This is a genomic window from Burkholderia sp. S-53, assembly GCF_025560745.1.
Classification (GTDB): Bacteria; Pseudomonadota; Gammaproteobacteria; order Burkholderiales; family Burkholderiaceae; genus Burkholderia; species Burkholderia pyrrocinia.
This window is the reverse complement of the sequence record NZ_CP090484.1, coordinates 1,818,783-1,873,730: the sequence shown is the minus strand read 5'-3', so window position 1 is coordinate 1,873,730 and position 54,948 is coordinate 1,818,783. Positions and strand designations below refer to the sequence as shown.

Annotated in this window: 61 protein-coding genes and 1 pseudogene (2 of these 62 running past the window's edge); 28 read left to right on the top strand and 34 right to left on the bottom strand. The window is 63.4% G+C overall.

From position 1 onward, the window contains the following. Together LXM88_RS30555 and LXM88_RS30550 are read left to right on the top strand one after the other, a co-directional pair. Positions 1–220: the 3' end of a hypothetical protein gene (locus LXM88_RS30555; protein ID WP_262543160.1), read on the top strand. Its footprint begins 347 nt before the window's first position; only the last 220 of its 567 coding nucleotides appear in the window; the start codon falls outside the window, past its left edge; the stop codon is at positions 218–220. A gap of 23 nt (positions 221–243) precedes the next feature. Then, positions 244–978: a polysaccharide deacetylase family protein gene (locus LXM88_RS30550; protein WP_262543159.1), complete on the top strand. Its 735-nt coding sequence runs from the start codon at positions 244–246 to the stop codon at positions 976–978. A gap of 119 nt (positions 979–1,097) precedes the next feature. On the opposite strand, the gene LXM88_RS30545 is transcribed toward LXM88_RS30550, so the two are convergent. After that, positions 1,098–1,313, bottom strand: a complete 216-nt coding sequence (locus tag LXM88_RS30545; protein WP_082146177.1) for a hypothetical protein — start codon at positions 1,311–1,313, stop codon at positions 1,098–1,100. A 727-nt stretch (positions 1,314–2,040) separates the two neighbouring features. Here LXM88_RS30545 and LXM88_RS30540 point away from each other — a divergent pair. The 8 genes from LXM88_RS30540 to LXM88_RS30505 all read left to right on the top strand — a co-directional run bounded on the left by LXM88_RS30540 (position 2,041) and on the right by LXM88_RS30505 (position 5,699). Next, positions 2,041–2,325, top strand: a complete 285-nt coding sequence (locus LXM88_RS30540; protein ID WP_262543158.1) for a hypothetical protein — start codon at positions 2,041–2,043, stop codon at positions 2,323–2,325. A gap of 296 nt (positions 2,326–2,621) precedes the next feature. Next, positions 2,622–2,825, top strand: coding sequence for a cold-shock protein (locus tag LXM88_RS30535; RefSeq protein WP_174378597.1), 204 nt, complete (start codon positions 2,622–2,624; stop codon positions 2,823–2,825). A gap of 716 nt (positions 2,826–3,541) precedes the next feature. After that, complete coding sequence (locus LXM88_RS30530; RefSeq protein WP_262546995.1) at positions 3,542–3,826, top strand: hypothetical protein; 285 nt, start codon at positions 3,542–3,544, stop codon at positions 3,824–3,826. Positions 3,827–3,873: 47 nt separating this feature from the next. Beyond that, positions 3,874–4,083: a hypothetical protein gene (locus LXM88_RS30525; RefSeq protein ID WP_262543157.1), complete on the top strand. Its 210-nt coding sequence runs from the start codon at positions 3,874–3,876 to the stop codon at positions 4,081–4,083. Positions 4,084–4,116: 33 nt separating this feature from the next. Further along, the gene (rpsU, locus tag LXM88_RS30520; protein ID WP_034181433.1) at positions 4,117–4,329 is read left to right on the top strand and encodes a 30S ribosomal protein S21; all 213 of its coding nucleotides are present in this window, start codon (positions 4,117–4,119) and stop codon (positions 4,327–4,329) included. A 19-nt stretch (positions 4,330–4,348) separates the two neighbouring features. Beyond that, on the top strand, positions 4,349–4,546 hold the full coding sequence (locus LXM88_RS30515) for a hypothetical protein (RefSeq protein WP_034181799.1): 198 nt from the start codon (positions 4,349–4,351) through the stop codon (positions 4,544–4,546). A gap of 46 nt (positions 4,547–4,592) precedes the next feature. Then, positions 4,593–4,934, top strand: coding sequence for a hypothetical protein (locus tag LXM88_RS30510; protein ID WP_262543156.1), 342 nt, complete (start codon positions 4,593–4,595; stop codon positions 4,932–4,934). Between the two features lie 585 nt (positions 4,935–5,519). After that, complete coding sequence (locus tag LXM88_RS30505; protein ID WP_262543155.1) at positions 5,520–5,699, top strand: hypothetical protein; 180 nt, start codon at positions 5,520–5,522, stop codon at positions 5,697–5,699. Positions 5,700–6,156: 457 nt separating this feature from the next. Here LXM88_RS30505 and LXM88_RS30500 read toward each other — a convergent pair whose 3' ends face one another. The 4 genes from LXM88_RS30500 to LXM88_RS30485 form a co-directional block, all read right to left on the bottom strand. Continuing rightward, the gene (locus LXM88_RS30500) at positions 6,157–7,755 is read right to left on the bottom strand and encodes a nitroreductase family protein (protein WP_262543154.1); all 1,599 of its coding nucleotides are present in this window, start codon (positions 7,753–7,755) and stop codon (positions 6,157–6,159) included. Between the two features lie 303 nt (positions 7,756–8,058). After that, a complete protein-coding gene (locus LXM88_RS30495; protein ID WP_047902012.1) occupies positions 8,059–8,328 on the bottom strand; it encodes a DUF1488 domain-containing protein in 270 nt (89 codons plus the stop codon). Then, positions 8,329–8,808 (bottom strand): hypothetical protein, encoded by a 480-nt coding sequence (locus LXM88_RS37310; RefSeq protein ID WP_412524143.1) that lies wholly within the window; start codon positions 8,806–8,808, stop codon positions 8,329–8,331. It abuts the gene before it with no gap. Between the two features lie 241 nt (positions 8,809–9,049). Continuing rightward, positions 9,050–9,205, bottom strand: coding sequence for a hypothetical protein (locus LXM88_RS30485; protein ID WP_262543152.1), 156 nt, complete (start codon positions 9,203–9,205; stop codon positions 9,050–9,052). On the opposite strand from LXM88_RS30485, the gene LXM88_RS30480 reads away from it, so the two are divergent. Together LXM88_RS30480 and LXM88_RS30475 are read left to right on the top strand one after the other, a co-directional pair. Beyond that, positions 9,204–9,521: a hypothetical protein gene (locus LXM88_RS30480; RefSeq protein ID WP_262543151.1), complete on the top strand. Its 318-nt coding sequence runs from the start codon at positions 9,204–9,206 to the stop codon at positions 9,519–9,521. The two genes, LXM88_RS30485 and LXM88_RS30480, sit on opposite strands and share 2 nt — an antisense overlap. A 298-nt stretch (positions 9,522–9,819) precedes the next feature. After that, complete coding sequence (locus LXM88_RS30475) at positions 9,820–10,440, top strand: trimeric intracellular cation channel family protein (protein ID WP_262546992.1); 621 nt, start codon at positions 9,820–9,822, stop codon at positions 10,438–10,440. Positions 10,441–10,602: 162 nt separating this feature from the next. On the opposite strand, the gene LXM88_RS30470 is transcribed toward LXM88_RS30475, so the two are convergent. The 4 genes from LXM88_RS30470 to LXM88_RS30455 all read right to left on the bottom strand — a co-directional run bounded on the left by LXM88_RS30470 (position 10,603) and on the right by LXM88_RS30455 (position 13,389). Continuing rightward, positions 10,603–11,400 carry a hypothetical protein gene (locus LXM88_RS30470; RefSeq protein ID WP_262543150.1) on the bottom strand — a complete coding sequence of 266 codons (798 nt, stop codon included), beginning with the start codon at positions 11,398–11,400 and terminating at the stop codon, positions 10,603–10,605. Between the two features lie 155 nt (positions 11,401–11,555). Then, positions 11,556–12,383, bottom strand: coding sequence for a penicillin-binding protein activator LpoB (locus LXM88_RS30465; protein ID WP_262543149.1), 828 nt, complete (start codon positions 12,381–12,383; stop codon positions 11,556–11,558). 116 nt (positions 12,384–12,499) lie between these two features. Then, positions 12,500–13,087 (bottom strand): tetratricopeptide repeat protein, encoded by a 588-nt coding sequence (locus LXM88_RS30460; RefSeq protein ID WP_262543148.1) that lies wholly within the window; start codon positions 13,085–13,087, stop codon positions 12,500–12,502. A gap of 128 nt (positions 13,088–13,215) precedes the next feature. Next, positions 13,216–13,389: a hypothetical protein gene (locus tag LXM88_RS30455; RefSeq protein ID WP_262543147.1), complete on the bottom strand. Its 174-nt coding sequence runs from the start codon at positions 13,387–13,389 to the stop codon at positions 13,216–13,218. A 161-nt stretch (positions 13,390–13,550) separates the two neighbouring features. Between LXM88_RS30455 and LXM88_RS30450 the strand changes: the two genes are divergently transcribed. After that, positions 13,551–14,162: a TetR/AcrR family transcriptional regulator gene (locus LXM88_RS30450; protein ID WP_262546991.1), complete on the top strand. Its 612-nt coding sequence runs from the start codon at positions 13,551–13,553 to the stop codon at positions 14,160–14,162. 365 nt (positions 14,163–14,527) lie between these two features. Beyond that, the gene (locus LXM88_RS30445; protein WP_262546989.1) at positions 14,528–15,247 is read left to right on the top strand and encodes a Crp/Fnr family transcriptional regulator; all 720 of its coding nucleotides are present in this window, start codon (positions 14,528–14,530) and stop codon (positions 15,245–15,247) included. A 114-nt stretch (positions 15,248–15,361) separates the two neighbouring features. On the opposite strand, the gene LXM88_RS30440 is transcribed toward LXM88_RS30445, so the two are convergent. Then, the gene (locus LXM88_RS30440) at positions 15,362–15,805 is read right to left on the bottom strand and encodes a PRC-barrel domain-containing protein (protein ID WP_262543146.1); all 444 of its coding nucleotides are present in this window, start codon (positions 15,803–15,805) and stop codon (positions 15,362–15,364) included. A 1,276-nt stretch (positions 15,806–17,081) separates the two neighbouring features. Between LXM88_RS30440 and LXM88_RS30435 the strand changes: the two genes are divergently transcribed. Both LXM88_RS30435 and LXM88_RS30430 read left to right on the top strand, forming a co-directional pair. Further along, positions 17,082–17,867, top strand: coding sequence for a PRC-barrel domain-containing protein (locus LXM88_RS30435; protein ID WP_262543145.1), 786 nt, complete (start codon positions 17,082–17,084; stop codon positions 17,865–17,867). 340 nt (positions 17,868–18,207) lie between these two features. After that, complete coding sequence (locus tag LXM88_RS30430; protein WP_262543144.1) at positions 18,208–19,497, top strand: cation:proton antiporter; 1,290 nt, start codon at positions 18,208–18,210, stop codon at positions 19,495–19,497. A 191-nt stretch (positions 19,498–19,688) separates the two neighbouring features. Here LXM88_RS30430 and LXM88_RS30425 read toward each other — a convergent pair whose 3' ends face one another. Further along, the gene (locus LXM88_RS30425; RefSeq protein ID WP_012328534.1) at positions 19,689–19,835 is read right to left on the bottom strand and encodes a DUF3096 domain-containing protein; all 147 of its coding nucleotides are present in this window, start codon (positions 19,833–19,835) and stop codon (positions 19,689–19,691) included. Between the two features lie 427 nt (positions 19,836–20,262). Here LXM88_RS30425 and LXM88_RS30420 point away from each other — a divergent pair, with 427 nt between their 5' ends. After that, the gene (locus LXM88_RS30420; RefSeq protein ID WP_262543143.1) at positions 20,263–20,439 is read left to right on the top strand and encodes a CsbD family protein; all 177 of its coding nucleotides are present in this window, start codon (positions 20,263–20,265) and stop codon (positions 20,437–20,439) included. A gap of 193 nt (positions 20,440–20,632) precedes the next feature. On the opposite strand, the gene LXM88_RS30415 is transcribed toward LXM88_RS30420, so the two are convergent. Next, complete coding sequence (locus LXM88_RS30415) at positions 20,633–20,830, bottom strand: hypothetical protein (protein ID WP_262543142.1); 198 nt, start codon at positions 20,828–20,830, stop codon at positions 20,633–20,635. Between the two features lie 274 nt (positions 20,831–21,104). Between LXM88_RS30415 and LXM88_RS30410 the strand changes: the two genes are divergently transcribed. Continuing rightward, entirely contained in the window at positions 21,105–21,377 is a 273-nt protein-coding gene (locus LXM88_RS30410) for a hypothetical protein (protein WP_262543141.1), read from the top strand. Positions 21,378–21,444: 67 nt separating this feature from the next. Then, positions 21,445–21,624, top strand: a complete 180-nt coding sequence (locus LXM88_RS30405) for a hypothetical protein (RefSeq protein ID WP_262543140.1) — start codon at positions 21,445–21,447, stop codon at positions 21,622–21,624. A 64-nt stretch (positions 21,625–21,688) separates the two neighbouring features. Here LXM88_RS30405 and LXM88_RS30400 read toward each other — a convergent pair whose 3' ends face one another. The 10 genes and pseudogenes from LXM88_RS30400 to LXM88_RS30355 all read right to left on the bottom strand — a co-directional run bounded on the left by LXM88_RS30400 (position 21,689) and on the right by LXM88_RS30355 (position 35,224). Then, entirely contained in the window at positions 21,689–22,870 is a 1,182-nt protein-coding gene (locus LXM88_RS30400; RefSeq protein ID WP_262543139.1) for a DesA family fatty acid desaturase, read from the bottom strand. A gap of 88 nt (positions 22,871–22,958) precedes the next feature. After that, entirely contained in the window at positions 22,959–23,177 is a 219-nt protein-coding gene (locus LXM88_RS30395) for a glycine zipper 2TM domain-containing protein (RefSeq protein ID WP_262543138.1), read from the bottom strand. A 588-nt stretch (positions 23,178–23,765) separates the two neighbouring features. Further along, complete coding sequence (locus LXM88_RS30390) at positions 23,766–29,276, bottom strand: trifunctional serine/threonine-protein kinase/ATP-binding protein/sensor histidine kinase (protein ID WP_262543137.1); 5,511 nt, start codon at positions 29,274–29,276, stop codon at positions 23,766–23,768. A 406-nt stretch (positions 29,277–29,682) separates the two neighbouring features. Continuing rightward, positions 29,683–29,895, bottom strand: a pseudogene (locus LXM88_RS30385) (NO-inducible flavohemoprotein); the annotation flags it as partial. Between the two features lie 109 nt (positions 29,896–30,004). Beyond that, the gene (locus tag LXM88_RS30380; protein ID WP_262543136.1) at positions 30,005–30,790 is read right to left on the bottom strand and encodes an enoyl-CoA hydratase; all 786 of its coding nucleotides are present in this window, start codon (positions 30,788–30,790) and stop codon (positions 30,005–30,007) included. A gap of 32 nt (positions 30,791–30,822) precedes the next feature. Next, a complete protein-coding gene (locus LXM88_RS30375) occupies positions 30,823–32,049 on the bottom strand; it encodes a CaiB/BaiF CoA transferase family protein (protein ID WP_262543134.1) in 1,227 nt (408 codons plus the stop codon). A 29-nt stretch (positions 32,050–32,078) separates the two neighbouring features. Next, positions 32,079–32,930, bottom strand: a complete 852-nt coding sequence (locus tag LXM88_RS30370) for an enoyl-CoA hydratase-related protein (RefSeq protein ID WP_262543132.1) — start codon at positions 32,928–32,930, stop codon at positions 32,079–32,081. Continuing rightward, positions 32,881–33,117, bottom strand: coding sequence for a hypothetical protein (locus LXM88_RS30365; RefSeq protein ID WP_262543131.1), 237 nt, complete (start codon positions 33,115–33,117; stop codon positions 32,881–32,883). The genes LXM88_RS30370 and LXM88_RS30365 overlap by 50 nt, the downstream gene beginning before the upstream one ends. 220 nt (positions 33,118–33,337) lie before the next feature. Next, positions 33,338–34,288 (bottom strand): 3-hydroxyacyl-CoA dehydrogenase NAD-binding domain-containing protein, encoded by a 951-nt coding sequence (locus LXM88_RS30360; RefSeq protein ID WP_262543130.1) that lies wholly within the window; start codon positions 34,286–34,288, stop codon positions 33,338–33,340. A 21-nt stretch (positions 34,289–34,309) separates the two neighbouring features. Next, on the bottom strand, positions 34,310–35,224 hold the full coding sequence (locus LXM88_RS30355; protein WP_262543129.1) for a 3-hydroxyacyl-CoA dehydrogenase: 915 nt from the start codon (positions 35,222–35,224) through the stop codon (positions 34,310–34,312). 551 nt (positions 35,225–35,775) lie between these two features. Here LXM88_RS30355 and LXM88_RS30350 point away from each other — a divergent pair. Beyond that, positions 35,776–37,071, top strand: coding sequence for an NAD(P)/FAD-dependent oxidoreductase (locus tag LXM88_RS30350; protein ID WP_262543128.1), 1,296 nt, complete (start codon positions 35,776–35,778; stop codon positions 37,069–37,071). A 113-nt stretch (positions 37,072–37,184) separates the two neighbouring features. Here LXM88_RS30350 and LXM88_RS30345 read toward each other — a convergent pair whose 3' ends face one another. Together LXM88_RS30345 and LXM88_RS30340 are read right to left on the bottom strand one after the other, a co-directional pair. Next, the gene (locus LXM88_RS30345; protein WP_262543127.1) at positions 37,185–38,174 is read right to left on the bottom strand and encodes a cytochrome d ubiquinol oxidase subunit II; all 990 of its coding nucleotides are present in this window, start codon (positions 38,172–38,174) and stop codon (positions 37,185–37,187) included. A 33-nt stretch (positions 38,175–38,207) separates the two neighbouring features. Continuing rightward, positions 38,208–39,602, bottom strand: a complete 1,395-nt coding sequence (locus tag LXM88_RS30340) for a cytochrome ubiquinol oxidase subunit I (protein WP_262543126.1) — start codon at positions 39,600–39,602, stop codon at positions 38,208–38,210. A gap of 290 nt (positions 39,603–39,892) precedes the next feature. Between LXM88_RS30340 and LXM88_RS30335 the strand changes: the two genes are divergently transcribed. From LXM88_RS30335 to LXM88_RS30320, 4 genes are all read left to right on the top strand, one after another. Then, positions 39,893–40,447 carry a lecithin retinol acyltransferase family protein gene (locus tag LXM88_RS30335; RefSeq protein WP_262543125.1) on the top strand — a complete coding sequence of 185 codons (555 nt, stop codon included), beginning with the start codon at positions 39,893–39,895 and terminating at the stop codon, positions 40,445–40,447. A gap of 28 nt (positions 40,448–40,475) precedes the next feature. Continuing rightward, positions 40,476–40,718: a hypothetical protein gene (locus tag LXM88_RS30330; protein ID WP_262543124.1), complete on the top strand. Its 243-nt coding sequence runs from the start codon at positions 40,476–40,478 to the stop codon at positions 40,716–40,718. Between the two features lie 226 nt (positions 40,719–40,944). Continuing rightward, complete coding sequence (locus tag LXM88_RS30325) at positions 40,945–41,409, top strand: hypothetical protein (RefSeq protein ID WP_262543123.1); 465 nt, start codon at positions 40,945–40,947, stop codon at positions 41,407–41,409. Positions 41,410–41,464: 55 nt separating this feature from the next. After that, positions 41,465–41,854 (top strand): hypothetical protein, encoded by a 390-nt coding sequence (locus LXM88_RS30320; protein ID WP_262543122.1) that lies wholly within the window; start codon positions 41,465–41,467, stop codon positions 41,852–41,854. A 52-nt stretch (positions 41,855–41,906) separates the two neighbouring features. Here the strand turns inward: LXM88_RS30320 and LXM88_RS30315 are convergent, their stop codons facing one another. The 3 genes from LXM88_RS30315 to LXM88_RS30305 are packed head-to-tail and all read right to left on the bottom strand — an operon-like array spanning position 41,907 to position 45,404. Further along, positions 41,907–42,575, bottom strand: a complete 669-nt coding sequence (locus tag LXM88_RS30315) for a response regulator transcription factor (protein WP_262543121.1) — start codon at positions 42,573–42,575, stop codon at positions 41,907–41,909. Positions 42,576–42,606: 31 nt separating this feature from the next. Next, positions 42,607–42,978: a response regulator gene (locus LXM88_RS30310; protein WP_262543119.1), complete on the bottom strand. Its 372-nt coding sequence runs from the start codon at positions 42,976–42,978 to the stop codon at positions 42,607–42,609. Then, a complete protein-coding gene (locus LXM88_RS30305; protein ID WP_262543118.1) occupies positions 42,978–45,404 on the bottom strand; it encodes a PAS domain-containing protein in 2,427 nt (808 codons plus the stop codon). The genes LXM88_RS30310 and LXM88_RS30305 overlap by 1 nt, the downstream gene beginning before the upstream one ends. A gap of 309 nt (positions 45,405–45,713) precedes the next feature. Here LXM88_RS30305 and LXM88_RS30300 point away from each other — a divergent pair, with 309 nt between their 5' ends. Continuing rightward, the gene (locus LXM88_RS30300; RefSeq protein ID WP_262543116.1) at positions 45,714–46,331 is read left to right on the top strand and encodes a LysE family translocator; all 618 of its coding nucleotides are present in this window, start codon (positions 45,714–45,716) and stop codon (positions 46,329–46,331) included. Positions 46,332–46,438: 107 nt separating this feature from the next. Continuing rightward, the gene (locus LXM88_RS30295) at positions 46,439–46,687 is read left to right on the top strand and encodes a hypothetical protein (protein ID WP_262546988.1); all 249 of its coding nucleotides are present in this window, start codon (positions 46,439–46,441) and stop codon (positions 46,685–46,687) included. A 57-nt stretch (positions 46,688–46,744) separates the two neighbouring features. Here LXM88_RS30295 and LXM88_RS30290 read toward each other — a convergent pair whose 3' ends face one another. From LXM88_RS30290 to pobA, 7 genes are all read right to left on the bottom strand, one after another. Then, the gene (locus tag LXM88_RS30290) at positions 46,745–48,103 is read right to left on the bottom strand and encodes an MFS transporter (RefSeq protein ID WP_262543115.1); all 1,359 of its coding nucleotides are present in this window, start codon (positions 48,101–48,103) and stop codon (positions 46,745–46,747) included. 297 nt (positions 48,104–48,400) lie between these two features. Beyond that, positions 48,401–48,787 (bottom strand): 4-carboxymuconolactone decarboxylase, encoded by a 387-nt coding sequence (gene pcaC / locus LXM88_RS30285; RefSeq protein WP_096475453.1) that lies wholly within the window; start codon positions 48,785–48,787, stop codon positions 48,401–48,403. Between the two features lie 10 nt (positions 48,788–48,797). Further along, a complete protein-coding gene (gene pcaD / locus LXM88_RS30280; RefSeq protein ID WP_072445101.1) occupies positions 48,798–49,583 on the bottom strand; it encodes a 3-oxoadipate enol-lactonase in 786 nt (261 codons plus the stop codon). Further along, positions 49,583–50,956, bottom strand: a complete 1,374-nt coding sequence (locus LXM88_RS30275) for a 3-carboxy-cis,cis-muconate cycloisomerase (protein ID WP_262543114.1) — start codon at positions 50,954–50,956, stop codon at positions 49,583–49,585. Before LXM88_RS30275 ends, pcaD begins: the two co-directional genes overlap by 1 nt. Before the next feature lie 88 nt (positions 50,957–51,044). After that, positions 51,045–51,701, bottom strand: coding sequence for a CoA transferase subunit B (locus LXM88_RS30270; RefSeq protein ID WP_006482308.1), 657 nt, complete (start codon positions 51,699–51,701; stop codon positions 51,045–51,047). Between the two features lie 12 nt (positions 51,702–51,713). Beyond that, positions 51,714–52,433 (bottom strand): 3-oxoacid CoA-transferase subunit A, encoded by a 720-nt coding sequence (locus LXM88_RS30265; RefSeq protein WP_262543069.1) that lies wholly within the window; start codon positions 52,431–52,433, stop codon positions 51,714–51,716. 142 nt (positions 52,434–52,575) lie between these two features. After that, complete coding sequence (gene pobA, locus LXM88_RS30260; protein ID WP_262543068.1) at positions 52,576–53,808, bottom strand: 4-hydroxybenzoate 3-monooxygenase; 1,233 nt, start codon at positions 53,806–53,808, stop codon at positions 52,576–52,578. 116 nt (positions 53,809–53,924) lie between these two features. On the opposite strand from pobA, the gene LXM88_RS30255 reads away from it, so the two are divergent. Next, positions 53,925–54,851, top strand: coding sequence for a LysR family transcriptional regulator (locus LXM88_RS30255; protein WP_175917242.1), 927 nt, complete (start codon positions 53,925–53,927; stop codon positions 54,849–54,851). Between the two features lie 89 nt (positions 54,852–54,940). Further along, on the top strand, positions 54,941–54,948 hold the start of the coding sequence (folE, locus tag LXM88_RS30250; protein ID WP_262543063.1) for a GTP cyclohydrolase I FolE. It continues 622 nt past the right edge of the window; only the first 8 of its 630 coding nucleotides appear in the window; the start codon lies at positions 54,941–54,943; the stop codon falls past the right edge of the window.

Genomic DNA, 54,948 nt, shown 5'->3' with positions numbered 1-54,948 from the left:
GTTCCGCGACGACGCGAACAGCCGTTACGGCGCGATGACCGACGAAGAGGTGCTCGACCTGTTCGCGGCCCATACCGCTCGCGAAGGGCACCTGCTGTTCTACAAGGGCTCGTCCGCCTACCGGAAGGCCGAGCCGATCATCGCGCGATGGGCCGCACATGCCGATTTCGTCGAGGTCGGCGACTTCAAGACCCTGCGGATTTTCCGCAAGGACGCGTAATCCTCCGCTCTCGCGATCCGCCGATGCTGCTGTCCGCCACCCGCTATCCGATCCTGATGTATCACCAGATACGCCCGCTTCCGCCTCCGTCCGACCGGCTGCGCGGCCTGAGCGTTGCGCCCGACGCGTTCCGCCGCCAGATGACGCTGTTCAGGCGGCTCGGCTACCGCGGCCTGAGCGCGCGCGAACTGCAGCCGTATCTGCGCGGGGAGCGCAGCGGGAAGGTGTTCGGCATTTCGTTCGACGACGGCTTTCTCAACGTGCTCACGCACGCGATGCCGGTGCTGGACGAGCTCGGGTTCACCGCGACCTGCTATTTCGTCGCCGGCCGGTTCGGCGGCGTGAACGACTGGGATGCGGGCGCCGATACCGCGCACTCGCCGCTGATGACGTGCGACGACATGCTCGCGTGGCGCGATCACGGTCATGAAATCGGCTCGCATACGCTCGATCACGTCGCGCTGTCGCGCGTGCCGGCGCATGTGTCAGGCGTTCAGGTAGCCGAATCGAAGCGGCGGCTCGAAGCGTTGGGCGGCCAGCGTGTCGAATCGTTCTGCTATCCGTACGGCGATCTCGACGCGCGTGTCCGCGACCAGGTTGCCGCCGCCGGGTACGGCAATGCGACGACGACCCGGCGCGGTTGCGCCGATGCGTCCGACGATCCGTTTCTGCTGCCGCGAATTCCGGTGGCAGGCGGTGTCGGTGCGGTTCGGTTGCTGTTCAAGTGTGCGCGTTCGCGTGTGCGCAAGCGCGGGTAGCGCCGGGCACAAAGGGATCGCAGCGCGATCGCCTCGACCTCGCTCCCTGACAAAACCAGCCTCTTGCTCACTGCGGTTCGATCCCGCGGCGAACACTTCGGACGAGTGACCCGTCGCCCTCAACCAAACTGGGCCGTCAACCATCCTTCGGCCCATTTTGTCGCGTATGCAACCGCGTCGTCGCGCACATCGAAGCCCGCCAGATCACCGCTGGCGTGTACTTCCCGCTCACCGCCGTCCAGCAGAACCGTGGTGATCCTCACATGCGCGATGAACTCTCCATCCGCCCTGCGGGGTGTCGGATCGATCCGGAATCGTGTCGAATTGAAGAGCATGGCTCCTCCCTGTTGGGTTACCGCGAGCCAGGCTGTCGCGGGAGCAGCACGAGAAAGCGTCGGACATCAGGAAGTGCCATGGTCCGGCCCGCCTCCTGACTGGATTCACGACTCGCCATCCTGCTTGTTGCGTGCGGCACGCGACTCGTTACGAACATCGGGAAAGCATTCGCATCAGCCTCGCGGCGACGGTCACGGATAGACCGGCGAATGGCGTGCAGCCCACAAGCGGAGATGGAAGCACGTTGCTCCGGAATACCTTCGGAGCCACTCTCGAGCGATGGGACAAGAGGGGAGCGTCAGCACTATCGATGGTGCCCTGACGATCGGTTATGGCGAGAGGCCCGATCGCATTCGGAGGGGCATGCTGAGCAAGGCGCTGGAATCGGCAATGGGACATCCGACGATTCGATGCTACGCCGTTCCATAAATTTGTATAGCGAAATTTCCAGCACATTCCTGTCGTCACGGCATGGCCTCGTACCGTAGCGAGGTGTGCGTCGCAGCGACAGCGCGTATAGTGGGGCTAGCTTTACCGCCGGTTCCGGAAGACAGTTCGGCATTCGGGGGGCGGCATCGTCCGGGCGCCCGGCCGCGCATCGGAGCCGATTCTCATGGTTGGCATCATGCAGCGTTGTCGACTTCGAAGCAGGCAGCTCCCCGGGGGATCGCGTTGACACGAGCTGGACCGCCTGACGTAAGCCCCTCTGAAGAAACCGCGCCCCCCATGAAAATCGACCGCAGTTCCATTCCCCACTACCTCGTCCTTCGTGCCGGCTGGCCACCCTATGTGTTGAATGCCGACCGCCTGGTGCTCCGCCGCGAAGCGAGCCCGCTATTGCGCGCGTTCGCGCGAACGCGCGGAACGTTCGCGCATGTCGACGACGTCGCGTGGAACATCTTCTCCGATGCAGAAGGCCTTTCAGTGATCGAGCGTCGGGAAACCGGGTTCTTTACGTTGATCACCGGAACCGAGACCGAGCATCAGCTGCATTTGCTGGCAACCCTCTGACGTTGTCGCAGCGACCGCGTACGGTCACGGTCGACGAAGGGCCGCGCACGGGGATTCTTCGGTCATTTTTACGGAATGCTGATTTTTATGGGCGGTCGCTTGTTCTGCCCCTCGGCCGAAAGCGCTTGACACCCTCGTTGCCGAGGCGTACTGTCAGTCGCTGAAGTATTCAAGAAGCGCGATTGCTGCCCATCATTGACCGCGGCCTGCGGTATTCGTTGTCCTCTCCCTCCTTGATTATTTTTTCCCGCGTCCATTCAGGGCGCATACGCTCGTCCATTTTCAGGAGATCTAACATGGATACCGGTACCGTCAAGTGGTTCAACGACAGCAAGGGCTTCGGCTTCATCACGCCCGACGCGGGTGGTGACGATCTGTTCGCGCACTTCTCCGAAATTCGCGGCGACGGCTTCAAGACGCTCGCCGAAGGCCAGAAAGTCAGCTACGAGACGAAGAGCGGCCCCAAAGGCCTGCAGGCGTCGAACATTACCCCCCTGTAGTCCCCCGCAAGCCGTCAGCCCCGTTTGCGAAGCGGCACGTCGCTGCCGCTTCCTGCGCATACGCGCCTCCATCGCGGACGCCACGCGTCCCGATGCAAGCTCGACCGGATCATCCGTTTCGCATCCGGACGTCCGACGTGCGCGTATGCAGATGCCCAGCGCCCTCGCAGCGCGCGTGTCCAGCCGCGCGTGCGTGATCGGACGAGTCCCGTTCACCGGATCGCGCAAGCGGCGCAGCAGGAGAACCCGCATGACCAGAAGTCAAGCTCGCAGTAACAAGGCGCCTGCGCGTGCCAAACTTGCCCTGACCCTGCCCAGGCTCGGCACCGCATTGAACTGGGTGCCGCCCAAGGCTCCGGCTATCGCGAAGTCGCGCCCGAAGAAGCGCCCGCCTGCTCCGTAGCAGCGGACGAACCGACCGCGGCGTGGCGAAGAGGCGGCCACCGCTGCCGCGCAACGTGATCCCGGCGCGATGCGTCGAAGCGCGCAATCCGGAATAAGTTGAACGCCCGACAAACGATGCGCGTATGATGGGTTTATTCGGGCGATCACTTGCCGTCTGACTGCTCCCCCCTCCATCTACCCTCTTGCTGCATCGCCCCTCCGCTGCGCTGCAACGTTGTCCCTTTCACCCCACCGGCACGCCCTGCAACGGCGATACTGGCCGGATGTGTTCGCCCATGCGATTCGCCGTGGCCGAACGCCAGGAGTTTGCCATGAGCATGCATGTCTACCGTGGATTCGAGATTTATCCACTGATTTACCCTCACGTGCCGGCGCCGAATGGCTGCCCGCACAACTACGACGCCGGTTTCGACGCGGCAGTCAAGATTTGCCTGCGCGGCACCACCGACACGCTGACGCAGAGCCAGACGTTCAGATTGCGCGACAACGCGCCGTTTGACAGCGCCGGCGACGCACGCCGTGCTTCCGTGCGCTATGCCGAGAACATGATCGACGACAATCGCGAAACGCAGGGTTTCTTTTCCAGCGCGCTCTGACGCGGCACGTCACGGCAGCGCAACGTGTCGGCATTTTGGAGGACAAAATGATCATCGACGAACTACTTGGCTTGATCAGGCGGTGCGAGGTCACCCGGACCGACGCCGTCCTGCCCGCCGGAATCGCCGACTCGGCACAGAGCCACCAGCAAGAGCTGCAAATGTTCGTGGCAGTACGCGCACTATCGATCGGCGCCGGATATTCGGAATTCGAGTCCGACGAGATCGCGAGCGCCGTCATGACACGACTCGGCTAGTTTTCCGTTCAAACGCTCCCAAACAGGATCTACATGACAACAGTCACACTCAAGGTCAACGAACCGATCGACGTCGCGCTGCGACGATTCCGGCGCACCATCGAGAAAACCGGGCTGATTCGCGAGCTGCGCAGTCGCACCAGCTACGAAAAGCCCACGACGGAACGCAAGCGGAAAAAGGCCAGCGCCGTTTCCAGACAGCGCCTGCGGGCCAAGCGCATGTTGCCGCCGCGCAAGATGTACTAGGGAGCACACCGTGTACAAGATGCCGGGCGACGAGCCGCCGTTTTTCCCGCTGACGAAATGCGAAGTCGATTTCGATCAGCAGAAAGACATGGTGACGCTGCTGCCGAGCTTCTATGCGTTCGGTTGCGAGTACACCAGCCGCGGTTTCCTGATCGGGCGGGACGATGCGTTCAAACTGATTGCCGCGATCGAGAAGGCGCTCAGCATCCAGGGATGAGCCGACGCCGGCACGCTCGCGAGCATCGACAACCAGAAGATGGACTATGCGCGTCCCGACCAAGTACGTTGATTTGCTCTATTTCCTCGTTGTCCTGCAACTCGTCACTCAACGGCAGAGTCGCGAGTGGCTGTCGCCTTTTCAGCTCGTCGAATCGCTGCAAGGATGGTTGATCGTCCATCGTGCGAAATGCGAATGGCGCGATCGGGTCTGGATTGGCCATGCGTCGCTTCAGATAGCGAAGTCGGTCCGCCCGGTCGACAACGCTGCATATTCAGGACCGCTCCCTGGTGCGGCGAAAGACGCGGCGTACCCTCCGCGAGGCGCGCTCGCGGGTCGGTCGAGTCTGCGGATGAAGTGCATCCGCTACCTCAGGGAGAATGTCTGATCGCGGCAGCACTCGCACGGGCGGCAATGCGTCCGCATACGTGCGTTGCAGCACATCGGGCATCCGGAATGAACTTCCGTCTTCGGTGTCGTCTCGCAGCGCCTCCACGCAGGTTCATCACCGCTCGGTAGCTGCGGGATCGGCACATCGCCGAGCGAGATTCGGGCGGAGGGAAGCACGCATGATCAAGTCGTTCTTGCGGTCGCCCAGGTGGATAAAGTCCTCGTCGTCCGTGCGCGCGAGGTCGCCCGTATACAGCCGGACGTCGGCCTGAATCGACACGCGCCCCACTGCGCGGCATCGTACCGACTTCCGCTTCCAGCAGGGCCATGCCGAGGCGACATGCGTGTATCGCCGTCGCCACCGCGCACGCGATCGCCGAATTCACCGGAGCAGACACATGAACGACCTCGAGCACAGGAACGACGACGCCAGCCGGCAACACCGCAAATACGAGCGGGACAACGCTACCGGCTCCTTCGGCGTCGTCGACGGCAAGATCGCTCGACCAGAGATCTGACCCACCAACCGCAGCGGATTCGCCGCGACTGGCCAGCAACCCGCTCACCTCGCTCCGAGGGAACCATGAAATACCCGGAAAGCACGGCAATCGATCGACGCGATCAGGCAACCCGACAACAGCAGCGCGACGACCTCGCCCGCGCCGACATCGAACGGGCCGACAAGCGTACGCAAAACGACGCCCGCATCGACTCCAATGCGGGCAAGTGGCGCTACGTCCGTCCCGACCAGCAGGTGAAGTAAATGACACGGCACTGCTCCCGCCGCAGGCGGCGGATGACGTTCGCGCCTCGCGTCGTCGTGCGCGCGTCGCGCAGGCTGCACCGCAGACGTTCCGGCATCAGGCATCCTGGCGCAGACGGATCGAGCACTCGGCGCAGGCCTTGATCCCGCACGGCTCCGCACGACGACACCGCTCGTGCATCCGGGCCGGCCATGGTTCGTTCGATGCGGGCGTGCGCTTGCAGCGTTGCGTCGTCGACCACAGCCCTTGCTCGGAAGCAGGCGTGGTTTCAATGCTGCTCGCACAACGGTCGCCAATCTCGATGCCACCAGCGGACGGATGTACCGACAGCCGACTTGTCCTGGCATGGCTTGCGAACGCGATTCATCGGATTCATCCGCCCGGATTGTGTCGCTTCACCGACGCGGGAGAGCCTTGCGGATGTCCCCTCGCCGGGATCGAAGCGCGAGTTGTGCGTCAACGCTGAATCTCGTACGGCGGAAATGCCGACAGTCGCGGATCGTCCACCGCACCACCGACGGTGAAGTGATACAGCGATTGCCACACATGATCCTTCGCGCCGAGCAATGCGTGCATTTCATCGTCGAAAAAGCAGCCAATCCCGGTCGCGCGCACGCCGGCGGCTTCTGCTTCGAGATAGAGCGCGTGGCCAAGCATCCCGCATTCCCAGAACAGATGGCGATAACGCCATGGTTGCTTCAACGCGATTTCGAATCTCGCGATTATCCCGAGCGCGAAGCAGGAATCGGCGCCGATATCCTGGTGGCAGCAGATCAACCTTGCCGCCGCGCGCAGATCGTAAGGCAGTAGGAGATAAAGCGGCAGGTCGTCCGGCCCGGTCTTTTCCCACAGCCATTCCGGACGCAGGGATCGCTTGAGATCCGGCAGTGCGCCCGGGGTTCTTGCGAGCATATAGAGGCCCGGCTCCAGGCCGTCGACGCGATGCACCAACAGCGCCGCATGCACTGCGGCAGGAGACGTCAGCGCATTCCACGGCGGCGTGCCGGGACGTGCCAGCAGGCAGGTCAGCATGCTGAAGAAGGCCGCGTCGCCGATGCGCGTCGTGCCATCGAAATTCACGGCGCTGCGACGCTGTCTGGCGATCCGGGCGAAGCCGAGATCTAGGGCTGGCGGCGCCGGCGCCGGGCACGGCTCCGGGTTCGGCGACGGTGGTTCGCGCGTACGGGGCTTGTGTGTGGCGCGATGAATCGAATCGATGTCGGGCCACGCCACATGTCCCGAACTCAGCAGATTGGCGCGCCCGTGCCACTGTGCGTCGTCCAACGCGATCCGCATCCTGTCGAGATCGGGTCGCGCGTCGGGGTCGCCAATCCACAGCAAAAGATCCGGCGCCTCCGTTTCCGCTTCCCCGAAATCTTCACGGCGGTTCACTCCAAGCAAGTCGGCCACGACATCGTCCGCGGCCGCTTCCAGCAACCGCGTCTGCCAGCCGAGCGCAGCTGCTGCGTAACTCATCGCAGCGATGACATGGCCGCAATCCTGCTGGCAGTAGCGCCACGCGCGCATGCCGTATTTCCACGCTTCGCGCCAGTGGATCGAGCTTATGCCGACCAGGACACCGCTTTCCGAAAACGCGTCCGTCCATTGCGGCTCGTCCACCGCCGCACGATGTTCAAGTGCATGATCCCGGCTCAGGTAGTGGTAGACGCCTGCGGACAAGCCCGGCAGCGCCGGACACAGAAGATAACCCTCGGTCGGATGCAGATTTCCGCTCGACGGGTTGCAGCGCAGTGCCCACCGCTCGGCGCCATAGGATTTCCACGCCGACAAGCCGAGCGAGAGTTCGAACAGGATTGCCAGAGTGGACAGATCGAATCGGTGCGCGGGCGGCAGGACGCCGCAACGCAACGCGTTGTAGCGCGTGGCCAGCGTGTCCGCGGCCAACGGCAGATCGACGCGCGGTGCGCCGTGAAACACCCGGAACGGGTCCGGCTGGGTTGCCCAGTCGAGCCTCCCGGGGCCAGGCGCGTAGGAGTCGAGACGGTGCTTGCTGCGTTCGTGATAATCAAGCAGCGCATGCGTTGACCGATCCATGTCCACCTCAGACCCGGAATACCTGCACACGCGACTGTACAAAACCGGATCGCTCGATGTCGGAGCGCGACCGTCATCACGTCGCGGAATCCGGTGTGCACCTTCAATGTCGAATTCGCCGAGGTGCGAGTCCTTGTTTTCCGCGACGGTCGTCGGTATGCGATCGCCAGAAAATGGCCACCTGCCCGCCTGATCGAGCCGCCCGAACGATCGGCGGCCCCGACGCCCGCGGACGGCTACTCACGGCCCGTGGAGGTCAGCAGGAAGACGCACGTCGGGTGCGTGCGCACACTGCGCCCCGTCTCACGAAATCGTGTACCTGTTCTGGGGACCGCCCTTGTAAAGGTCCCTGGCGAGTCCCAGAATCCGGTCGCGGTTGCGGTCGAAGGCAGCAAGCAACGCGGGCTCGCTGGAATCCATGTCGGCGTTCAGCTTCGCCAACATCGCATCGTCGACCAGAAAGGTAATCTCGCGAGAAGAATTGTCGTAGCCCCAGAAGCACACGCAGTGCCTGGACATGTCGTAGGTGCGGCTGGGATTAGGAAAGTTGATTGTCGCGTCACTGTTCCCCATCTAATCCTCCTGACAGATATAACGCCACTTGCTCGCGTTGACGTTAATGCGGGCGTCGTTTTCGCGCCGCTTCTCGGCACGCTCGATGTCCGCGCGCTTCAGTGCCTGGGCGCGAGACTTTTGCGCGTCGACGTAATCGTTTTGCCTGACGGGCGTGGCTGACTTCCGTTCGGTCTGCTTGGGCATGCCGGTTCCCGAAAAATGAATTTCAAATGTCAGAACCGTCGCGGTGACCAAATATCGTCGTCGTGCGCCCTGCAGGACGCACGGACGACTACCCGCGGGCTTGCCGCCGACGGCCTCTGTTGCGCACTGAACTGCCGGATCGAGCCTCACGGGAAGGCCAGGTTGACGCGCGAGGTTCGCAGCTTCGACGTTTGCGCGCGGGATCGTGGTGGTGAGCGTTCTGCGGAGCCGTGCGGACAGGGGGAAACGCAAGGAGTCGAAGCAAAACCACCGGTCGCGCACATCGAACCTCACGAGAATGCGCCCTATATCCCGGCCATGCAAGCGCTATCTCGCATCGTGGCCATGAACGGCACGATCTCCGCACAAGCCACACTGCTGTCATCAACCCGGACATGGCAACAGCCGGCCAGCGATTTTCTCGGCCCCACGACCCAAGCGAAACGCAGCGTGCGCGACGCGCTTGTTCAGCGTGGCGCACAACTGCCGTCACTGCGCTTTAGAGCGAAATCGGAACCCGTCGTCGATCACGCCGTCAGTGCTTGTGATGCATCCAGCTCATGTGATGTGCATCAAGCCACTGGACCATCCCTTCGCCCTTGTGGTCGCGCACATAACGTAGCGCCAGCATGACCACGATGGCCAGAATGACCGCCAGGCCAACCACAAAGCTAATCATCGACTGAGTCATGGCAGCCTCCTTGCAAGGTTGCGACCATCCTTACATTGTAGGCGATGCATGCACGGAAACCAGCGTCCGGCAAGGCTTCTGTCCCTCAGGAAAACGAATCGGCACTTCCCTGGCACGGCGGTCGATGGATGCCGCCAGCTTCACCTCGGTTCCGGCCAATTTTCCGGTACGCCAGACCAAAGAGGGCCGGCGTCTGGTCGGTTTCTGCCGACTGCTCGCCAGCAGTCTCGCGGCTGACGCTCAGGATTTGCGTGGCAATTCAGAACGCGGTGCGATCGCGTCACCAGCCGGCACGCGCGTCGTCACCAACCCATAGCGGATTATTACGGAGTCCACTACATCTCGCGTTGCGAAGCCTGCGCAAGACCGTACATACAATCACGATCGAATCAACCTGCAGCTCAGGAGGCCAACGCGCGTCGAGTTCCGGATTCGATTCGCGTAGGATTCGTTTCACCGCTGCCGATATTCCGAGGCCCCATTCGGTGTCGGGAAACGCGTCGTACCCACCAGATCGCGTCGCCAATGGCCTGAACCCGGAAACCGGTGCCGTTTGTTTCGCCATTTTCATTCAACATCCGCGCGCATGCGCGGGTTCTCCTCTTCCGCGCTCGATGAAAACGACAACAAAACTCGTTCTGGCAGCCGATCTGGCCGGCACGGCCGTGTTCGCCGTCGAAGGCGCGGTCGCCGCCATGCGCGGCGGCCTCGATCTGCTCGGCGTGATGGTCATCGCGTTCACCGTCGCGCTCGGTGGCGGCGTCATCCGGGACCTGTTGATCGGTGCAGCGCCACCGAATGCAATCCGCGACTGGCGCTATCCCGCGCTGGCGTTCACGATGGGGCTCGTCACCTTCGCGTTTCACGCGCAAATCCTCGGCATCCCCGACCTGGTCCTCGTCGCGCTCGACGCGGCAGGGCTCGCGTTGTTTGCAGTCGCCGGCGCGCAGAAAGCGGTCGAATACGGGATCGGCCCATTCATCGCGGCGCTGATGGGCGTCGTGACAGGCGTCGGCGGCGGCGTGGTGCGCGACCTTCTGCTCGCGGGTGTGCCGACGGTGCTGGTGACGGACATATACGCGAGCGCGGCGTTCGTCGGCGGAGCGCTGGTCGTCGCCGGCCGTCGAGCAGGATTGCCGCCTGTCGTTGCCGCAGTGGGTGCGGGCGCCGCCTGCCTTGCCCTGCGGCTCACCGCGGTACGCTATGGCTGGCATCTGCCGCGCGCGCAGCTCTGATACGCGTCGCGCTACCGACGTCACTCCACGTGGAAGCCCGGAATGGACACCGGCCGTCAGCGGCTACGACTTGCCCGACACACTGAGGCGCAAGCGGCGCCGCGGAGCGGATCGCCGGACCTGTCCCGCCATCGTCGCCCGCCGGCACGTCCGTCGGTGCGTTCAGTACGACTTGCCGGCAACGGTGGCCGACTCCAGTTCGCGCGTCAGGATCTGGGCGCCACCTACGGAGGCGACCGACTTGACCATGCCGACGCCCGGCGCCAGCCAATCATCCGCGATCGTCGTGCTCGCTGACTTCGAATTGGAGAGCGTCTCCGTGGTGTGATAGTGGCACGCATTCGCGAAGACCTTGCCGTTCTTGAGGCTGACCGTTTCGCGTGCGACATAGGCACGCTGTATCGAGATCGATGTGGTTGCCCCGCTCGACGGAACGACCGGCGTATCCACGTAATTGACCGTTTCGCTTCCCGATAGCCCGATCGTTTCGACATACGGCGGCGAGTTCACGTCGCGCAGCACGAGGGTGCCCGAGCTGTAGACTTCGCTGCCGTAATTCGTGCGCACGCCGTTGCCGACGAGATAGTAGTGATTGGTCTGGATGGGTGAGCCGGCCGTCGTTTCGGCCTGCTGGGTCAGCGCGACGCCCTGGAACGTCGCCGGCGCATAGGTCCGGGCGTATACGCCGTTGTCGACGGCCGGGCTTTGCGGCGTCGTTTGCGAATACAGGCGCAGATTCACGGTATCGCCGGGCTGGTAAACCGGATCGCACTCGAGGTTCGAGGTCCCGGTCGCGCCTGAGCTACCGCTCGGCGCACCCGGGGTCGGCGTCGCGCCGGCATTGCCGTTCGCAGCGCTCTGGGCGCCCGGAGCCGGCGAATCGTCTCCGCCGCCGCAGGCGGCCAGCACCACACTCATCAGAGCCGCCATCGGGAACCCGACGATTTGTTTCTTGTTCATTTATTCCTCTCGAGCTGGTTGACGAAAATGCCCTCGGAAAGCGCTTGTCGTTGCGCCGGTCATCGCACGCTGCGACGACGCGGCCGTCGCACACGCCATCGCGAGCGATGCGATTCCCGGACTGACGGGGATAGGGCCCGCCGCGCGGGCCGCGATCAGTTGACCTGCAACTGGCCACCGCGACCGAGGCCGCCCTTGACGTCCTGCGCCTTGTAGCTGCGCAGTGCGACGACCATCTTGTTGAATGCGTCGATGAACGCAACGACCGTCGCCTTGCCTTCCGGCGTCGACGAGAAGCCGGCAAGCGCGCCGCCCACGCCGCCGCCGAAGCCGCCCAGCGCCGCGCCGTAGTTGGTCGCCGTCGAGCTGCCCTCCGACGCCGCGATCTGCACCGCCGAGCGCACGTCGAACAGCGTCAGCGTCACGACCGACGCCTTCGTCTGCAGATGGCCGGCCACCGCCGCCACCGCGCCGTTGCCGATCAGCCCGCCGATCATGCTGCCGATGCCGCCGATCGGCGAATCGTTGATGACGATCTGCGGCTCCATGTAGTAGTCGGCCGCGACACGCTGGCCCTTCTGCTGCTTCGAGCCCGCGCGGTATTCGCCCGAGCCGCGCTGCAGCTGCGTGATGCGCGACAGGCGCGCGTCGCTCTTCTGGTTGCCGATCGACGTGATCACGAAGCAGTTCGACTGCTGGACCGCCAGGCGCAGCAGCGGGTCGATCGTCGTCATCTTGGTCGCGCTGCCGAACGGGCCCCACCAGTCGGCGTTGCGGCCGTCGTCCACGGCGATCGTGCCGAGCGGCGACGCGCAGCGCTGCAGCCCCGAATCGGCGCCCGCGCTCGTGCCGCCTGCCGCGGCGCCCGTCACGCCGGCGTTCTGGCCGCCGGGTGTCACCACGCCGCCGCACCCCGCGACGGACGCGCCAAGCGCTGCGACCAGCGCACCTTGAGTAAGACGATGGGAAAGATTGGTCTTCATGTCGTTATCGATCGATAGAGTCGTTGTTCGGCTTATGTGTTCGTGCGAACTGCGTAAGCCCCCCGGCGTAGCGCGATGGTGGTCTCCCCGCTGCCGCCCCGTTGCTTCCGCCCGGGTCAGTAGTACCAGTACGTCTGATTCCAGACGCCGTAGTACGGATAGCCCGAGTACCAGTAGCCGTAATAGACGTCACGCCATTGCGTGCGCCATTTCCAGTCTTCTTCGTCTTCTTTCTTCGCCTTGCGCGCGAGCTCGAGCAGCTTCTTCGATTCCTTGTCGCCGCGGCTGGCCGCGATCGACAGCCACTTGTCCGCTTCGCGCGGATCGGAGCCCATCTCCTCGAGGCCGAACAGGTAGAAACCGCCGAGCGCCTTCTGCGCCTGCAAGTTGCCGCGCTCGGCGGCGTCGCGCATCCACTTGAGTGCCTGGTAGCTGTCCTGGCGCACGCCGTCGCCGCGGAAATAACGCAGGCCGAGATCGTAGGCCGCCTTCGGCTGGGCCTTCGCGGCCTGCTTCAGCGCGACGATGCGCGGGTCTTCGCGATCTTCCGCATCGTCCTTCTTTTGGTAGGAGACCTGATCTTTAGGTCGATAGGAACAGCCGGTGTCGTCGCAGATCCGCACCGTGTTGCTGGTCACGGACGGGTCCTGCGCGCACGCGGCCAACAGCAACAGCAGCCCCGGTGCGAGTAAACGGCGGTACATTTTGGTACTTCCCTCAAGTTTTATTCGCGCCGACTGCTTCGCGCGACCCCGCCCTGCGAGCATGCACCGGTTTGCGCGCGGCGCGGCGAACACCATCCGCCAGCGCCGACACGCAGCCCAAAGCTCTCTCAGGTTCTCTTTTCGTCCTGCATGACCACCGCACCGTCAGAAGCCGGCGAGACGCACAGCGCGCCGCCCCGGCATCCGTTCAACTCCGCCACCGTGCCCGCTGCGGCACCGTCGCGCGGTGAATCGATGGCCGGCGCTCCTGGTTTTTTAAAGCACGCATCATCGACTGTCATTTTCTGTTTTCAAATGATACATATCGGTCTATATCATAGTCAAGACAACTTGCGAACGCGCATCATGTGGGCCCGCCAGGTCCGGGAGGCCGGATGTGACCGATCGGTACGATGCTAAAATAGTCGATCTACGCAGTCGGAAGTCAAGGAGGGAATTGTTCGTGAGAGCCAGCAAACGCCAGTTGGTGGTAGACAAAGCTACCGAACTGTTCTCGAAGCACGGTTTTCATCCGGTCGGTGTCGACTGGATCATCGACGATTCCCGCGTTGCCCGAATGACGCTATATCGGCATTTTCCGAGCAAGGACGAACTGATCCGGGAAGTGCTGGTTCAGCGATACGACCTGATCGTAGGCAGTATCGACGCGCAACTGCAGCACGTCGCCGATCCGGTCGAGCGGGTCAAGACGATCTTCGACTGGTACGAAGCGTGGTTCAATACGCCGGCGTTCGCCGGCTGCCTGTTCGAGCGCGCACTGGCCGAATTCGGAACGGCGTATGCGCCCATCTCGGATGTCGCGATCCGCTATCGCCGCAAGATGGTCGAATGGATCGCCGAACTGCTCGCGGATCTCGTATCTCCTGAAACGGCAAAACGGCTGGCAGCCGTTTACATGATGCTGCTGGACGGTGCGACCGTCGACGCAAGAGCGTTCAACGATTCGGCGTCCGCGGGGCGAGCGTGGCACGCTGCGAAATCGCTTCTGGAACAGGAAATGCGTGGCGACACCGAGCATGCGAAACATGCGGACGCCCATACGCAACACGTGTGACGGGTTGTCCCAACCGTACGTTGCGGGTCTGCAAAATATAGGATCGGCGCCCCACTGCGCGATCGACGCCATGGGGCCTGGCGACCGCGATTTCCCGTAACGTGTTCCGTGAAATATCGGTTCCATATCGAGCGCGCGCGATTGCGCGCACCTTGATGGGACATGTGCCGACACTATAATTTTTGAACGTAGATTCGCATTCGAACGGCTATCCCGAACTCATCGAGAAAAGGGACGCACTGCGCCCCTCCCGTCCGGCCGTCGGATCGGTAAGATATGACGGTTGGCCCCTCCCGCCGATTCCCGCTGCGCCCACATCGGCCGGATTATCCGTCGTCAGCCTGGCGCAAGCGCAGGAGCCACGCATGCAGGACAACCCGCCCATTATCGAAAATCACCTGCTTGCCGCGCTGCCGGAAAACGAGCGCGCCCACCTCGCCGCACACCTGGCGCTCGTCGACATGCCGTTGGGAACAGTGCTCTCCGAGTCGGGCGGCCAGCTTCATCACGTCTATTTTCCGACCACGTCGATCGTGTCGCTGCTGTATGTGATGGAGGACGGTTCGTCCGCTGAAATCGCGATCGTCGGCCATGAAGGCATGATCGGCGTGTCGCTGTTCATGGGCGGTGAAACGACGCCGAGTCGCGCCGTCGTGCAAAGCGCGGGGCAGGCCTACCGGCTCGACGCGAGCATCCTGAAAGAAGAATTCCGGCGCGGCAACGCGATGCAGCGCCTGTTGCTGCGCTATACCCAGGCGCTCATCACGCAGATGGCGCAGACCGCGGTGTGCAACCGGCATCACTCGATCGATCAGCAACTGTGTCGCTGGCTGTTGCTCAGCCTCGACCGCCTGCCTTCGAACCAGCTGCGCATGACGCAGGAACTGATCGCCAACATGCTGGGCGTGCGCAGGTCGGGCGTGACGGAAGCGGCATTGAAGCTGCAGGACGCGGGTCTCATCCGCTACAACTACGGCCATATCGAGGTGCTCGACCGGCCGGGGCTCGAAAAGCGCGTGTGCGAATGCTACAGCGTGGTCAAACGCGAATTCGACCGCCTGCTTCCCGATCTGAAGCGGCTCTAGCCGCCACTGCACCGCATCGTACCGGCCTTCACTGCAGATGCCCTTGATGCCTGCGAACGCGTGGAAGCGGACGAGCGACACCTTGCCGCCAGCGACGCGACGGACCAGATACCGTCAGGCTACCCAGTACGGCGTCCGGTTGTAGTACTGGTGAAGCGACATTCCCCACTGTGATTGCGTCATCACCGGCCAATGCTCGTCGTCGAAGCCCGGGGTGCCTTTGACATGCGCGCCGGTCACATCCAGATGGAAGCATTTATCGCCGGTATCGTATTTCATCGCACTCCACGGAATGGCGCAAAGCATCTCGCCCGGTCCTCCGCTGGAAGCAACCGCGTACGCAATTCTGCCGTGGTGCAAATCGAGCACGATGTCGAAGACGTTTCCAATATCCTCACCGTCCGACGCGATGATCTTGCTGCCCTTCAGGACATCCGCGGTCGTGACCATACGACCGGGTTCATCGCCTGCGTCGCGTCCGGCAAGCCTGCCCCCGTTGCCATCATCCCCAGATCGATTGGGGGTATGGAACATCCTCATGATGTCCTCCTTGGACAAGATCCGCGAATATCCATTTCGTGCACAGTCTCGACATTGACGATGGCACTCAACGCACGAGAAAACGCTGCGCGCAAAGGCATCGGAAGTCGGTACGGTTCCGTACCCGGACATACCGGGAATATCGGCCCGCCGTCGCGCTGTCCGATACCGCCGCGTTCATCGATATCGCCGAATACCGGCGACGACTCGATGGTTCCCGGTCACATCGGAAGCCGACGCTCAGGTACGGCAGGATCCGCCTGATGAAGACTGCATGGAGCGCTGTCGTCCGTCATGTCCGAATGCTGTCGACCATCGACAGCGCATTCGCGATTGCGAACCGGACTTCACGCCATACGATGCCTCGTGCGGGGGCATCATCGTGAACCCGGTGATCGAATCGATGGAAGCGCATTCCCTACTGGCGGGCGGCAAGGCCGTCGTGTATCGGGCCATTCCGTTCGTCTTCATCGCCGTCGTCTGCGCAAGGCGCCGACCCGCGCCGCGCAACTCGTGCTAACGGTGCTTGATGTGCGACGACTTCCGGTGATGCTTTCGATGGGCCGGGCGGGAAATCATCCTGGTGACACCGCCTATCGACGGAGGATCGCTGGCGGGGAACGTCCCCTCGACCGCCTCGTCGACATTGCGTTCGCTCTTGCCGCCGTTCGTATGCTGCTCTCGATACCTGTTGCGCATAGCCGCCTCCATGGAGCTGATTGTCGGACCAGGCGGACCCGGATTCGACTCGCCGCGTGCGGACGACCCGCCAGCGTGGAATGCCGCCGGTCATGACGCCAGCATAGGCCCGATTTGAAAATTCCGCTGGGCACGATCGGGATCCAACGCGTAACGCCGGACATCGGGAATCGGGCACGGTCGCAGCGCCGACAAGCGCGCAGGCAAACCGTCCGGCATCGGACAGACTGAGCCCGCGCATCGCGCGTATAGCTACGCTACCGGGCCGATTCCGGCTGCCCCGTTCGCCCGGCAGCCCATCGACGTGGCGACCCTCACTGCTTCGTGATCCTGACGATACAGATCGAGAGCATGTTAAGCGACATGTCGGGACGGACGGTTCGCCGCCGGACGGACCACCCCCGTGCGCGCTTTGTACGGTTTCGTACCGCATCGGCCATTCGTCGCGTGTAGCGTCTCAACCATGCCGGCCATCCGAGGGGACGCAATCGGCAGGAATCGCTCCGCATCGACGGACGAACGACTGGATGCCACCGCGCGGCAGGCAGGTCAGCCGGTTCCCCGACGTGCCGGGCATCGCTCTGGCGAGGACATCATGTTGCGAAGCATTCGAAGGTTGCACGGAGACACGGTTCGAGCGAAGGACGGCGATATCGGGCGCATTCACCAGGCCTACTTCGACGATGACAACTGGTGCATCCGTTACCTCGTCGTCGAGACGGGCGACTGGCTGCACGACAGGCAGGTGCTGGTCTCGCCGTATTCCGTCACGCATGCCGATCCGGAAACCCGCACGCTATACGTCAGCCTCACGCAACAGCAGGTGAGGGACAGCCCGAACGTGGACACGCACAAGCCGGTATCGCGCCAGCACGAGATCGAGTACCTGCGCTACTACAACTACCCGACTTACTGGGGCGGCCCGAACCTTTGGGGAATGGGCGCGTACCCGGCTTTCGATCCCGCCGGGCCGTCGCAGGACCCCGAAGCGGGCGATCCGCTTGTCTCGCGCACCGCGCCGGCCAGCGCAGCGGCAGATACGCATCTGCGCAGCACCGGCGAGGTCGACGGATATCGGCTCGAAGCCACGGACGGACATATCGGTCACGTGTCCGACTTCATTTACGACGAAGAAGCCTGGGTGATCCGCTATCTGGCGATCGACACGTCGAGTTGGTGGTCGACCGGCAAGGAAGTGCTGATCGCGACTCACTGGCTCGACCAGGTGGACTGGCCCACGAAAACGGTATCGGCCAAGCTCACGCGCGACGCAATCCGCCGGAGCCCTCCATACGACGACTCGCAGCTCGTTCATCGCAGCTACGAGATCGAGTTGCACGAGTTCTACGGCAAGCACGGCTATTGGTCTGGAGACCGGTAACGGAGCAATGACTGCCGGCGCGCGCTGGACGGATTGGGAGCGCCGCCGCCTTCCGACAACACCCGAACGCGCCATGACGCGAAGCGCGTCGCGTTCCGCTGCCAGCCGACGCGCTGGCCGAGCGTAATGCGTGCCGGCTTGCCCGCGCGACGCTCGAGCATGAGAATAAGAGCGACGATGCTGACGAGATGCGTGCGTTCCGAGTGCATCAGACCGCCGTATTCCAGAATCGATTCCGGCCGAATTCACCGGGCGTGCCGCGCGCATCCTCCACGACGCCACATGGCGACCTGCGCGCGTAGTGCGGCGGGCGCGACGTTATCCATGCGGAGGAATCAACGTGACCGAAACGATCGGATGCCTCATCTTCGGAGCCCTGCTGATTTTCATGGGACTCGTCGGATCGTCGCTCGAGCGCCTGCCGCTGAGCGCGGCCATGGTGTATCTCGGGATCGGTTTTCTGATCGGACCGGCCGGCACCGGCCTCCTGTCGATGACATTGCCGGATGACGTCACGCGGTTGCGCATCGCGGCCGAAATCGGCCTGCTGATCTCGCTGTTCGCGATCGGCCTGAGGCTGCGTGTCCCGCCCGCCGATCGCCGCTGGATGCTGCCGCTGCGACTTGGCGTCGTCGCGATGATCTTCACCGTCGCGTCGATCGCCGCGCTCGGCGTGCTGGTGTTGCATTTGAGTCTCGGCGTCGCGGTCCTGCTGGGTGCGATGATCGCGCCGACGGACCCCGTGCTCGCTCACGACGTCGGCGTGCGCGACGCGGGCGACGTCGAACGGGTGCGCTTTTCGTTGTCCGGCGAAGGCGGGATCAACGACGGCACGGCCTACCCGTGCGCGGTGCTCGGCCTGCTTTTGTGCGGGTCCGGCACGACGCCGGGGCTTCACTGGAGCATGGTCGGCACCATTGCATGGGGCATCGCGTCCGGTGTGGGCGCCGGCTGGTTGCTCGGCCTTGCCACTGCCCGGCTCGTCGCATTCCTGCGCAGCCGTCACGGACAGGCACTCGGCCTCGAAGGGTTCTTCTCGCTTGGCCTGATCATGCTGTCGTACGGCGTGACGCTCGCCATTCATGGCTACGGGTTCCTGGCCGTGTTCGCCGCGGGCGTCGCGATGCGGCGCGTCGAGCATCGAACGAGCGGCCGGAAGACGTCGAAGGAGACGATCGGCGTCGTAGACAGCGAGGATGTCGAGGCCACCGCCACCGATCCCGACAAAGCCCATGCGTTCGTCGCGGAATCGGTCATGGGATTCACGATCGAGCTTGAACACATCGCCGAAGCCGTGCTGATCCTGCTGATCGGCGCGCTCGTCTCCCGCTATTGGGCAGACATGCTGACCTGGACGGGCGCGGCCATGGTCGCGACACTGCTGTTCGTCATCCGGCCGGCCGCCACCCAGCTCGCGCTGATCGGCTCCCGCGCGTCGCGCCACCAGCGCCGGCTGATCAGCTGGTTCGGCATTCGCGGCGTGGGTTCCCTGTACTACTTGATGCTGGCCCTCGAGCAAGGGCCGCGCGCGGAGCTGTTGCCGCTGGTTCCGTGGGTACTGGCCATCGTCGCCGCGTCGATCGTGCTGCACGGCATTTCAGCAGCGCCGCTCATGCGCCGCTTTGCGTGAGATCGCGAACGTCGCGGCGCATCACGTCGGCCGCGCGACCTCGATTGCAACCGGCGCGCGATGACGCAACCGGGCAATGGTCCGGGACATCGTTCCGCGGTCCCGCCGTGCTGACCTTGTGACGGTGGCGAATCGATGATCGCAGGTGCTGCCTGCGAGGGTCGTCACCTGCTTTTTCGTTGAGGGCCGGTTCAGTGGATATGTCCGCCGAATAGCCCGAGCAACCCGATGACGATCAGGTAGATTGCAACGATGTAGTTCAACAGACGGGGCACTACAAGAATCAGAATGCCTGCGATCAGCGAAACCAGTGGGCCCGCGCTCGTGAGGATGTGCATACGCCCTCCGCAAGATTGAAAACAACAGATGGATGCGAAGCCGCCCTGCCCCCGCCGCTCGTTACAGCGACTCGAGCCGGGTGATCTTTGATGTTCGTCGCTGCATGATTCGCCCCGGGTTGTTCGTCGATATCCCTGACGCTACACACAGACGAATGCGAATGCGGTACGAAAGCGTACCAAGCATGCAAAAACAGACAACCTGCACAACCACCCGTCGCGGCGATCGCCCCGATCGCCGCCCACGTGCATACGATGGCGCGCCGGCGCCAAATCGCGTACGGCATCGTACCGACTTCCGCCGCGATTGCGCGCAGTGTGTCCTCTGGCATCCTGATTGTTCCACGTTAAAGCGCCCGATACGAGGCCTCGATGGTTCCAGGTTTCGTACCGGTAAAACAGGCGACCAATGTCAAGGAGCAGTGTGATGAACAGGGATCAGGTGAGAGGCCGCATCGCGGAAGCGAAAGGCAAAATGAAGGAAATGGTCGGCAGGGTCATGGGAAATCGTTCGACCAGAATGCAGGGCAAGGTCGAGCAGGTCGTCGGAAAGACACAAGCGTCATTCGGTGACGCGAAAGAGCAATTCAAGCGGCGGCCGTAGGGTGTTCGCACGAACGGTTCTGAAGCGCCGCGCGATCGGGCAACGTGCAGCGGATTCACCGGGTGTTGACGGCGCGCGTGTGCACGCATCGTGCGATACCCGTTTTCCGGCTGACCGTCACGATGCCGCAATGCGTCAGGTGCCGTCGCTGTGCGTGACAAAACTCCCGTCCCGTCCGTTCAACGCGTGCGCGCTAATCCGCCGCGCACCGATTCAGCCACAGCCGGCCTGCGGCCGTCATGTTGATCGAGCCGCCGGTGCGCGACTCGTATGCAAGCCCGTGAGTCAATAGTTCATTGGCTATGGCGCGTGGAATTTCGGCCTGGGAATCCGGAATTCGATCAAGCGATTTGAGGGTCTCGACGACCTCGGGTGAAAGTGGGATGCACATGGCGGCCTCCTCGGTGTTGAGTTCATCGTGAACCGGACGGCACGCGTTGGTCTGTACGGTATCGACTATTTGGAAGCGGGTTTATCCGGCACCGTAGCGGACACCGCACCGCAACCCTGTGATTTATCCGCATCGAAATATAATTCGGCATCCGATGTTTTTATTGCACAACCGGTATCGAGCGCGCACACTGAAGATACCTGCCGGTTTGTCGTCAAGGCATCGTTGCCCTTGAATCCTTCGGTGCCAACGATTGCTCTGTCAGGAGCAAATCATGACGATCCCCGCGCTCGAATATCGCGGACGTGAACTCCGTTTCTATTCGCAAGCGCTTTTCCCGCCGTTCGGCAATCCCCACGCCCCCGGCCCGAAGCGCTTCGGTTCGATCGTGCGCATCGACACGATTCCGGCGACCTCGGCAACGGCGCCGCGTTACTCGACCATTTTCGAGCATGGTGCTCCGCAAACGGCGGCGCTCGTACTCGACCTGGCGATGCAATTCGGCAAGGACATCGTGGACGGCAAGATCGCCGCCGTAGCGATCTGATCCGTCCGCCGCATCCGACTCGACGCGGCGTCTCGCGACGCGAGCACACCTCACTCAGGAGCGATCCATGAAATATTACTCAGGCACCTCGATTGATCGGCGCGATGACGCGACCCGACAAAAGCAACGGGATGATCTGGCCCGTGCGGACGTCGAACGCGCCGAAAAGCGCATCCGCCAGGATGCCGGCATCGATTCCCATGCGAGCAAGTGGCGTTATTCGCGCCCCGACAATCGGGCAAGATGAGCGGTGCTTGCACCGCGCGCTGTGGCACGCCGGTCCCGCATGGCGGGTCGCGGGCGTGCCCGGATCATGCATACCGGCGCAGACGCATCGAGAAATCGGCGATCGCCTTGATGCCGCTCTGCTCCGCGCAACGGCACCAATCCTGCAACTGAACCAGCAGTTGCTCGTGCGATGTGTGTGACCACGTCCATAGCTCGAGCAACGCCTCGTACATGTCCACGTACACGCGTATTCGCCGGTCGGCATTGGGGCTCGTCAGCGCCCGCAGATCGGGCTTGTCCCGGTGGCCCCAGGCCTGGCGCAGCCAGCGTTTCATGCCGAGCGCGAACGCGCGCTTGTCGTCGCGGCTCATGTCCTTGATGCGGCGCAGTTCCCGCCGGCAGGCGGGTTCGAGCATGCGTGCATAGGCGGCCATCACCGCATGCCGGTTTCGGATGACCGCTTGCAGCGTTGCGTCGTCGACCACGGCCTTGTTCGGGAGCAGGCGCGGCTTCGTTGCGACTCGCCGAATGGTTGCCAATCTCAATGCCGCCAACAGGCGGATGTACAGCCAGCCGATGTCGAATTCGAACCAGCGGTTCGACAGCCTGGCGGACGTCACGTATGCGTGGTGATTGTTGTGCAGTTCTTCCCCACCGATCAGGATGCCCAACGGGAAAAGGTTGGTACTCGCATCGGACGTCGCGAAATTCCGGTAACCGCTGAAGTGGCCGCAACCATTGATCACGCCGCCGGCCCAGAACGGAATCCACATCATCTGGATCGCCCACGCCGCCACGCCGGGCAGCCCGAACAGCCCGACGTCGATCACGGCCAGCAGCCCGACGCCGAGATTCGGATAGCGTGCGTAGACGTGGCGTTCGAGCCAGTCGTCCGGCGTACCCGATCCATATCGGCGCAGCGTTTCCTCGTTCCGCACTTCCTCCCGGTACAGTTCCGCGCCGCGGAGCAGCACGGTCGCGAGGCCTCGGGTTCGCGGGCTATGCGGATCTTCCGGGGTCTCGCTTCTCGCGTGATGCTTGCGATGCACCGCGACCCACTGCAGGGTCAGCATGCCGGTCGTCAACCACAGCCAGAACCGGAAGAAGTGACTGACGCACGGGTGCAGATCCAGCGCCCGGTGCGCCTGACAGCGGTGCAGATACACCGTCACGCCGACGATGGTGACATGCGTGAGCGCGAACACGACCCACGCAAGCTGCCACCAGGACAGCCTCAGCTCGCCGTTCAGGAGAAATGCCGACATACCGGTCACACTCCGGGCCACGCAGGTATCCTCGCGCGCTTCGCCGTGACGGCGAGTGCGCGTGCCGACTCCCTACCCTTCGGCCGGCCTATTTCCCGACCTGATTGCCGACAACGCCGCCGACGGCCGCGCCGCCCACCGTGCCCAACGCACTACCGCCCGTCAGGACTGCACCGGCAACACCGCCGACACCCGCCCCGATCACGGTATCCGTTCCGCGGCGAGACATACCGCCGCAACCCGCCAGCACGACAATCGTCATGGTGACTATCGCCATCTCGACTGCCACGGAATGTAGCTTTCTCATGATCATCTCCTCGGGTTGCCGCGGCGCCGTCCGATCCGGCACGACGCACGGAAGCCCGTGCGCTGACATCCCGATGAAATTCGGGACGTCGATTCATGATGGGCGGTGAATCGCGCGCAGTCCGTCCGCTAACGTACCGGCCCGGATGGTGACCTGCCGTCTCATGGAAGCAAGGCTTGCGCCGTCCCGAGCGTCATGTTGGCTCTCAGAAAGGTATCTTTGGCAGTCTATATAAATCAATGACTTGGACATCTTTTTTGAGACGACTCGGGGCCGCCCGTCTCAGAAAAAGCGACCTTGGGCACGGGAATTCTCAGAAGAGTCGTCCTTGGGAAGGTTGCCCATCTACGTCGAGATATCCGACGACGAACGCCACCGCAGAGGTGCGCACAAGAACCTGATGGGGCGCAAATCACGTGCAATTTGTCCATCTCCAGCCCTACGACCGCGCGCCGTAGCGTCCATTCGGATGTCGGCTCAGAGCCAGACATCGGACGCTCGCCGGCCGACTATCATGCAATTCGTAGTGGTTGACGGAGGGCGGCGGCCGGCGATGCGATAACCAACAGTGCGCGGTACGAGGCCTGACTACACTGAAACAGCCAGGTCGACGGGCACCGTGAACTGAAAGAGAGCGCCACGGGGTACGTTTGCGCTCGCCCATAATCGGCCGCCGTGCGCGTCGACGATCGAGTGGCAGATCGAGAGCCCCATGCCCATCCCGCCAGCCTTCGTCGTATAAAACGGCTCAAAGAGGCGCTCGATGTGCTCGGGAGCGATACCCGGACCGGAATCGCGCACCGCCACCAGGACGGCACCCGGGTCGTTCATGGCGGAACTGATCGTCAATTCCCGCGGCCCATCGTCAACGGCGCTCATCGCATCAATGGCATTGATAACAAGGTTCAGCATTACCTGTTGCAGTTGCACGCGGTCGCCTTTGATGAACGGCAGGTCCTCCGCGAGCTGCATCCGAACCGAAACGCCGTTCCGGTTGGCTTCACCGGACGTGAGCGCCATGACCTCGCGAATCGCCTCGTTGAGCTGCAGGCTCTCGCTGCACGTGGGGGCCTTTGTGACAAGGCCATGAATGCGCTTGATCACCTCGCCTGCACGCCTGGCGTCGCGGACGATACGATCGAATGCCTGACCGGCCTCACGCACATCGGGTGGTTCGCGAGCCAGCCAGCGCAGACCCGTTGACGCATTGAGTGTGATCCCCGCGATCGGCTGCTTGATTTCGTGGCCGATCGAGGCTGCGAGCTGCCCTATCGCCGTGACGCGGTTGGCATGTGCGAGCTCGAGCTGCATCTTGCGTTCATTCGCTTCCGCCCGTTTGCGCTCGCTCAGGTCGAGCACAAACACGATGCCCTGAGTCCCGCTCTCATCCAGCATCGCAACACCAATCAGCACGGGCACGCGGCTGCCGTCCTTCCTGAAGTACTCTTTCTCGTATGGCTGCAATGTCCCAGTGATCCTCAGCTCCGGCATCCACTCTCTTCTGTTGCGTTCAAGCCATTCTGGTGGCGTCAGGTCGGTCCAGCGCAGATGCCCCGCCAGGAGATCGTCACGATCGTATCCCACGATACGAAGAAACGCGTCATTGGCTTCGAGGATCTCACCTTCGAGATCCCCAATGAAGATCCCGACGATATTGGCGTCGACGAGGCGCCGGATTTTTGCTTCTCGTTCTTCGAGATCACGATAAAGACGGGCATTTTCCAGCGTCATCGCGGCCTGCGAAGCCAGTACCTTCAGGACCGCAATCCTCGCCGGGGTAAACGCGCCGGCGGCGAGGTTGTTTTCCAGATAAAGCAATGCAATCAGCCTTCCCTGCTTGACGAGAGGCAGGCAGAGGATCGATCGCGCCTGCACGCGAGCAACGTAGTCGTCGTTGGAAAACGCGCCGCGCGCTGCGGCATCGTCGAGGATCACGCTCTCCTGGGTACGCGCGCAATACTGGAGAATCGACTCGGGCAACTCTGCGGCAGAGATCAGCGCCTCGCGGAGCGCGACCGTGACCGAGGTGCCGTTCGTATGGGCTTGCGCCCCGATCCTTAGCCCGGCACCCTGCGAGAGCACGAGCAGGCCGCGTTGCGCACCTGCGTGTTCCACTGCCGTGCGCATCAGTGCTTCGATCAGGTTCTCGAGCACAATTTCGCCCGACGCGATCTGAGAAACGCTCAGAACCGTAGCGAGATCCAGCTGCTCGATTGGCGTTCCGATCATGGCCGTCTGGTGCAGACTGTCCGCATAGGCCTTGAGGTGGGGATAGTGCTCTTCAAGCTGTCGCGCCTTGCCATTGGCTCCCCAACGCAGATAAGCGTCATAGGCATCCTGCAGGTAGACGCGCGCGATTTTCTCAAAACCTCGCGTCGCAAAGAAACGTGCAGCCAGTTCGTTGGCAAGCGCCTCGTTGTGCACAAAACCGTTTGCGTTGGCCGAGCGGATAGCCTGTTCGTAAAGCGCTTCGGCATCAAGCGCGCGGCCTTCGATCCGGGCGATCTCAGCCCCCACGAGTGCTGCGCGGTTCTCGAAATTCTCTGGGCAAATATCTGCCCAAATCTCGAGTTGTCCTTGATGGTCAGCAAGCGCCTCAATGTGAATCTGTCGCACATCCGCCGTCGCCGTATCGAAACAGGCCGCGCGACACAACGCGCTGTAAAAGTGATACTCGGCGATTTCGAAGGTTAGCGACGTCCAAAGCAGCCGTCGCGCCCGCAATGAGGCATCGAGTGCCGCGCCATAGTCGCCTGCGAAGAACCGCGCCTGCAGCTTTCGGATCCAGTACCAGCACTCGGCCATTGCCAGATTCGGGTTCTCCATGAAGCGGCGCTCAATCCGAAGCTCATCAAAATTCGCATCGTCGAAGCGGCCAAACGTCGGCGTGAGCCCCCTCAGCGTCCGTACCAGACCGAGCTGGGCGCCGATGCGGTCAATGAAGGCGCCGAATCGCATCTTCTGTGCAAACGCGAGACCCCGTTCGGCTTCGCATTGCACCTGCTCCAGCGGATCGCCGGCGGCAAGCAGGTTTGTATTCAGGTGGCTGCAACTGTACGCCGCGCAAGTGAGGTCCCCGCTTTGGTTGGCCGCTTCGAACGCGCGACGCACCAGTTCACGGCCAGCCCGGACAGGTTGTTTCCATGGCAGGATCATGCCGCCAAAGATCATATAGGCCCTTACATCGTCGCGCTTCAGCCCGCGCTGCTCGACCAGCTCGTAGCTGAGCCGGCCGAATCGATATCCAGTCTCGTAATCGCCGAGGTGCAGCCCGGCGATCACGCCGAGCCACACGAAGGCGAAACAGGACGCGTCGGCGTTACCGCGCTCGAGAATCAGATTGACCATGCGACAGGTGACCAGGCAAAGCAGGTTCCGATCCGTATAAAGGGCAGCGACCGCCAGCTTGGCCAGAACATCGACAGTTGCGAGGGATGCCGGGTCAGCCATCAACGGCAGATCGACGAGTGCCTCGGGCGGGCGCTTTCCGAGGGTGGACCAGATCCGCTGATACTCCCGGCGCGCTTCCTCTTCCGTCGGATGCAACGACCACTCGATGCCCAGACTGCGGAGGTAATCGAGACCGATGGCGGCCGCGCGGCTGCTCTGATCGAGGGTCACATGCAGATCCACGCGCAGACACGCGACGCGCGCGGCTTCCACCGAATCTTTCGTGCGCTCTGCCAGTGCCGCCAGACGCTCGTCCGCAGCCGCCAGCGCACCGGTCAGAAATTCGCATTCGGCCCGGTTCAATTCCAGCGCGAAGATGAGCTCCCGCAGGCGACCCCAGCCATCGCCGCCCACGAGCGCCACGCCGGCGACCAGGTACTTGAGCGCTGACGCGTAGGCGGTGGAAGCCTTGGCGCGCCTCCCGGCGATCAGGTTGAACCCGGCGAGCTGATCCCGCTCGGCTCGTGACGTGATCAGCGGGATCGCGCGGTTGAGATGATTGACGATCTCGAAGATCGCCTCGTCGCGCTTCCCGCCTGGCGGGTGTTCCGCCAGCAGTCGGCCGATTCGAAGGTGGACAGCGCCTCGCTGTGCTTCGGCAATGAGCGAATACGCGGCTTCCTGAACGCGATCGTGGGCGAACCGGTAGCCAGCCGCGCCCCGCTCGACCAATTCCAGCCGGACGGCGGCCCAGAGCGCCGCGTGAACCTCCTCCTCCGACGTCCCGAGGACGAGTGAGAGCGTTGTCGTCCCGGCGCTGTTGCCAAGACACGCCAGTTGCTGCAATGCATTCAGTGTTTCGCGCGGCAGGCGCGTGAGTTTCGCGACCATGAGGTCGACGACGTTATCGGTATATCCCTTGGCGTGAATGTGGTCGAGATCCCAGCACCAGCGGGCAGCATCGTGGTCAAAGGTGAGCATGCCCTCGTCAGCGAGCGACGACAGGAACTGAATGGCGAAAAACGGATTGCCGCCGGTTTTCTGATGAACCATTTGTGCAAGCGGTGCGACGTGTGCGTGCTCGCAGCGAAGCGCATCTGCAAGCCACTGCCGCAGATGCGTTTGCTTAAGCGGTGCAAGCGCGATTTCGGCAACCACTCCGCCAGCGGCCATGATGGCTTCGAGCTTGCGCCTCAGCGGATGGGCAGCTGTGACCTCGTTATCGCGATAGGCACCGATCAGCATGAGGTGCTGCAGATCGGAGCGGGTCAACAGGTCCTCGAGCAGATCCAATGTGGCCGCGTCGAGCCATTGCAGGTCGTCGAGAAAAAGTGCCAGTGGATGTTCCGCCCGGGCAAAAACGCCGATAAAGCGCTGGAATACCAATTGAAAACGACGTTGTGCCTGCTGCGGCTCAAGCTCAGGGACAGGGGGAGGCTCTCCGATGATGAGCCTGAGCTCAGGAACGAGGTCGACCATCAGCCGCGCGTTCGGCCCGAGCGCCTCGCTAAAGGCGTCACGCCAGCAGGAAAGCTCTGTCTCGCGCTTGCCGAGAAGCGGTCGCACGAGGTTCTGAAAAGCCTGGGCGAGCGTCGCATAAGGGATGTCGCGCTTGTACTGGTCGAACTTGCCTGCGGCGAAGAGTCCGCGCGGTGGCACCAGCACCCGGTGCAATTCGTTGACGACCGCGGACTTGCCAATGCCCGGATAACCGGAGACCAGCACCAGCTCCGGCGCGCCGTTTTTGACGATGCGATCGAAGGAGGCAAGCAGGGTCTCGACCTCGTCCTCGCGCCCGTAGAGCCTTTCCGGGATGAGCAGCCGATCGGGCGTGTCCTGCTGACCGGGTGCAAAGTCGTCGATGTAACCCTGGGTTTCCCACCCGGCGAGGCAGCGCCGCAGATCGCGTTCGACGCCGCCGGCGGTCTGGTAGCGCTCCTCGGCCGTCTTGGTCATCAGTTTCATGATGATGGCCGACAGCGGGACGGGGACGCCCTCGAGCCGCTCGCTGGGCGGCACCGGCTTTCGTGCGATATGGCAGTGCACCCACTCCATCGGATCGGTCGCGGCGAACGGCAGCGAACCGGTGAGCATCTGGTAGAGCGTGACGCCGAGCGCATACAGATCGCTACGGGCGTCGATCGAGCGATTCATGCGCCCGGTTTGTTCGGGGGCCATGTAGGCAAGCGTGCCGGTGAGGGTCTCGGGCGGCTCGGGCGCCTGTCGCTCGCGTCGCAGCTGCGAGGCGATGCCGAAGCCGGTCAGCCGCGGCTGTCCGTCCGTGCAGTTCACGAGGATATGGCCAGGCTTGAGGTCCTTATGAACAATGCCGCGCTGGTGAAGCTTGCCTAGCGCTGCGGCGATGCCGACGGCGAGGCGCAGAGCACTGCGTACCGCCATGGGCGCGCCGATCAGCCGCTCGAGCGGCTCACCGCCCGGATCCTCGAGCACCAGCAGCGTCCCGCCGCCTTCGCGCACCAGCTCCAGCGGCCGAACGGCCCACGCACCGTCGAGCTCGTCCTTCAGTTGGAATTCGTGAGCGAGCCGTTCAAGACTGGCAGGTGAGGGCTGCTCGGCGGCGGCCCGTGCAATGAGTCGCGTTTCGTCGCCGCCATCGGCCGTACGTCGTGCCCGGCTGAAGACTCGCTCGCCATCCTCCCACAAGGTTTGGAGGCCGTTGCACATCTCGCTGTAACCATGGGTAGCCATTTTCCGCTCTCCACTGTGTCGTCAGAATACACCCGACGACTTATGAAGACGGAGCCCCTCTTTGAGGCGAAAAAGGTCCGGCCCGCGCGGAGCGCTTGAGTGACACGATTCGCGTCCCGCTGCCAGAGGACCCCGACCGGTGACTGTTGAGGTTCGCGAGAAATTGCAGAGAGTCCTTGCGAGCAGGTGTCAGTTTTGCACTGAAAAGCGGCCATAGTCGAGAAGCCGGGCCCAGCGGCCGCTTCGGGTCGAATACGGAAATTGGTAGCTGATGCTGCGGCGCACGAACGGTTGAATCCGCGGCCGTCTACGGCCATTCATCGTTGCGCTTGGAGGGTCATTCAAGCGGCTGCTCGACTCAAATACCAGACCTTCGTGCCGGGATTGATCGATGGACCGAGCCCCCGAGGTGATCGATGTTGCGCGCGTACGTGAGCACGGCATTGGCAAGCGCGCGTTGTTGGGAGCCACTGGCCTGGTGAGTCTGGTTGAATAGCGGGCGCACCTGCGGATACCCGTCGAGCATCAGCTTGTAGAAGTGTCCTGTCAGCGCTTCGCCGCCCGTTTCCAGCAGCGGAACAGTGGCCTTGATGATGTCGCGTTGAATGTCGGTCAACATATGAATCTCGCTCGGAGGCGTGGACGATTCGACAGGCGTCATGTCCAGCATCAACAATGACGCCGTCGGGTTCCTTGCTGGTTTCGGGAGCGTGCAGCTCGAGCAAGGACTATTCGGCCGCCTCGCGCGTCGAGCTCTTCGTAAAGTCGGGCGGCCGCTTCTCGAGGAAGGCCGAGAGCGCTTCCTTGGCGTCTGCCGAGCTTACGTGCACCATGAACGCCTGGTTTTCACTCTCCACCGCCTCTTTGAGCTGGCCAATTGAAGCCTGCTTGATGAGCCGCTTGCTCGCCAGCAGCGCGCTGCCCGGCTTTGCCGCCAGCTTCAGTGCCGTTTCGGTGGCGGTCGCGAGCAGATCGGCGTCGGGCACGACGCGAGTCGCGAGCCCCAGCTCCACCGCACGCGCGGCGGTGAACGGCTCTCCGAGCAGGAACAATTCCGCCGCCCGGAGATAGCCCACGCGCGCCGGCACCGAAAAGCTCGATCCGAACTCCGGCACCAGTCCCAAGTTGATGAACGGCATCTGAAACTTTGCACTCTCGCCTGCGTAGACGAAATCGCAGTGGGTCAGCATCGTGGTTCCACCGCCAATCGCCGCGCCCTGCACGGCCACAACGATCGGCTTTTCGAACCTGATCAGCGCCTCCATCAGGCGGCCCTGCGGAAAATCACCCGGCCGCGGCGGTTGCTTGAGGAAATCCTCGATGTCGTTGCCAGCGCAGAACGCCTTGCCGGCGCCATGCCAGAGCACAACGCGGATTTCGTCGTCGTCGGCGGCCTCGTTGAAGATATCCGCCAGGCGCGTGTACATGCCTCCGGTCATGGCGTTCTTCTTCTCGGGACGGTTGAATGCGACCCGCAGGATGCCGCCGGTACGTTCGGTGATGATGTCACTCATTGCTGCTCCTTTCCCAGTGTCAGGTCGCAGTGTCACGCTGCGTGTTCATTGACTTTCGGCACCGCGCCGCTCGCACGCAGGCCATCGATGTCCTGCGCGTCGAATCCCAGTTCCCGAAGGATGTCTTCGGAGTGCTCACCGAGATCGGGCGCGCGCCGCGCCGGAACCTTGTCGATCCCATGCACCTGAAGCGGATTGCTGATCGTTTCGGTCAGCTTGCCGCCGGCGCCTTCGAGCGGGACGATGACATCGTTTGCGCGCAACTGCGGATCCTGAATCACTTCTTGCGGTCCGCGCACGGCGCCGTACGTGACGTGTGCACTGCCGAAAACCTCGTGCCAGTGCTCCATCGGCTGCTCCGCGAAGAGATCGTCGAGGATTGCCGTGAGCTGCGGCATATTCGCCGTCAGCTTCGCCGGATCGGAAAACCGCGCATCCGTCAGCAGATCCGGGCGTCCGATGGCGGTCGCGACGGCGGCCAGCTTGTCGGGCGTGACGACGAGAACGAACCAGGTGCCGTCGGAGGCGCGGTACACGTTGAGCGCCGCATTCGCCGGATGCGTGCGATCGTGCGGCGCGGCAAACTTCGCGCCGACCAAAGCGGCCTGGATCGTAACGCTTGCCGACCAGATGCCTGAAGCCAGGAGCGAAGTCGTGACATAAGATCCCTTGCCGGTGCGCTCGCGGCGATAGAGCGCCGTGGCGATCGCCGCATAGATTCCGAGTGCCGTCGCGTTATCACCGCTTCCGGCCACCGGCCAGGTCGGCGGCGCGCCGGCGTCGCGCGTCATCGACAGCAGGCCGCTACGCGCCCAGAATGCCGTGATATCGAAGCCGGGCATGGCGGCATCCGGCCCGCTTTCACCAAAACCGGTGAGATCCGCATAGATCAGGCGCGGGTTCCAGCGGACCACATCGTCGTATTCGAGCTTCAGTTTCTTGCGTGCGGGATGCGGCGTATTGACGATGAATACGTCGGCCCACGCGACAAGCTGCTGGAGGACCCGATGGGCATCGGGCGACTTCAGGTCGAGCGTGATGCTGCGCTTGTTGCGGTTGGCGAGATGCCACTGATAGGGATCATCCGACTCCGGCTGAGGTGCAATCTTGTGCCCATGTCTCCAGGGGTCACCTCCCGGCGGCTCGACTTTGATGACATCGGCGCCGAAATCCGACAGGATCACGGCAGCGCCGGGCGCCGCGACGAAACTCGAAAAGTCGACCACCTTCAGTTCGGAAAAAATGTTGTCGTTTGCCATTGCGTTGCTCCTGATTCGTCGTACTGGCTTCACCACCCCTGGAACTGCGGGGCGCGCTTTTCGAGGAAGGCGGACGTGCCCTCCTTCTTGTCCTCCGTCCCGGCGCACAGTCCGAAGTAGGAGGCTTCGAGGGCAAGGCCCTCGCTCTGGCTCGCATTCAATCCCTTGTTCACCGCGTCGAGCGACAGCTTCACAGCCACAGGCGCGTTCGCAGCGATCGTCTTCAGGATGGCTTCCGCACGCGGGATAAGATCGGCTGCCGCAACGATCTCATTGACGAGCCCGATGCGATAAGCCTCCTGCGCGCTGATGACCTCTCCGGAAAGAATGAGCTGGAGCGCGCGGCCCTTTCCGACCAGACGCGGCAACCGCTGCGTGCCGCCACCACCCGGGAGCAAGCCCAGCTTGACCTCGGGCTGACCGAACCTTGCGTGCTCCACGGCGATGCGGATAGTGCAAGCCATTGCTGTCTCGCAGCCGCCGCCGAGTGCGAAGCCGTTTATCGCCGCGACCACCGGTTTGCCAAGGTTTTCGATCAGGTCGAGCGTCGCCTGCCCGAAGCGGCTCGACTGCTCCGCGTCGATCGCGGTCGCGTGCGCAAGCTCGCTGATGTCGGCGCCGGCTACGAATGCCTTGTCGCCCGCGCCGGTAAGAATGACGCCGCGCACGGCAGCGTCCTCCCGCGCATCCTCGAAAGCCGTTCGCAGATCCTTCCATGTCGACGCGCTTAGCGCGTTGAGCACCTTGGGACGGTTCACGGTCACGTACGCGATCGCGTCGCGCTTCTCGTACAGGACGTTTTCGAGTGTCAGTCCTACCGCCGATGAATCGCTATGCACTACTGATTTCGATGATTCGAGCGTCGTCGTTGTCGATGACATGTTTGTCTCTCCTTACAGGTCGTGAGTCGGCGAAAGGCGCGCCGGCTCGCTTGTGGTCACAGATGAATGCGCTGAACCCCGTGATCGCCTTCCCGACGATCAGGTTCTGCATCTGGTACGTGCCCTCGTAGGAATAGAGCGCCTCGGCGTCAGCAAAGAACCGCGCGACGTTGTAGTCGGCGAGCATGCCGTTGCCGCCGAGCCCCTCGCCAAGGTGTCTGCATAGCGGTAGAAATCACTGTTCGGCGGCGGAAGCTGCTTCGTGGTGATGTTGCTTGCAGTGGCAGTAGTAGGCACCTTGCGACTCCTGTTGCTGTGGCTTGAGGCCGAAAAAATGGGCACCTCGGTCGAGTGACCGATCGCGGCGGTTGCGGTAGCGCTTACGCGACCGGCGCGATCGATATCGTCTAATTCGTCATGCTTATTTTCTTGCGCAGCTCAAGCAGACCGAGCAGCAACTCGTCGCGTTCGGCCTCCAGCTCCTCGATGGAATGCGATCCGACTTCAGCATGGACGCTGCCGATGAGCTTCTCTTGCACTTCCGGGGTCAGCACCGGTGTGCCGAGGGTTTTCCACCAGGCCGTCATCGGGCCGCTGAACTGTTGGAAGAAGTGCTCGATGCCGCCTGAACCGCCGCCAAGATGGTTGAGCATCATGTTGCCCATCAGCCCCCACCGCAGGCCCGGGCCCCAGGACAGTGCGGTGTCGGCGTCGGCGGCACTCACCACACCCTCGGCGACGAGGTAATACACCTCGCGCGCCAATACGGCCTGCAGCCGGTTTGCGACGTGGCCGGGCATCTCCTGGTTGACCCGCACCGTGCGCTGCCCGATCGACGTATAGAACTCCGCTGCACGCCGGATCGTGTCCTCGGAAGTCCTGGCTCCGCCGACAATTTCGACCAGCGGGATCAGGTGCGGCGGATTGAACGGATGAGCGATGACGCAACGCTCCGGATGCGTCGCGGCGCCCTTCTGGATTTCGCTCATGGTGAGTCCCGACGAGCTCGACGCAATGATCACGTCGGCAGCCAGCAGTTCGTCGAGTTGTCCATAGAGCTTCTGCTTGAAATCAATCCGCTCGGGACCGTTTTCCTGGACCAGGTCCGCGCCCGCGAGCGCTTCCTCGAGCACGGGCGTGAACGTCAGGTTCGCCGGTGACGCGCCGGGCGAGAGGCCCAATCTCGTGAGCGCCGGCCAGGCGGCGTCCACGAATTTCCTCAATGAGAACTCCGCGTCCAGTGCGATGTCAGTCGCCACGACGTGCAATCCCTTGGCGAGAAACAGCGCGGCCCAGCTCGCGCCGATCACGCCCGTTCCGATGATGGCGATGCGGCGAATAGGTTTGGTGTCGCTCATGTGATTTCTCCAATGTGTGCGTCAGACTTCGGCGTAGGCGATGCCGGCGAGATTGCCCTGGGCGTAGAGGAAGTTGCGCTCGCCGCTTCCATCGAGATCCGCTGAATAGACCGAGCCGCCCAGGTCCGTGAAGAACATCCGGTTACCGGGAACGTCGAGCGCGATACCGATTCCCTCCAGCAGGTGCGTGATCTCGATCTCCGGCGCCGCCGTTTCGTCGATCGGGGCGCGATTGACGGTGTTGCCGCGCGGGGGATCGCCACGGTCAGTCCAGTAGAGGACGCGGTTCACGAGGTCGAGCTCGAGGTCGATCGGTTCCGGCAGATGATCGAACAGCACCTCGATGTCGGAGCGCGTCGCCGGACATTCGCCTTGCGGGATCTCCAGGTTCGCGCGGAAGATGCGGCCCTGACCGCCGTCGTCCGGGCCCTTTTGCGTCCAGTAGATTTTCTTGAACTTCGGATCGACAGTGATCCCGACGCACCACCGCATCTGGTCGCTCCGGTCGGTGTCGCCTCGACCGGCCTCGACCAGCGTTTCGACTTGCGAGCCGTCGCAGTTGGCGCGCATCACGCGCATGCCCTCGCGGTCGCACCAATAGAGCTTGCCGCCATCCTTGTCGAGGTGGATCTGCTTCGGCGTATGCGTGATGCCTTGCGGGACGATGAGCACGCGGTTCTTGCCGTCAAGGTCGGCGCGCTCGATCGAACCGTCATGGGGGCCGACCGAACCCATGTTGGTCCAATAGATATGACCGGCATCCGTATCCACGGCGATGCCGTCGGGCATGCGGCAGTCCGTGACGATCGTTCTGCGGTCGGATCCATCGGGATTCATCGAGTGAATGCGGCCACCGCTCAATTCGAGGAGAAACAGACGTCCTGAGCGGGTCGCGCCCTGAGAACCGTTGCTTCCGTTGGTCTGAGACTGAGTCATCGTGAGTCCTTGCGTGTCGCGTTAATTGACAGGAGACCGAACATCAGTGAGAGGACAAGTGCCGTCTGGTGACGGTGTCGTCGTTCCCGCGGCACACGATGCTCTCGTGACGTTGTGTGGCCGGTTACGTTTGAACTACGCCAGGATGGGAATGCGTAGCTCACGAAGCCCACTTTAGGCGGTCAGCAGCGTGCGACTCAATTACACGATGGTGTCGGCGACACCTTCGTATCAGTGGGGAGGCATGTCGCGTCATACCTAACCCAAAGTGCAATTGCGACTGCGTCCGGTGCCGCCTAAATTGGTTCGCAGGCCGACGCTTTGCTGCGGCCTCTTCCATGCCTTCGGCATGCCTTTCCCGCCATGTTTCCGGAACGCTCCCGTGCTCCGGCTTTAATCGCGCATATGCACCTGTCCGTGCCTTCCTTTGCACGCTTCTCGTCGGTTGAGTGGTTTGGCAAGGCAGCATGAGCGACGCATGAAGACGATCCGCGTCATCGAGTTTGCAGGTTAATGGCGGGCCATTCGAAATCGTTCATTGGGAACTTGCCATGAAAAAGCCAACGCGTATCGTGATCGTAGGTGGCGGAATCGCCGGGATTTTGCTTGCAACCAGACTCGGCGACCGATTGGGTCGACCGGGTGAGGCGACCGTCACCTTGATCGACCGAAGCCCGACGCATATCTGGAAACCAATGCTGCACACGATTGCCGCGGGCACGCGCGACGTGAATCAGCAGCGCGTCATTTATCTCGCACATGCGCGTCAGCACGGCTTCACGTATCAACCGGGCGAGATGTGCGGACTGGACCGGCAAGTGCGCGAAGTGCAGCTTGCTGCGATGACAGCACACGAGGGCGGTTTGATGCTCGAGCCGCGAACGGTTCCATACGATGTGCTGTTGCTGTGCCTGGGCAGCCGCGCGAACGATTTTGGCGTGCCTGGCGTCGTGGAGCATTGCCACCTCATTGACAGCCAACAGCAGGCCGAGGCGTTCAACATCGCGTTGCGCGAACGTGCGCTTCGCAGCGTCGTCAAGGATGAGGCGCTCCGCGTGGCGATCGTGGGCGCCGGTGCCACCGGGGTCGAACTGTCAGCCGAGCTGAGCCATCTGTTCGAGCTCGCCGCAAGCTATGGCGATCCGGCGTTCAGGAAAAGGCTGAGTCTGACACTTCTCGAGGCAGGACCTCGCGTGCTTCCGGCCTTCCCGCCGGAGATCTCGTTATCCAGCCAGCAACGACTCGAGAAAATCGGCTTTCGCGTGCTGACCTCGACGGCAGTCTCGTCGGCCGGGCCGGAAGGCTTTCGGTACGGAGACGGAAAGCTTGCCGATGCGGATCTGATGGTTTGGGCAGCTGGCGTCAAGGCGCCCGATTTCATGAATCGGCTTGCTGGCCTGGAGACCAACCGCGCAAACCAGATCGTGGTGTCGCGCACCCTGCAGGCTCTGCACGACGAAAGCATCTTTGCTCTCGGCGATTGCGCTTCCCTGACGCTGGAAGGTGCGCAGCGACCGCTTCCTCCGACCGCACAGGTGGCCACTCAACAGGCCGAGCACCTGGCACGTCACCTGCCGGAATGGGTCCGTCACAACAAGCCGATTCCTGATTTCGAATTTCGCGATTTTGGATCGCTTGTATCGTTGAGCAAATACGATGCGTTCGGCACACTTGGACGCTTCGGTCTCTTTCCAGGGGGACTCATTCGAGGGAGACTCGCGCAGTTCAGCCACGCGATGCTGTACCGACGCCATCAGCAGGCGCTGCACGGCCTGCGCAGAGCAACGCTGCTCTGGACAGCGGAACAGATCAACGGATTGGCTCAACCGGACATTCGGCTCGCTTGACGGGTTTCTCGCCTGAGTCGAATCGCTTCCAAAGCTTAAGGGACCGCGAAGGCGGTCCCATTTTCACTGACTTCAGGGCAAGAGTGCGGCATAACGGTTAGACCGCGACGGCGCTAACCTTCTGCACGTTTGTTGTCGATCACCTTGCCGCGAAAAACCGCGTACTGGTACAGGTTGTAGCCGATCATCACCGGGAACACGAGCCCGATCCCGATCAACATGAACGCGAGGGTCAGGGTATCCGACGCGGCTTGCAGGATCGAGAGCCTGCCCGGAACGAAGTCGGGATAGAGACTGATCACCAGACCCACGAACGACACGATGAAAAGTGCGACCGCTGCCCGAAACGGCGCGTTTTCGCTTCTCCGATAGAGTGACGCGTTGAGCCAGAGGTACGACAGCGCGGCGAGTGTGCCGAGTAGCGCGAGCGGAGTGAACATGCCCGCCTGGGACCAGCGTGCATCGACAGCGAGACCATCGAGCCAGATAGCCGAGGTGAGCACGAGCGCGGCGGCCACCGTGAACTGTACGCTGAGCAAGGCCAGCCGCCGGGCCCAAAGTTGGAGCACGCCTGTCGATTTTTTTACGAGCCAGGTTGCGCCGAGCAGCGTATAGCCGGCTACCACGCCAATGGCTGTCACTGCGATGAACACCGTATTGAGTCCGCCAGGCAGGAAGCCGGTGATCACCTTGCCGAGTATGACGCCCTGCGATATTGCGGCGACGAGGCTACCTGCACCGAATACGGTGTCCCACAGCCGTCCATGCCGGGCGCTATGGCGGAACTCGATGGCCGCACCACGCATGACCAGTCCGCCCAGCAGTGCCATGACAGGCAGATAGAGTTCCTGCATCAGGATCGCGTAGGCCGCGGGAAAGGCCCCGAACAGGCCACCCCCGACCACGACAAGCCATGTCTCGTTCGCATCCCACACGTGTCCGATGGTCTGAACCATGGCATCGCGGTCTTCGCGCTTTCTTCTGAGCAGCGTGAGCATGCCCACTCCGAGGTCGAATCCGTCCGTGACGACGTAGAAGACCAGCATCAGGCCGATCAGGCCGAACCACGTGACGGCAAGCAGTGAATGTGTGGTGCTGTCCATGGAAGAGTCTCCCTTCAGTTCGAGAAAGAGGTTTCAGTAGTCGCTCGTCACCGTCCGGGGCACGACGATCGTGGCCGGGGGCGGCATGATCGTGAGATCGGGACCTTTCTTCAGCCAATTCCGTGCGAGAAGGAAGAAGGTGACGAGCAACACGACGTCGAACGCGAAGAACATCGCCATGCTGGCCGTTACGGCGGCCGCGGGAACCGTGGACACGGCTTGACTCGTTCGCATCAATCCGTAGACAACCCAGGGCTGACGTCCCACCTCACGCACGATCCACCCAGCCTCGACAGCCAGATAGGGCAGCGGAATGCACAGCACCCATGCGAGCAAGAGCTTGCGCTGTGCGAGCAGGTGCTCGAGACTGCCGCGTGCCTTACGCAGTGCATACGCCGTCCAGAACGCGAGCAGCATGAACGCGAAGCCGATGCCGGCCATCAGGCGAAATGCGTAGTAGAGGAGCGGCACCATCGGTGGCTGGTCGGCGCGCGGGAAGTCCGTCAGCCCCTTGACCTGTCCGTGCAGCGAATGCGTTCCGAGGATGCTGAGGAGTCCAGGAACTTCGATCGACCAGTCGTTGCGCTGCTTTTCCTGATTGGGCAAGGCAACGAGCGACCATGCGGCACCCGTGCCGGCCTTGTTGGTCTTCCAGTGCCCCTCTATCGCGGCGCCCTTTGCGGGCTGTGTCGCGAACACGCTGGTGCCGCTCGAATCACCGAGCCAGACCTGAATCGGTGCTGCGAAGACGAGCACGCCTAATGCGATCTTGAACGAGCGCGCAAAGAACTCGGGATTCCGCCGGCGGAACAGGTGGTACGCGGAAATGCCCGCGATCACGAACATGCCCGTTTCGATCGCGGCCATCCACATGTGCGAGACGCCCCATACCATGTCGGGGTTGAAGATGGCCGCCAGATAGTCCGTCACCACAAGCTTGCCGTTGACGACGGCAACGCCGGCGGGCGTCTGCATCCATGAGTTGGCGACCATGATCCAGAACGCGGAAATGCTGGAACCGAGCGCTACCATCGCCGTGGCGAACAGATGGACGCCACGTGGCACGCGCCCCCAGCCGAGCGTCATCACACCGATGAATCCGGCTTCGAGCATGAACGCCATGGCGCCCTCGAAACCCAGAATATTGCCGACGAACTCGCCGGCAAACCGAGAGAAGCCGGACCAGTTGGTGCCGAACTGAAACTCCATTGGAATGCCGGTAACCACGCCGACCGTAAAGTTGAGCACGAGCAACTTGCCCCAGTAGCGAGCGTGGCGGTAGTACATCACGTCATTCGTTCGGATCCACAGTACCTCGATCAGAAGCAGGAATAACGAGAGACTGATCGTCAGGATCGGCCACAGAATGTGGAAGACGATGGTCATCGCGAACTGGGCGCGCGAGAGGTCGAGTACGTTGGTCAGCATGATGATCGTCCTATAGAGGAAGCACCACGGCGCGCGTGGCGAACGCGTTGTTACTGGATTGGAATTTAGGCCGTGGACCGTGTGGGACGCCATTGCACAAAGGTGTCGCTATACCTTCGTATCGGTGCGAACGCATGCCGTGTCATACCTAAACCAAAGTTCAATTGCGACGGTGCGAGGCACAACCTAAATTTGATCGCAAGACGACGCGCCAGACGCGTTCACTCCGCCAGGTGCGTCGCCGTCCGTTCGTCGCATCGACCGTTCACTCCCGGACTTGGAGCCACGCCATGAACCGTAACCTCCGGCGATCAAGCAGCGAGCAGGTCGCAAACCGCGCAGCCGCTTGTCCATTGGCGGACGTCGCGCTCCGCGGTTTCAACGACGAGCCCGATCTCGGTGCCCACCTGATTACGCAACGTCGTGGATACCAGCATCACGGTATTTATGTCGGTAACGGCAAGGTCATCCACTACGCTGGCTTCGCCACGTCCGAGCGCCGCGGCCCCGTCGAGGAAGTCCCGCTCGAAGCGTTCGCCGACGGCCATGCCGTGGCCCTGCGTCGGCATCCGTTCCCGACGTATTGCGGTGAAGAAGCTGTGCTGCGTGCCCGCTCGCGCCTCGGGGAGAACCGCTATCGCCTGCTGACGAACAACTGCGAGCACTTCTGCGCGTGGTGCCTGCTCGGCGATAGCCGCAGCGAACAGATTCGTGCCTGCCTTGCGGATCCACGCACCGGCGTCCACGCGCTGCTGTGCCTCGTGAGCACTTTCATCGTTGAGCGCGTGAAAGCCGTCCACGCCGTTATTGGCGCGGGCAGCATGAACGCTGCATCTGGCGCTTGAAGTACACGAAGACCTGAAGGTGACCATCATGAGCGCGACTGAAAAGACACTGCGCCAGGCCGTCGAAAAATGGCTCGCGCCCACGCCTGCGATGCCCGCGCACGTTGCACGCGTCTGCCACACGCAGATGCATCGTCGGTATGTGTGCGTCGAGGCGATGCGTCCCGGCGGTCTGCTGTCGATCTTCTTTTTTCGTCACGACGACGGATCGTGGAATGTGTATCCGCCCGCGCAATCGCGGCCGGCAATGTCTGCGTGGAGGACTGTCTGATGAAAGACGGAAACGAGCCATATGGCGCCCGCGGCCCGCGTATCGTGCGGCTTGCGTTGTGCGGCGCCCAAGCTATCCGCCAGGCTGGCAGAAGCGCCGCTCCGGCACGTGCAACGTCAAGGCTTCGGCAAGCCGGCGAGGCGCGCTCTCGGCATGCACGACGCGCTGGAAGGATTCAACGCCGAGCCTGACAAAGGCTCCCGTCCCGCCCAGAGGAGACATTCTCGTGAATCCCCGGAAAACGGCCGACTTCATCAACCCGCTGGACTGCAATGAAGTTCTTTGGAAGCCCGTTCCAAAGGATCCGGTCGAATTGGCACCCAGATCGGAGCGCCTGTTCAAAGCATCCGTCGTCGTGACTTGCGGCTGGGCATTGGTTGAAGCGCCGCTGGAACTGGGCGCGTCGATCAATTCCACCGCGCTGCTCGCCTTGGTGACGTCGAAGGTGCTGCTGTGCCTCATCGGCGCCGCCGCCGTCGCCGACCGGCGCTTTGCCCGTCGGGTCTTTACGGTCATATGCGGAGCGAGCGTGCTCGCCATCGCGCCGGCCTTGCCTCTCGAGTACACGCGCTGCGTTGCGCTTGGACTCTTCTCGACAGTCGAGTGCCTGGCCAAGGCAACATGCGTTGTATCGTTGGCAATCGCATCGTCGACCGAGGGCACTGCTCGCGAACTCTCGCGGCACGGTTGAGACAACAGGGCGACACCCATGCAACGCCGACGGCTCTGTGGGCGGAACACGCGGATTGCGAGGCGATGGCGGCCGGCTCGACGCCAACCTGAGCGGTGCGCGCACGGCGAGCAATGCGCTGATCGCGCAGTACAACCAGGCGGTGCTGAATGCCGTGCCCGATGTAGCGGTGGCGGGCAGAATGCGTCAGGATCCCGACGAGGAAGCCGCGTTGCAGGCGCACAAGATCGATGCGGTATCGGTCACCGAGGCGAGTGCGCAAGCGCGCTATGGACGGGGCGTCGCGAGCCTGCTGATGGCGATGGACGCCCGCCAGGCCGCTATGCTCGAACGCATCTCGATGCCGGACATCGACGGGCAGCGCCTGAGTCAAGACATCGCGATGTCGAAGGCACTCGGACGCGGATATCGCGAGGAGACACGTGTCGAGCTGCGGGTTCGGTGACGCAAGTTCCGGACTGGCGTAGTCACCGGCGTGCAGGAGCCTGTGCCATGTATCACTCAGTCGTGCGGCCGAGATGAAGTCTTCCCGCGATATTGACAAGTTCGGCGAGCGAGCTTGCGTTCATCTTCTGCATGACATGCCTGCGATGCACCTTCACCGTTATCTCGCTGATGCCCAATTCGGCGCCCACTTGCTTGTTCAGAAGGCCGCGCACCACTAGCGCCATGACCTCCCGCTCGCGTTTGCTGAGTGAAGCATATCGATCACGGATCGACTGCATCCCGGCTTCGACGTTCAATGCCGCGCGGCTGCGCTCGATGGCGTGCTGTATGGCATCGAGCAGAACCTGGTCGTCGAAAGGCTTGGTGAGAAATTCAACGGCTCCCGCTTTCATGGCTCGCACGGTCATCGGCACGTCGCCGTAGCCGGTGATGAAGATAATCGGCATGTCGGTGCGCTCGGATGCAACGAGATTCTGAAGATCGAGGCCGCTGAGATCGGGCAGACTGACGTCCAGCACCAGGCAATTCGGAACCGTTGCGCGCTGGCATCCAAGAAAGTCCTGCGCGGAAGCGAACGTCTTCGCCCTGAGACCGGCAAAGCGAATCATTGCTTCGAGCGACTCACGCACCGAGACATCGTCGTCAACGATGAAGACGACCGGCGTGGCTCGCGCCGACGACAGTTCGGAGTCGAGTTGGATTGCACGGTCAGATGACATTGCGAACTCCCTTCGTAGGCATCTGGATGGATCATTCGACCTGAAGTGCGGCCTGGATCGCCCCAAGCAGCGCGGTGTCGCTGAACGGCTTGATGAGGCATGCAACGGCACCTTCTGCGAGCATGCGAGGACGGAGGGTTTCGTCCGCATGCGCCGTGATGAAGACAATCGGAACAGTTTGCCGGCACCGCTTGAGTTCGTGCTGCAGATCCGGGCCGGACATACCGGGCATGGCGACGTCGAGGATCATGCATCGGGTTTCGCCGACACAGCCGGACGCCAGGAATGCCTCTGCCGACGCAAACACCCGTGTCGTAAAGCCGAACTCGCGCAGCAGGTCGGGCAGCGATTCGCGTACCGACTCGTCATCGTCGACTATCGCGATGAGTGAGCGCTTGGCCATCATAGGTTCCTTTCGGCGTGCTCCGCGTTCTCGCACGCGGATTGCCTGGCGGCCGGTATGCTGTCCGCACATCGCGGAACGGAGAATGAAAATGTGGCACCTTGGTCTGCGTTGGAGGATGCCCAAAGGTGGCCGCCGTGGCTCTCGATGATACGGCGACTCACAGACAAGCCGATGCCCATCCCTTCGCGCTTGGTCGTAAAAAAGGCGTCGAAGAGTTTGTCCATTTGCTGCGGATCGAAGCCGATGCCGGAATCGGTCACCGCGAAACGCACGCAGTCGTCCTCGTCGTATTCGAGCTTGACCAGCATCCGCCGTGGACGGTCATCGACGTCAGTCATCGCCTCCACTGCGTTGAGAAGCAAATTCAGCACTACCTGCTGGAGCTGAACCCTGTCTCCGGTGACCGGCGGCAGTTCGTCGGCTGTCTCGAGATGCAGCACGATCCGTTTGTTGCGAATCTCGCCGCGAAGCAGTTCGATGACCTCATACGTGGCTTCAGCCAGGTCGACCACATCTGTCGTCATTGCCTTCTTGCTGAACAGCGCACGCAGGCGCGTCATCACCTCCGACGCGCGGTGCCCGTCACGAATCGTGCGTCGTATGGTCCCGAGCGCGCCTTCGAGATTTGGCGGGTCCGCGCTCAGCATTCGCAGACCCGTGCTGGCGTTGGTCACGATGCCGGCCAATGGTTGGTTGATCTCGTGCGCGATCGAGGCGGTGAGCGCGCCCAGACTGTTGACTCGGCTCAGGTGAGCCAACTCGGTACGCAACGCAAGGAGCGCATCTTCGGACTGCCGGCGCTCCGTCAGGTCCTGCGCGGCGCCGATGTAATCCAGCGAGCCCTGCGGGTCACGCGTGGCATGAGCCCGTATTTGCAGGTATTTGACCGAGCCGCCGGGCAGCAGCAGACGAGGGGCGAGCTCCAGATCCTTCCCTTCTTGCGCCCGCTCGATCATTTCACGGAGTAAATGGAGGTCGCCTGGGTAGAATCGAGCTGCGATCATCTCCATTGTGACCTTCAGTCCTGGCTCGATCTCGAAGATGCGATAGAGCTGCTCCGACCACGTGATCGAGCCTGTTGCCGGACGCCAACAAAAACTTCCGCTCGAGCTGAGCTGCTCGACTTTGGCCATCAGCGCCGCGCTTTGACGTAAACGCTCGTCCACCTCCTGGCGCGCGGCGATGCTGTGTGCCCGTTCGATGGCGATGCTCGCGATGTGCGTGAAATGTCCGATCAGATCGCGCTGGAAAGAAGTGGGGGTGCCGGGATCAGAGCGGAATATGGTGAATGTTCCCAGCAGCTCGTTGGTGCGCGACAGGATCGGCGTCGCCCAGCAGGAACGCAGTCCGTGTGCAAGGCTGCGATCCCGCCACGCCTTTGTCCAGCGTGCGTCTGACGCGACATCCGGCACGATCACCTGAGCTTTGAGGGACACCGCCATTCCGAGGGGGCCGGAGTCACGGGTGGCAGCACGTACACCGGGAGGTGGTAGAAAGCTCTTCGGGAGGCCGGGCGATCCCAGGTGCCGGCATGCCGCGCCGTGGGCTTCCCGAAAAGAGATCCTGCAAAGGCAGTCGCTCGAGATCTCTTCGACCAGCCGACATAAGTCATCAAGCACGGTTCGCAAGGGCAGTCCCATGGCGACCATCTCGAGCAGACGGTTTTCAGCCTCGAGCAGCGCCTCGGCACGCTTGCGGTCATCGATATCCGTCTGAAGGAAATACCAGAGCGCGATTCGGCCCTCGTTGTCGCGCAACGGAAAGCCCTGTACGCGGAACCATCGGTAGACACCGTCGGCAAGGCGATGGCGCGACTCCGCGTCATAAGCCTCGCCGGTGCTGATCGACGCATTGAACCGCGCAATCACCGCTTCCCGGTCGTCCGGATGAGTCAGGCCGTTGGTCTTCCATGCCTTCAACTCTTCGAGGGTCACGCCGGAGTAGTCGAGCGTATGGCGGTTGGCGTGCAAAACATCACCGTCGGGAGCAAACAGGATGACGCGGGTGGGAAGGCTATCGACGATCAGCTCGAAGCGCTGCTCTTGCACGTGTAGGGCAGCTTCGGCCTGCTTTCGGTCCTCGATTTCCGAGTTGATCCCGCACCATTTCACGATGTTCCCGGCAACATCGGCAATGGGACCGGCTCGGCATATGAACCAGCGATACGTGCCATCGAAGCGACGCATTCGTGCTTCCGCCTCGCCTTGTTCACCGTAGGCGATGACAGTCTGCCAGGTGTCGAGCAGCGCGCGCAGGTCGTCGGGGTGGAACGCCGTCTGCCAGCCTTCGCCCACAGCTTGCTCCACGGAAAGCCCCGTATATTCACACCAGCGTTGATTGACGAACTCGATACGACCGTCAGAAAAGGCCGTCCAAACCAACCCGGGGAGCGCATCCACAGTACGACCAAGTTCGCTTTCCATCGCTGTCCCTTCCTGCAGCGCTCCTCCTGATACTACGATCGGCTTTTGCGAACGGGCAGTCAATATACCTTGGTGTCGGTCTTGGGCAGTTCGCTCCGGGCGCACGATGCAAAGCAGCGGTTTTTAACCTCGGACTCCAACTGCAGCCCGGACTAAAACCGAGGGCAGGTCAGCCAACAACAACCGCCTCCTACCGTCGCCAGCCCCTCCCCGTACCGGCAATCGTCAAAAAAACTGTACCGGTACTGTACCGACAACCGTCGCTAAACTGATCTCCATCCCAGTCTCGAACCGAATGGAGAATCCGCGATGGAATTCCTCACCCTGAGCGCGCTGCCCGCCGGCATGCTGTTCGCGCTCGTCACGTCGATCACGCCCGGCCCGAACAACACGATGCTGCTCGCGTCCGGCGTCAATTTCGGCTTCCGCCGCACGATGCCGCACCTGTTCGGCATCAGCATCGGCGTCGCGATCCTGATGCTCTGCGTCGGCTTCGGCCTCGGCGAAGCGTTCAAGCGCCTGCCGCTGCTGTACACGCTCCTCGAAGCCGCAAGCGTCGCGTACCTGCTGTACCTCGCGTGGCGCATCGGCACGTCGGGCGAAGTGAAGGCGAACGGCGGCAAGCCGCGGCCGATGACGTTCATCGAAGCCGCCGCGTTCCAGTGGGTCAACCCGAAAGCCTGGATGATGGTGCTGACCGCCGCGACGACGGTGCGCCTGTCCGCCGACTACGGAATGAACGCCGCGTGGATGGCCGTCGTGTTCATCCTGATCGGCTTCCCGTGCATCTGCCTGTGGGCCGCGTTCGGCCTCGGCCTGCGCCGCTTCCTGTCGAACCGCCGCGCATTGCGCATCTTCAACGTGACGATGGCCGTGCTGCTGATCCTGTCGCTGTATCCGCTGATCGCGCACCTGCTGCCGCAGTGAGCGCTCACAGCGCGCCCGTTGAGATTCATGTGATGCAGGCGTACCCTTTCAGTACGGGCGCGCGCAGCCGCTTCGCGGTCGCGCCGCTGCTGCCGGGAGACAAGCCGATGAAGCCATTCCTGAGGACGGGCGAGCACATCGAGGGGATGCACTGGATCGCCGAGTATCACCCGCTCACGCACGACATCCTCGTGCTGCGTGACAACGTCGAAGTCGGCACTTACTGCGCGCCGCCCACGCTGTTCGGCGACGAGGAAGAGATGGGTGCGGCGAACCTTGCCGATCATCGCAGCCGGGAGGCCGCGCTGCGCGCGTATCTGCGCAACTTCGTCAAGGAACACGACGCGGAGGAATAGCGGCACGAAGAGTGCCGCTCACAGTAGGCCGGCGCATCGCACCGGCCTACGCTTCGCTCAATGCCCGAGCGACTCGATCTTGCCTGCCGGCTGCGCGACGCCATGCGGTCGCGCCATCTGCTTGATCAGCAATGCGACGCACGCGAGCACGCCCGCGACGGCGATCGTCGCGAACACGCCCGCGAACGTGAAGTGCCGGCGCGTCAGTTCGGCGACGAGGAACGACCCCGCGATCCCGCCGAAGCGGCCGACGCCGAGCATCCACGCGACACCCGTGCCGCGCCCCTCGGTCGGATAGAACGCGGCGGCAAGCGCCGGCATCGACGATTGCGCGGTGTTCATCAGCACGCCGGCCACGAACACGACCAGCACGAGCAGCCCGACGTTGCCGGCCGCCTGCCCGATCGCATACACGCTCACCGCCGTCAGCGCATAGCACACGGCGATCACGCGGTTCGCGTTGAAGCGGTCCATCAGCACGCCGCACAGCACGGCGCCCACGCCGCCGAGCGGGAACAGCGCCGAGATCAGCGTCGCGCTCTTCGGCGTCAGGCCGGCATCCTTAAGCAGGATCGGCATCCAGTTGATCGACGCGTAGAAGATCACGAGGCCCATGAAGTACGCGATCCACAGCATCACGGAGCCGACGATGTACGAACGCGACAGCACGACGCCGAGCCCCTTGCTGCCCGTCTGCGGCGCGGATTCGGTCATCGCGAACGCGCCGGCATTCAGCGCGTCGCGCGAGATGCGTGCGAGCGTTGCGCGGATCTTGTCGACCGCCTGGCCGCTCGCGACCATGAAGCGCACCGATTCCGGCATCTTCAGCAGCAACAGCACGCCGAGCAGCAGCGGCGTCACGCCGCCGAGCATCAGCACGCTGCGCCAGCCGAAATGCGGAATCATCCACGCGGCCAGGAAACCGCCGAACGCGGCACCGAGCGGGAAGCCGCAGAACATCAGGTTGATCACGGTCGCGCGGCGCTTGTCCGGGCAGAATTCGCCCATCATCGTGACCGCGTTCGGCATCGCCGCGCCGAGCCCGACGCCGGTGATGAAGCGCAGGACCGTCAGGTGCCCGATGGTCGTCGAGAACGCTGAAAAGAGGCACGCGACGCCGAACAGGAACACCGAGCCGATCAGCAGCAAGCGGCGCCCGAGCCGGTCGGACAGCGGGCCCGACACGAGCGCGCCGCACGCGAGGCCGAACAGCGCGGCGCTCAGCACGGGCGCGAGATCGGGCTTGGTCAGGTTCCATTCGCCGAGCAGCGACGGCGCGATGAAGCCGATCGCGGCCGTATCGAAGCCGTCGAGCAGCACGATGACGAAACACATGAGGAACACGAGCCATTGAAAGCCGCCGAACGGCTGCTCGTTTATGAAGGTCTGGACATCGACCACGGGTGTGCGATTCATCGCGTGTCTCCTGTGTCGATCCAAGTTAGCGCTTTAGCGCTTACTTGGATCCCATGCTGCGCGGTCGACCGGAGTTGGCGCTTCAGCGCTTACTCCGGTCCCATGCAACGCTATATATACGAGCAATACGGCATGGTTGCCGCGCCCTTCCTTTGTTCGCCCACCGGCCATCCGGTGTGCCGCGCGCCGATGCTCTGCCGGCGCGTTCATCGATTCCGTCGTCGACGGCCCGCTTGCGACAGCGGGCCACGCGATCGGTTGCGGCCGCCCTCAGCCGGCCGCGCGTGACCGACCGTCTTACGCGGCCTCGTCCTGTTCCTTGAAGATCTTGTCCGCGAGATGGAACGCGGAATTCGCGGCCGGCACGCCGCAATAGATCGCGGTCTGCAGCAGCACTTCCTTGATCTCGTCGCGCGTCACGCCGTTGTTGCGCGCGGCGCGCAGATGCAGCGCCAGTTCCTCGCCACGGTTCAGCGCCACCATCATCGCGATGGTCAGCAGGCTGCGCGTATGGCGCGGCAGGCCGTCGCGCGTCCAGATCTCGCCCCATGCATAGCGCGTGATCAGGTTCTGGAATTCGTCGGTCACCTCGGTGCGGTTCTCGAGCGAACGGTCGACGTGCGCATCGCCGAGCACCGCGCGACGCACCTTCATCCCTGCTTCGTAACGTTCCTGGTCATCCATCGCCGGTGCCTCACGCGGTCAGGAAATCGAGCAGCGCGCGGTTGAAACCGCCGGTGCACTCGATGTTCGAAATGTGCGCGGCGTCGAATTCGACGTGAAGCGCACCGGGAATCGCGGCAGCCAGCGCGCGGCCCTGGTCGGGCGGCGTCGACATGTCCTTCGCGCCGGTCACGACGAGCACCGGCAGCGCGATGCCCTTCACCTCTTCGCGCAGGTCGGCCGCGTTCAGCGCGTCGCAGTTCGCCGCATAGCCGTCCTTGTCGGTATGCACGAAGGTGTCGCGGATCGCGTCGAACAGGCGCGGCTCGCGTTCGACGAACGCGTCGGTGAACCAGCGCGGCAGCACGGCGTCGGCAAGCGCGGCCATCCCTTCGGCGCGCGCCTTTTGCGCACGCGGGGCCCACACTTCCGGCGAGCCGATCTTCGCGGCGGTGTTCGACAGCACCGCGCGAACGATGCGCGACGGGTAGCGCGCGGCCAGCGCGGCGCCCGTCAGCCCGCCCATCGAGATCCCGCAGAAATGCGCGCGCGCGATGCCAACGTGGTCGAGCAGGCCGATCACGTCGCCGGCAAGCTGGTCGATCGTGTACGAACCGGCCGGCGCATCGGAATGGCCGTGGCCGCGCGTGTCGTAGCGCAGGATATTGAAGTGCTGCGTGAGCGGACGGATCTGCGGCGCCCACATCTGCAGGTCGGCGCCGAGCGAGTTCGAGAAGACGAGCCACGGCGCGTCGTCGCGCGCGGCACGGTCGATCCGGTAATGCAGTTTCACGCCGTTGACAGTGGCGAAAGGCATCAATGTTCTCCTGGTTGGGTCGTGCCCGCATGCAGCGCGAGCACGGCGTCGACGTAGGCCTGCGCCTCGCCGACGTAATGTGCGGGATCGAGCAGCCGCGCGAGCGCGTCGCGCGACAGGTGGGCCGCCACGGTCGCATCGGCGGCGAGCACGTCGAACAGCGGCGCGCCGGTGCGCACGGCTTCCTTCGATGCATGCTCGACGACGTGGTGCGCATCGAGCCGGCCGATCCGGTCGCCGAGTGCGAGCATGACCGCTTCGCCGAGGATCAGACCGTGCGTCAGGTCGAGGTTCGCGGCAAGGCGTTCGGTGTTGACGTCGAGACCCGCGACGATCTGCGCGATCTGCGCGAGCGCGCCGCCCGTCAGCCGCGCGAGGTCGGGCAACGCATCCCATTCGGCCTGCCAGCCGCCAAGTGCGCGCTCGTGCTCCTGGACCATCCCCGCGAACACGGTCGCGACGAGGTTCGGCGCGCGGACGGCGGCGGTCAGCACGGCCGCGCAGCCGACCGGGTTGCGCTTGTGCGGCATCGTCGACGAGCCGCCCTTGCCGGCGGCGGCCGGTTCGCCGAGTTCGCCGACTTCGGTCTGCATCTGCAGCGACACGTCACGCGCGATCTTGCCGAGCGTACCCGTCAGCATCCCGAAGCATGATGCGGCTTCCGCGATGCGATCGCGCTGCGTATGCCACGGCACGGCCGGCACGGCGAGCTTCAGGTCGGCCGCGAGCGCGGCCGTGACGCCACGCGCGTGCTCGCGCAGGCTCGCGAGCGTGCCTGCGGCGCCGCCGAACTGCAGCACCAGCGCGCGCTCGCGCAATTCGGCGAAGCGCGCGCGATGGCGCAGCAGCGCATCGAGCCATTGGGCGAATTTCAGGCCGAGCGTGATCGGCAGCGCCTGCTGCAGCCACGTGCGGCCGATCATCGGCGTCGCGCGATGCGTGCGCGCGAGCGCCGCAAGCGATGCGCACGCTTCGTCGAGCAGCGGCTCGAGCACGTCGAGCGTGTCGCGCAGCTGAAGAACGGTCGCGGTATCGATGATGTCCTGGCTCGTGGCGCCCCAATGCACGAACTTCGCGGCCTCGGGGTCGTCGGCCTTCACTTGCGCGGTGAGCTGCTTGACGAGCGGAATCGCGAGATTGCCGCCGAGCGCCGCGCCGTGCGCGAGCGCGTCGGCATCGAGCCGGCTTGCGTCGCACGCGCGTTCGATCGGCGCGACCGCGGCGGCGGGAATCACCTGCTGCGCGGCGAGCGCGCGCGCGAGCGCGGCCTCGACGTCGAGCATCCGCTGGATCGTCGCGCGCGGCGACCAGATCCGGTTGAGCGGCTCGGTGCCGCAGATGAGGGAGGTCAGGCGGGCGCTGTCTTCGAGCATGGCATCAGATTGGGGAAACGGCGTGCGCCTATTGTCCACCCAAGCGTGCCGGCATGCGCACGAACGCACACGCCGGCACGCTTCCGGTTCAGGCGGCGGCCTTTTGCGTCGCGTCGATCAGCGGCACGCCGGTCAGCTTCTGCAGCTCGTCGAACGACAGGTCGGTGAAGATCTCGCTCACCGCGAGGCCGTCGGCCGTCACGTCGAGCACGGCGAGATCCGTATAGATGCGGCTCACGCATTGCACGCCGGTGACCGGATACGAGCACTGCGCGACGATCTTGCTCTCGCCCTGCTTCGTCAGGTGCTCCATCATCACGAACACCTGCTTCGCGCCGATCGCGAGATCCATCGCACCGCCGACGGCCGGAATCGCATCGGGCGCGCCCGTATGCCAGTTCGCGAGATCGCCGTTCGCGGACACCTGGAACGCGCCGAGCACGCAGTAGTCGAGGTGGCCGCCGCGCATCATCGCGAACGAATCGGAATGGTGGAAATACGCGCCGCCGGTGAGCAGCGTCACGTGCTGCTTGCCGGCGTTGATCAGTTCGTCGTCTTCCTCGCCGGGCGCGGGCGCGGGGCCCATGCCGAGCAGGCCGTTCTCGCTGTGCAGGAAGATTTCCTTGCTCGGGTCGAGGTGGTTCGCCACCAGCGTCGGCACGCCGATGCCGAGGTTCACGTACGCGCCTTCGGGGATGTCCTGGGCGACGCGCTTGGCCATTTCATCGCGGGTCAGTCGTTTCATCTGGATATCTCCTTAGGCGGCGGCTTGCGATGCAGCGTGTTCGGCGGCCAGCTCGGCCGCATGAGCGGCCTGCGGCACCTCGACGATGCGCTGAACGAAAATGCCCGGCGTCACGATGTGTTCCGGGTTCAGCGCGCCGAGCGGCACGACTTCCGACACCTGCACGATCGCGACCTTCGCGGCGCTGGCCATGATCGGCCCGAAGTTGCGCGCGGTCTTGCGATACACGAGATTGCCCCAGCGATCACCCTTGTACGCCTTCACGAACGCGAAATCGGCGTGGATCGGCGTCTCGAACACATACTGCTTGCCGTCGATCACGCGCGTTTCCTTGCCTTCCGCGAGCTTGGTGCCGAAGCCCGTCGGCGTGAAGAAGCCGCCGATGCCGGCGCCCGCCGCGCGGATGCGCTCCGCGAGGTTGCCCTGCGGCACGAGCTCCAGCTCGATCTCGCCCGCGCGGTACAGCCCGTCGAACACCTGCGAGTCGCTCTGGCGCGGGAACGAGCAGATGATCTTGCGCACCTGTTTCGCCTTGAGCAGCGCCGCCAGGCCCGTCTCGCCGTTGCCCGCGTTGTTGTTGACGATCGTCAGGTCGCGCGCGCCCTGTTCGATCAGCGCGTCGATCAGCTCGGACGGCATGCCGGCCGTGCCGAAGCCGCCGATCATGATTGTCGCGCCATCGTGGACGTCGGCAACCGCCGACTGAAGCGATTCGAAAATCTTGTTGACCATGTCTCTTCCTGATACGAACCCGCGGCACGATGCGCGGCCTGTCGAGGGGACACGCGCGTGCCGCGTGCCGCGCCGGGGCCGATCTCGATCCCGGTATTTGTTCGCTATTAGAACCTAGATTCGATTAGCGAACGATGGCCGATCATAGAGTCGCGCACAGCGCGTTGTCAAGGCGGGTTGCCTCGGGGGTCGCTGCGTCGTCGAACGGCAGCCCGACGTAGTTTTCGGCGAGCGACTGCGCGGCGGCTCGCGAGCGCGTCACGTATTTCAGCTCGGCAAACTTCAGGCGATTGACGAACGGCGAATCCTCCGGCGACGAGTGCAGCATGTTCGTCATGAAGTACGAGAAGTGCTCGGCGCGCCACACGCGTTCGAGGCAGGTCGCGGAATACGTGTCGAGCGGCGTCGTGTCGCCCGTCCGGTAGCGCGCGCCGAGCGCACGGGACAACGCGCGGACGTCGGCGACCGCGAGGTTCATCCCCTTCGCGCCGGTCGGCGGCACGATGTGCGCGGCGTCGCCGGCGAGGAACAGCCGGCCGTGCTGCATCGTCTCCGACACGAAGCTGCGCATCGGCGTCACGCTCTTCTGCGTGATCGGGCCCTCGGTCGGCGTCCAGCCCGTGTCGTTCGAGAAGCGCGTGTGCAGTTCGTCCCAGATTCGCGCATCGGACCATTCGGCGAGGTTTTCATCGGGTTTGCACTGCAGGTACAGGCGCGTGACGGTCGGCGAGCGCATCGAGAACAGCGCGAAGCCGTTGTCGTGATGCGCATAGACGAGTTCGTCGAGCGACGGCGCCGCATCGGCGAGGATGCCGAGCCACGCGAATGGGTAGACACGCTCGAACGTGTTCAGCCGCTCGGCCGGGATCGTCTGGCGCGCGATGCCGTGGAAGCCGTCGCAGCCGGCGATGTAGTCGCAGTCGATGCGGCCCGCGCGGCCGTCCGCGTGCTTGAACGTGACGAACGGGTGTTCGCCTTCGACGTCGTGCAACGCGACGTCGCTGACTTCGAAATGCATCTGGTGGCCATGCTCGACGCCCGCCGCGATCAGGTCGCGTACGACTTCATGCTGGCTGTAGACGGTGATCGCGCGCCCGCCTGTCAACTCGGACAGGTCGATGCGATGCCGCTGCCCGGAGAACAGCAGCTCGATGCCGTGATGCTCGAGCCCTTCGCGGCGCATCCGGTCGCCAAGGCCGGCGTCGTTCAGCGTATCGACCGTGCCCTGCTCCAGCACGCCGGCGCGGATGCGGTTCTCGCAGTATTCGCGCGAACGCGCTTCGACGAGGATGGAATCGACGCCTTGCAGGCGCAGCAGATGGGAAAGCAGAAGGCCGGACGGACCGGCGCCGATGATCGCGACTTGGGTGCGCATTGTTCGTCTCCAGAACATTAATTCGAATCGTGGAACACATTTGAGCGCTTTCCCGACTATGCGGCAACGCGATTCAGGAGATATGTTGTATACGTTTTCAAGATATTGGCCCGGTGATGGATTCGCTCGATCTGAACCTCATTCCCTACCTCGTCGCGCTCGACGACACGCGCAACGTCAGCCGCGCCGGCGACCTGCTCGGCGTGAGCCAGCCGCGCGTGAGCACGGCGCTCGGCCGGCTGCGCGAGTATTTCGGCGATCCGCTGTTCGTGCGCACGTCGCGCGGGATGGAGCCGACGCCGCGCGCACTCGCGCTGCTGCCGGCCGCACGCGACGCGCTCGCGCAGATCGAGCGCGGCCTGGTCGCGCCGCACGACTTCGATCCGGCCGCGAGCACGCATACGTTCTCGATCGCGCTGTCGGACGTCGGCGAGATCGTGTTCCTGCCGAAGCTGCTGCAGGCGTTCGCGACGCGCGCGCCGCACGCGAACCTGCGCTCGGTGTCGCTCGCGCACGATGAAGTCGGCCGCGGCCTCGAAGCCGGGTCGATCGATCTCGCGGTCGGCTACTTCCCCGATCTCGACGGCAACAACTTCTTCCAGCAGCGGTTGTTCACGCACCGGTTCGTCTGCCTGATGCGGCGCGGCCATCCGCTCGAACAGGCGCCGCCCTTTACGGTCGAGCAGTTCCTTGCATGCGGGCACGCGGTGGTGCGCGCCGAAGGGCGCAGCCAGGAAGTGCTCGAGAAATATCTCGCGAAGCAGCGCATGCAGCGCCGCGCGGTGCTCGAGACGCCGCACTTCATGAGCCTGCCGTTCATCCTGAGCCGCACCGACCTGATCGCGACAGTGCCGCATGCGATCGGCTATGCGTATGCGGCCGAGCACGCGTTCATCGTGCCCGTCGAGCCGCCGCTCGCGCTGCCGCGCTTCGACCTGAAGCAGCACTGGCATCGCAAGTATCACAACGATCCGCGCACCGCGTGGCTGCGCGGCGTGGTTGCGTCGCTGTTCAACGACGAGCAGGACGAATGGCCGAAGTGAGCGCCGGGCCACGCACACGACCCGCGAAAGCATGAAACAATGGCCGGATTCCGGCCGCCTCAGGCGGCCGCATTCGATGGAGCCTGTACATGGGTAA

Bases quoted from the DNA above. Each gene is read 5' to 3' on its own strand.
- LXM88_RS30550 (WP_262543159.1), top strand. From the start codon at position 244: ATGCTGCTGTCCGCCACCCGCTATCCGATCCTGATGTATCACCAGATA.
- LXM88_RS30545 (WP_082146177.1), bottom strand. From the start codon at position 1,313: ATGCTCTTCAATTCGACACGATTCCGGATCGATCCGACACCCCGCAGG.
- LXM88_RS30540 (WP_262543158.1), top strand. From the start codon at position 2,041: ATGAAAATCGACCGCAGTTCCATTCCCCACTACCTCGTCCTTCGTGCC.
- LXM88_RS30535 (WP_174378597.1), top strand. From the start codon at position 2,622: ATGGATACCGGTACCGTCAAGTGGTTCAACGACAGCAAGGGCTTCGGC.
- LXM88_RS30530 (WP_262546995.1), top strand. From the start codon at position 3,542: ATGAGCATGCATGTCTACCGTGGATTCGAGATTTATCCACTGATTTAC.
- LXM88_RS30525 (WP_262543157.1), top strand. From the start codon at position 3,874: ATGATCATCGACGAACTACTTGGCTTGATCAGGCGGTGCGAGGTCACC.
- rpsU (WP_034181433.1), top strand. From the start codon at position 4,117: ATGACAACAGTCACACTCAAGGTCAACGAACCGATCGACGTCGCGCTG.
- LXM88_RS30515 (WP_034181799.1), top strand. From the start codon at position 4,349: ATGCCGGGCGACGAGCCGCCGTTTTTCCCGCTGACGAAATGCGAAGTC.
- LXM88_RS30510 (WP_262543156.1), top strand. From the start codon at position 4,593: ATGCGCGTCCCGACCAAGTACGTTGATTTGCTCTATTTCCTCGTTGTC.
- LXM88_RS30505 (WP_262543155.1), top strand. From the start codon at position 5,520: ATGAAATACCCGGAAAGCACGGCAATCGATCGACGCGATCAGGCAACC.
- LXM88_RS30500 (WP_262543154.1), bottom strand. From the start codon at position 7,755: ATGGATCGGTCAACGCATGCGCTGCTTGATTATCACGAACGCAGCAAG.
- LXM88_RS30495 (WP_047902012.1), bottom strand. From the start codon at position 8,328: ATGGGGAACAGTGACGCGACAATCAACTTTCCTAATCCCAGCCGCACC.
- LXM88_RS30480 (WP_262543151.1), top strand. From the start codon at position 9,204: ATGGCAGCCTCCTTGCAAGGTTGCGACCATCCTTACATTGTAGGCGAT.
- LXM88_RS30485 (WP_262543152.1), bottom strand. From the start codon at position 9,205: ATGACTCAGTCGATGATTAGCTTTGTGGTTGGCCTGGCGGTCATTCTG.
- LXM88_RS30475 (WP_262546992.1), top strand. From the start codon at position 9,820: ATGAAAACGACAACAAAACTCGTTCTGGCAGCCGATCTGGCCGGCACG.
- LXM88_RS30470 (WP_262543150.1), bottom strand. From the start codon at position 11,400: ATGAACAAGAAACAAATCGTCGGGTTCCCGATGGCGGCTCTGATGAGT.
- LXM88_RS30465 (WP_262543149.1), bottom strand. From the start codon at position 12,383: ATGAAGACCAATCTTTCCCATCGTCTTACTCAAGGTGCGCTGGTCGCA.
- LXM88_RS30460 (WP_262543148.1), bottom strand. From the start codon at position 13,087: ATGTACCGCCGTTTACTCGCACCGGGGCTGCTGTTGCTGTTGGCCGCG.
- LXM88_RS30455 (WP_262543147.1), bottom strand. From the start codon at position 13,389: ATGACAGTCGATGATGCGTGCTTTAAAAAACCAGGAGCGCCGGCCATC.
- LXM88_RS30445 (WP_262546989.1), top strand. From the start codon at position 14,528: ATGCAGGACAACCCGCCCATTATCGAAAATCACCTGCTTGCCGCGCTG.
- LXM88_RS30435 (WP_262543145.1), top strand. From the start codon at position 17,082: ATGTTGCGAAGCATTCGAAGGTTGCACGGAGACACGGTTCGAGCGAAG.
- LXM88_RS30425 (WP_012328534.1), bottom strand. From the start codon at position 19,835: ATGCACATCCTCACGAGCGCGGGCCCACTGGTTTCGCTGATCGCAGGC.
- LXM88_RS30420 (WP_262543143.1), top strand. From the start codon at position 20,263: ATGAACAGGGATCAGGTGAGAGGCCGCATCGCGGAAGCGAAAGGCAAA.
- LXM88_RS30415 (WP_262543142.1), bottom strand. From the start codon at position 20,830: ATGTGCATCCCACTTTCACCCGAGGTCGTCGAGACCCTCAAATCGCTT.
- LXM88_RS30410 (WP_262543141.1), top strand. From the start codon at position 21,105: ATGACGATCCCCGCGCTCGAATATCGCGGACGTGAACTCCGTTTCTAT.
- LXM88_RS30405 (WP_262543140.1), top strand. From the start codon at position 21,445: ATGAAATATTACTCAGGCACCTCGATTGATCGGCGCGATGACGCGACC.
- LXM88_RS30400 (WP_262543139.1), bottom strand. From the start codon at position 22,870: ATGTCGGCATTTCTCCTGAACGGCGAGCTGAGGCTGTCCTGGTGGCAG.
- LXM88_RS30395 (WP_262543138.1), bottom strand. From the start codon at position 23,177: ATGAGAAAGCTACATTCCGTGGCAGTCGAGATGGCGATAGTCACCATG.
- LXM88_RS30390 (WP_262543137.1), bottom strand. From the start codon at position 29,276: ATGGCTACCCATGGTTACAGCGAGATGTGCAACGGCCTCCAAACCTTG.
- LXM88_RS30380 (WP_262543136.1), bottom strand. From the start codon at position 30,790: ATGAGTGACATCATCACCGAACGTACCGGCGGCATCCTGCGGGTCGCA.
- LXM88_RS30375 (WP_262543134.1), bottom strand. From the start codon at position 32,049: ATGGCAAACGACAACATTTTTTCCGAACTGAAGGTGGTCGACTTTTCG.
- LXM88_RS30370 (WP_262543132.1), bottom strand. From the start codon at position 32,930: ATGTCATCGACAACGACGACGCTCGAATCATCGAAATCAGTAGTGCAT.
- LXM88_RS30365 (WP_262543131.1), bottom strand. From the start codon at position 33,117: ATGCTCGCCGACTACAACGTCGCGCGGTTCTTTGCTGACGCCGAGGCG.
- LXM88_RS30360 (WP_262543130.1), bottom strand. From the start codon at position 34,288: ATGAGCGACACCAAACCTATTCGCCGCATCGCCATCATCGGAACGGGC.
- LXM88_RS30355 (WP_262543129.1), bottom strand. From the start codon at position 35,224: ATGACTCAGTCTCAGACCAACGGAAGCAACGGTTCTCAGGGCGCGACC.
- LXM88_RS30350 (WP_262543128.1), top strand. From the start codon at position 35,776: ATGAAAAAGCCAACGCGTATCGTGATCGTAGGTGGCGGAATCGCCGGG.
- LXM88_RS30345 (WP_262543127.1), bottom strand. From the start codon at position 38,174: ATGGACAGCACCACACATTCACTGCTTGCCGTCACGTGGTTCGGCCTG.
- LXM88_RS30340 (WP_262543126.1), bottom strand. From the start codon at position 39,602: ATGCTGACCAACGTACTCGACCTCTCGCGCGCCCAGTTCGCGATGACC.
- LXM88_RS30335 (WP_262543125.1), top strand. From the start codon at position 39,893: ATGAACCGTAACCTCCGGCGATCAAGCAGCGAGCAGGTCGCAAACCGC.
- LXM88_RS30330 (WP_262543124.1), top strand. From the start codon at position 40,476: ATGAGCGCGACTGAAAAGACACTGCGCCAGGCCGTCGAAAAATGGCTC.
- LXM88_RS30315 (WP_262543121.1), bottom strand. From the start codon at position 42,575: ATGTCATCTGACCGTGCAATCCAACTCGACTCCGAACTGTCGTCGGCG.
- LXM88_RS30310 (WP_262543119.1), bottom strand. From the start codon at position 42,978: ATGGCCAAGCGCTCACTCATCGCGATAGTCGACGATGACGAGTCGGTA.
- LXM88_RS30305 (WP_262543118.1), bottom strand. From the start codon at position 45,404: ATGGAAAGCGAACTTGGTCGTACTGTGGATGCGCTCCCCGGGTTGGTT.
- LXM88_RS30300 (WP_262543116.1), top strand. From the start codon at position 45,714: ATGGAATTCCTCACCCTGAGCGCGCTGCCCGCCGGCATGCTGTTCGCG.
- LXM88_RS30295 (WP_262546988.1), top strand. From the start codon at position 46,439: ATGAAGCCATTCCTGAGGACGGGCGAGCACATCGAGGGGATGCACTGG.
- LXM88_RS30290 (WP_262543115.1), bottom strand. From the start codon at position 48,103: ATGAATCGCACACCCGTGGTCGATGTCCAGACCTTCATAAACGAGCAG.
- pcaC (WP_096475453.1), bottom strand. From the start codon at position 48,787: ATGGATGACCAGGAACGTTACGAAGCAGGGATGAAGGTGCGTCGCGCG.
- pcaD (WP_072445101.1), bottom strand. From the start codon at position 49,583: ATGCCTTTCGCCACTGTCAACGGCGTGAAACTGCATTACCGGATCGAC.
- LXM88_RS30275 (WP_262543114.1), bottom strand. From the start codon at position 50,956: ATGCTCGAAGACAGCGCCCGCCTGACCTCCCTCATCTGCGGCACCGAG.
- LXM88_RS30270 (WP_006482308.1), bottom strand. From the start codon at position 51,701: ATGAAACGACTGACCCGCGATGAAATGGCCAAGCGCGTCGCCCAGGAC.
- LXM88_RS30265 (WP_262543069.1), bottom strand. From the start codon at position 52,433: ATGGTCAACAAGATTTTCGAATCGCTTCAGTCGGCGGTTGCCGACGTC.
- pobA (WP_262543068.1), bottom strand. From the start codon at position 53,808: ATGCGCACCCAAGTCGCGATCATCGGCGCCGGTCCGTCCGGCCTTCTG.
- LXM88_RS30255 (WP_175917242.1), top strand. From the start codon at position 53,925: ATGGATTCGCTCGATCTGAACCTCATTCCCTACCTCGTCGCGCTCGAC.